42 protein-coding genes and 2 rRNA genes (2 of these 44 cut by a window edge) are annotated in these 57,671 nt (G+C 65.4%); 21 read left to right on the top strand and 23 right to left on the bottom strand.

What is annotated here, in order from left to right; translation table 11 throughout:
* Positions 1-373: the 3' end of an exodeoxyribonuclease III gene (locus DGI_RS05825; RefSeq protein ID WP_021759867.1), read on the top strand. It extends 404 nt beyond the left edge of the window; 373 of the gene's 777 nt are visible here — the last part of the coding sequence; its start codon lies off the left edge, out of view; it ends in the stop codon at positions 371-373.
* A gap of 112 nt (positions 374-485) precedes the next feature.
* On the opposite strand, the gene DGI_RS05820 is transcribed toward DGI_RS05825, so the two are convergent.
* Positions 486-1,196, bottom strand: coding sequence for a DUF599 domain-containing protein (locus tag DGI_RS05820; RefSeq protein WP_021759866.1), 711 nt, complete (start codon positions 1,194-1,196; stop codon positions 486-488).
* A 7-nt stretch (positions 1,197-1,203) separates the two neighbouring features.
* Positions 1,204-2,634: a sensor histidine kinase gene (locus DGI_RS05815; RefSeq protein WP_021759865.1), complete on the bottom strand. Its 1,431-nt coding sequence runs from the start codon at positions 2,632-2,634 to the stop codon at positions 1,204-1,206.
* Between the two features lie 134 nt (positions 2,635-2,768).
* Here DGI_RS05815 and DGI_RS05810 point away from each other — a divergent pair, with 134 nt between their 5' ends.
* Genes DGI_RS05810 through DGI_RS05795 form a run of 4 tightly spaced genes read left to right on the top strand, consistent with a single transcriptional unit; the run spans position 2,769 to position 6,537 of the window.
* A complete protein-coding gene (locus DGI_RS05810) occupies positions 2,769-3,719 on the top strand; it encodes a metal ABC transporter solute-binding protein, Zn/Mn family (RefSeq protein ID WP_202961836.1) in 951 nt (316 codons plus the stop codon).
* Between the two features lies 1 nt (position 3,720).
* A complete protein-coding gene (locus DGI_RS05805) occupies positions 3,721-4,191 on the top strand; it encodes a hypothetical protein (protein ID WP_027193215.1) in 471 nt (156 codons plus the stop codon).
* The gene (locus tag DGI_RS05800) at positions 4,181-4,951 is read left to right on the top strand and encodes a metal ABC transporter ATP-binding protein (RefSeq protein ID WP_027193216.1); all 771 of its coding nucleotides are present in this window, start codon (positions 4,181-4,183) and stop codon (positions 4,949-4,951) included. Before DGI_RS05805 ends, DGI_RS05800 begins: the two co-directional genes overlap by 11 nt.
* The gene (locus tag DGI_RS05795) at positions 4,948-6,537 is read left to right on the top strand and encodes a metal ABC transporter permease (protein WP_202961835.1); all 1,590 of its coding nucleotides are present in this window, start codon (positions 4,948-4,950) and stop codon (positions 6,535-6,537) included. The genes DGI_RS05800 and DGI_RS05795 overlap by 4 nt, the downstream gene beginning before the upstream one ends.
* A 25-nt stretch (positions 6,538-6,562) precedes the next feature.
* Here DGI_RS05795 and DGI_RS17015 read toward each other — a convergent pair whose 3' ends face one another.
* Both DGI_RS17015 and lgt read right to left on the bottom strand, forming a co-directional pair.
* Positions 6,563-9,589 carry an ABC transporter substrate-binding protein gene (locus tag DGI_RS17015; protein WP_021759861.1) on the bottom strand — a complete coding sequence of 1,009 codons (3,027 nt, stop codon included), beginning with the start codon at positions 9,587-9,589 and terminating at the stop codon, positions 6,563-6,565.
* A 37-nt stretch (positions 9,590-9,626) separates the two neighbouring features.
* Positions 9,627-10,442 carry a prolipoprotein diacylglyceryl transferase gene (gene lgt / locus DGI_RS05785; RefSeq protein WP_021759860.1) on the bottom strand — a complete coding sequence of 272 codons (816 nt, stop codon included), beginning with the start codon at positions 10,440-10,442 and terminating at the stop codon, positions 9,627-9,629.
* Between the two features lie 202 nt (positions 10,443-10,644).
* Here lgt and DGI_RS05780 point away from each other — a divergent pair, with 202 nt between their 5' ends.
* On the top strand, positions 10,645-10,941 hold the full coding sequence (locus tag DGI_RS05780; RefSeq protein WP_021759859.1) for a hypothetical protein: 297 nt from the start codon (positions 10,645-10,647) through the stop codon (positions 10,939-10,941).
* A 100-nt stretch (positions 10,942-11,041) separates the two neighbouring features.
* Here the strand turns inward: DGI_RS05780 and plsY are convergent, their stop codons facing one another.
* From plsY to DGI_RS05765, 3 genes are read right to left on the bottom strand one after another with little or no spacing between them, the layout of a single operon-like run.
* The gene (gene plsY, locus DGI_RS05775; protein ID WP_027193217.1) at positions 11,042-11,623 is read right to left on the bottom strand and encodes a glycerol-3-phosphate 1-O-acyltransferase PlsY; all 582 of its coding nucleotides are present in this window, start codon (positions 11,621-11,623) and stop codon (positions 11,042-11,044) included.
* 28 nt (positions 11,624-11,651) lie between these two features.
* The gene (locus DGI_RS05770; protein WP_021759857.1) at positions 11,652-13,760 is read right to left on the bottom strand and encodes an RNB domain-containing ribonuclease; all 2,109 of its coding nucleotides are present in this window, start codon (positions 13,758-13,760) and stop codon (positions 11,652-11,654) included.
* A 16-nt stretch (positions 13,761-13,776) separates the two neighbouring features.
* Positions 13,777-15,051 (bottom strand): phosphoribosylaminoimidazolecarboxamide formyltransferase, encoded by a 1,275-nt coding sequence (locus DGI_RS05765; RefSeq protein WP_021759856.1) that lies wholly within the window; start codon positions 15,049-15,051, stop codon positions 13,777-13,779.
* Between the two features lie 211 nt (positions 15,052-15,262).
* On the opposite strand from DGI_RS05765, the gene DGI_RS17010 reads away from it, so the two are divergent.
* From DGI_RS17010 to phrB, 4 genes are all read left to right on the top strand, one after another.
* Positions 15,263-15,673, top strand: a complete 411-nt coding sequence (locus tag DGI_RS17010) for a hypothetical protein (protein ID WP_051286611.1) — start codon at positions 15,263-15,265, stop codon at positions 15,671-15,673.
* 186 nt (positions 15,674-15,859) lie between these two features.
* Positions 15,860-17,140 (top strand): adenylosuccinate synthase, encoded by a 1,281-nt coding sequence (locus DGI_RS05755; protein ID WP_021759854.1) that lies wholly within the window; start codon positions 15,860-15,862, stop codon positions 17,138-17,140.
* A 46-nt stretch (positions 17,141-17,186) separates the two neighbouring features.
* A complete protein-coding gene (locus tag DGI_RS05750; protein WP_021759853.1) occupies positions 17,187-18,263 on the top strand; it encodes a DNA polymerase III subunit delta' in 1,077 nt (358 codons plus the stop codon).
* A 32-nt stretch (positions 18,264-18,295) separates the two neighbouring features.
* Positions 18,296-19,708 carry a deoxyribodipyrimidine photo-lyase gene (gene phrB / locus DGI_RS05745; protein WP_021759852.1) on the top strand — a complete coding sequence of 471 codons (1,413 nt, stop codon included), beginning with the start codon at positions 18,296-18,298 and terminating at the stop codon, positions 19,706-19,708.
* A 9-nt stretch (positions 19,709-19,717) separates the two neighbouring features.
* Here phrB and DGI_RS05740 read toward each other — a convergent pair whose 3' ends face one another.
* Positions 19,718-20,251 (bottom strand): response regulator, encoded by a 534-nt coding sequence (locus DGI_RS05740; protein WP_051286612.1) that lies wholly within the window; start codon positions 20,249-20,251, stop codon positions 19,718-19,720.
* Between the two features lie 140 nt (positions 20,252-20,391).
* Between DGI_RS05740 and panC the strand changes: the two genes are divergently transcribed.
* The 5 genes from panC to DGI_RS05715 all read left to right on the top strand — a co-directional run bounded on the left by panC (position 20,392) and on the right by DGI_RS05715 (position 26,860).
* Positions 20,392-21,246, top strand: coding sequence for a pantoate--beta-alanine ligase (gene panC / locus DGI_RS05735; protein WP_021759850.1), 855 nt, complete (start codon positions 20,392-20,394; stop codon positions 21,244-21,246).
* A 26-nt stretch (positions 21,247-21,272) separates the two neighbouring features.
* Positions 21,273-21,980 (top strand): DUF502 domain-containing protein, encoded by a 708-nt coding sequence (locus DGI_RS05730; RefSeq protein ID WP_021759849.1) that lies wholly within the window; start codon positions 21,273-21,275, stop codon positions 21,978-21,980.
* Positions 21,977-23,146, top strand: a complete 1,170-nt coding sequence (metK, locus tag DGI_RS05725) for a methionine adenosyltransferase (RefSeq protein ID WP_021759848.1) — start codon at positions 21,977-21,979, stop codon at positions 23,144-23,146. Before DGI_RS05730 ends, metK begins: the two co-directional genes overlap by 4 nt.
* A gap of 241 nt (positions 23,147-23,387) precedes the next feature.
* On the top strand, positions 23,388-24,935 hold the full coding sequence (gene nifA / locus DGI_RS05720; RefSeq protein ID WP_021759847.1) for a nif-specific transcriptional activator NifA: 1,548 nt from the start codon (positions 23,388-23,390) through the stop codon (positions 24,933-24,935).
* A gap of 524 nt (positions 24,936-25,459) precedes the next feature.
* Entirely contained in the window at positions 25,460-26,860 is a 1,401-nt protein-coding gene (locus DGI_RS05715) for an IS701 family transposase (RefSeq protein WP_021759846.1), read from the top strand.
* 85 nt (positions 26,861-26,945) lie between these two features.
* Here the strand turns inward: DGI_RS05715 and DGI_RS05710 are convergent, their stop codons facing one another.
* The 4 genes from DGI_RS05710 to DGI_RS05695 all read right to left on the bottom strand — a co-directional run bounded on the left by DGI_RS05710 (position 26,946) and on the right by DGI_RS05695 (position 32,919).
* Positions 26,946-28,373: a hypothetical protein gene (locus tag DGI_RS05710; RefSeq protein WP_021759845.1), complete on the bottom strand. Its 1,428-nt coding sequence runs from the start codon at positions 28,371-28,373 to the stop codon at positions 26,946-26,948.
* 2 nt (positions 28,374-28,375) lie between these two features.
* Positions 28,376-29,212, bottom strand: coding sequence for a hypothetical protein (locus tag DGI_RS05705; protein WP_021759844.1), 837 nt, complete (start codon positions 29,210-29,212; stop codon positions 28,376-28,378).
* Between the two features lie 66 nt (positions 29,213-29,278).
* Entirely contained in the window at positions 29,279-30,886 is a 1,608-nt protein-coding gene (locus DGI_RS05700; RefSeq protein ID WP_027193221.1) for a hydantoinase B/oxoprolinase family protein, read from the bottom strand.
* Positions 30,883-32,919, bottom strand: coding sequence for a hydantoinase/oxoprolinase family protein (locus DGI_RS05695; RefSeq protein ID WP_327023513.1), 2,037 nt, complete (start codon positions 32,917-32,919; stop codon positions 30,883-30,885). Before DGI_RS05695 ends, DGI_RS05700 begins: the two co-directional genes overlap by 4 nt.
* 279 nt (positions 32,920-33,198) lie before the next feature.
* Here DGI_RS05695 and DGI_RS05690 point away from each other — a divergent pair, with 279 nt between their 5' ends.
* The 4 genes from DGI_RS05690 to treS all read left to right on the top strand — a co-directional run bounded on the left by DGI_RS05690 (position 33,199) and on the right by treS (position 39,574).
* The gene (locus tag DGI_RS05690; protein ID WP_027193222.1) at positions 33,199-34,398 is read left to right on the top strand and encodes a hypothetical protein; all 1,200 of its coding nucleotides are present in this window, start codon (positions 33,199-33,201) and stop codon (positions 34,396-34,398) included.
* An 83-nt stretch (positions 34,399-34,481) separates the two neighbouring features.
* A complete protein-coding gene (locus tag DGI_RS05685; protein ID WP_021759840.1) occupies positions 34,482-35,459 on the top strand; it encodes a protein kinase family protein in 978 nt (325 codons plus the stop codon).
* 22 nt (positions 35,460-35,481) lie between these two features.
* On the top strand, positions 35,482-35,976 hold the full coding sequence (locus DGI_RS05680; protein ID WP_021759839.1) for a universal stress protein: 495 nt from the start codon (positions 35,482-35,484) through the stop codon (positions 35,974-35,976).
* 217 nt (positions 35,977-36,193) lie between these two features.
* Entirely contained in the window at positions 36,194-39,574 is a 3,381-nt protein-coding gene (gene treS / locus DGI_RS05675) for a maltose alpha-D-glucosyltransferase (protein ID WP_034607795.1), read from the top strand.
* A gap of 159 nt (positions 39,575-39,733) precedes the next feature.
* On the opposite strand, the gene DGI_RS05670 is transcribed toward treS, so the two are convergent.
* The 4 genes from DGI_RS05670 to DGI_RS05655 all read right to left on the bottom strand — a co-directional run bounded on the left by DGI_RS05670 (position 39,734) and on the right by DGI_RS05655 (position 45,560).
* On the bottom strand, positions 39,734-40,069 hold the full coding sequence (locus DGI_RS05670) for an STAS domain-containing protein (protein WP_021759834.1): 336 nt from the start codon (positions 40,067-40,069) through the stop codon (positions 39,734-39,736).
* A 135-nt stretch (positions 40,070-40,204) separates the two neighbouring features.
* Positions 40,205-40,756, bottom strand: a complete 552-nt coding sequence (locus DGI_RS17005) for a cyclic nucleotide-binding domain-containing protein (RefSeq protein WP_021759832.1) — start codon at positions 40,754-40,756, stop codon at positions 40,205-40,207.
* The gene (locus DGI_RS05660; RefSeq protein WP_021759830.1) at positions 40,725-43,256 is read right to left on the bottom strand and encodes an ABC transporter ATP-binding protein/permease; all 2,532 of its coding nucleotides are present in this window, start codon (positions 43,254-43,256) and stop codon (positions 40,725-40,727) included. Before DGI_RS05660 ends, DGI_RS17005 begins: the two co-directional genes overlap by 32 nt.
* Before the next feature lie 168 nt (positions 43,257-43,424).
* Positions 43,425-45,560 (bottom strand): molybdopterin-containing oxidoreductase family protein, encoded by a 2,136-nt coding sequence (locus DGI_RS05655; protein ID WP_235619961.1) that lies wholly within the window; start codon positions 45,558-45,560, stop codon positions 43,425-43,427.
* 134 nt (positions 45,561-45,694) lie between these two features.
* On the opposite strand from DGI_RS05655, the gene DGI_RS05650 reads away from it, so the two are divergent.
* Entirely contained in the window at positions 45,695-47,005 is a 1,311-nt protein-coding gene (locus DGI_RS05650) for a 4Fe-4S binding protein (protein WP_021759826.1), read from the top strand.
* Between the two features lie 244 nt (positions 47,006-47,249).
* Here DGI_RS05650 and DGI_RS05645 read toward each other — a convergent pair whose 3' ends face one another.
* A complete protein-coding gene (locus tag DGI_RS05645; RefSeq protein WP_021759824.1) occupies positions 47,250-48,608 on the bottom strand; it encodes an OmpA family protein in 1,359 nt (452 codons plus the stop codon).
* Positions 48,609-48,907: 299 nt separating this feature from the next.
* On the opposite strand from DGI_RS05645, the gene DGI_RS05640 reads away from it, so the two are divergent.
* Positions 48,908-49,786, top strand: a complete 879-nt coding sequence (locus DGI_RS05640; protein WP_021759822.1) for a DMT family transporter — start codon at positions 48,908-48,910, stop codon at positions 49,784-49,786.
* A 1-nt stretch (position 49,787) separates the two neighbouring features.
* On the opposite strand, the gene DGI_RS17000 is transcribed toward DGI_RS05640, so the two are convergent.
* From DGI_RS17000 to DGI_RS05610, 6 genes are all read right to left on the bottom strand, one after another.
* On the bottom strand, positions 49,788-51,635 hold the full coding sequence (locus DGI_RS17000) for a rhodanese-like domain-containing protein (RefSeq protein WP_021759820.1): 1,848 nt from the start codon (positions 51,633-51,635) through the stop codon (positions 49,788-49,790).
* 29 nt (positions 51,636-51,664) lie between these two features.
* Positions 51,665-52,384, bottom strand: coding sequence for a response regulator (locus tag DGI_RS05630; protein ID WP_021759818.1), 720 nt, complete (start codon positions 52,382-52,384; stop codon positions 51,665-51,667).
* Positions 52,385-52,411: 27 nt separating this feature from the next.
* The gene (locus tag DGI_RS05625; RefSeq protein WP_021759816.1) at positions 52,412-54,298 is read right to left on the bottom strand and encodes an ATP-binding protein; all 1,887 of its coding nucleotides are present in this window, start codon (positions 54,296-54,298) and stop codon (positions 52,412-52,414) included.
* A 2-nt stretch (positions 54,299-54,300) separates the two neighbouring features.
* Positions 54,301-55,656, bottom strand: coding sequence for an ABC transporter substrate-binding protein (locus DGI_RS05620; RefSeq protein WP_235619983.1), 1,356 nt, complete (start codon positions 55,654-55,656; stop codon positions 54,301-54,303).
* Positions 55,657-55,923: 267 nt separating this feature from the next.
* Positions 55,924-56,038: ribosomal RNA gene (gene rrf / locus DGI_RS05615) — 5S ribosomal RNA — on the bottom strand.
* A gap of 190 nt (positions 56,039-56,228) precedes the next feature.
* Positions 56,229-57,671, bottom strand: a 23S ribosomal RNA gene (locus tag DGI_RS05610) (it continues 1,474 nt past the right edge of the window).

Raw genomic sequence — 57,671 nt, 5'->3', positions numbered from 1 at the left:
GGCCCTGCGCCGCGGCAAGCCCGTGGTGGTCTGCGGCGACTTCAACACCGCCCACACCGAGCTCGACATCGCCCGGCCCAAGGAAAACGAGAAGACCTCAGGCTTTCTGCCCATGGAACGAATCTGGATGGACCGCTTCGAGGCCGCCGGCTATGTGGACACCTTCCGCCATCTGCACCCCGGCGAAAAGGACCACTACACCTGGTGGAGCTTCCGGGCCAATGCCCGTCCCCGCAACGTGGGCTGGCGCATCGATTATTGCTACGTCTCCGCCGAACTGACGGACGCCATCGCGGACGCCTGGATCGAGCCCCAGGTCATGGGCTCGGACCACTGCCCCATCGGCCTGGAACTGTCCCTGCCCCTGACCTAGCGCACGTTGTTTTTGAAAAGAACTGTCGGGGGACAACCTTTCTGGAGAAAGGTTCNGAGCGCGAGAGGGGAGAACCTGTTGCAACAGGTTTCCCCTCTCGCACAGATCTTTTTCAGGAGTGGTTCCTCTCCCCGTCCGCCTGCCGTGGCCGTGCCTCCCGGCGCACGCGGGGGGTTCTGTCCAGCCAGAACATCACCGCAATCATCCCGGCCGTGGCCAGCAGCAGCATGGCCGAGCCGTACAGCCAGAACAACAGCGGCATCATGAAGTAGTAGGCGCGCAAGCCCTTGTGGAAGTGCCGGGCCGCGCGGTTGAGCTCCAGGGCGACAAACTCCATGGACTGGCAGCGGCCGGCCTCGTCGCTTGGGGTGTTGATGAGAAATCCCAGATGGTTGTACAAGCGCACGGACATGGAGAAGCTGAAGAATGCGCCGAAGAGATTCACCACCAGCAGCAGCAGCTTGAACCCGAAGAGGCTCTGGGCCGTGGTGTCGATGCTGGTCAGCACGTGCCAGGTCTGGATCAGCCTGCCGGTCTGGCTGGCCATGGAGAGCACGCCCACAGCCAGAATGATGGCTGTGGAGGCCAGGAACGTGGCCGCCATGGTGGCGTTACGCAGGGTCTGGATGGCCAGCAGATCCTTCTGCCCAGTCATGACGCTCGCCACCCAGGCCTTGCGCGCCAATTCCGTATAGGCCTGCATGGTGTAGAAGGGATCCCGCCGGAGGCGGCACTGCAGGAACAGGTGATAGCAGCCGTACAGCCCTGCGGAGGCCAGCAGGCAAAGCAAATCCGTCAGATGCGCGGCAAGTATGGGATGCATGACCGGATCACGCCGCCAGCAGGTGCAGAGAGAGGGTCAGCCCGTGGCCTTCGCGGCTGCGCAGGTGCACCGAGCCGCCGAAGTCTTCCACGGTCTTCTTGACCATGGCCAGACCCAGCCCGGCCCCGCTCTCCTTGGTGGTGAAGAAGGGGCTGAAGGCCTTCTGGATGGCCTCGTCGCTCATGCCCTGGCCCTGGTCCACAATCTCCAGCACCACCACGCCCTTCTGCTCGCGGTCCATGCCCAGGCGCACCAGCACCTGCCCGCCGCCGGGCATGGCTTCCACCGAATTCTTGATGCAGTTCACCAGACACTGGGACAGCCGCGTGGCATCGCCCTTGACCGAGGGCGTTTCTTCCAGCTGTTCAAATCGTATCTCGTAGCCCTGGCTGGCATAGCCCAGATGCATGAAGGTGGTGGTATCGTAGGCAATCTTGGCCACGTCCACCACGCCGGTTTCCTCGCCCGAGGGCTTGGCGAAGTCCAGGATGCTTTTGAGCATGGATTCCAAACGCTTGGACTCCTGGACGATGATTTCCAGCTTTTCCTGTTGCTGCTGGGCGCGTTCGCGGCGGGTGCGCTCGGTGATGTCCCGCCGGATGAGCAGGATGTTCGCCAGATTGCCCTGCGGGCTGAGGATGGGATAGCTGTACAGCCGGTAATAGCGCAGTTCCCCGCGTTCGGACACGCGGGTCATCAGGGCTTCGGCCGCCTCGCCGGTGCGCAGGGTGGCATGGAAGGGGCAGCCCTCATTGTGGGATTCACAGAACAGCTGTCCCGGCTCCACATGCTCCACAAGCCAGCACGGCCGGCCGATCAGCGCTTCCCGCGGCAGGCCGGAATGGGCAGCGGCATGGCGGTTCAGGTCCACCACGCGGGCCTCGCGGTCCAGCAACATGATGTCCTCGCGCATTTCGTCCATGATGGTCTGCATCAAGGCCCGCTGCCGGTCCAGCCGCTGGCGGCAGTGCTGGGAAGTCTGCAGCATGTTGTGCAGGCCGCAGAAAAAGATGGCCGCAGGCTGATCCACCAGGGAGATCGTCGCCGGCAGCCGCTCGCGCAACATCTTGGTTTTGAGGGCGTTGCAGGTCAGTTCGATGATCAGGGTGATGTCCGGGTGCGCGGCGTACAGTTCTTCCCAGGTGTCATACAGGGGCGTGCCCAGCTGCTGCAGATAGCTGCGTTTGGCGCTGGAATCTCCCACTTCCGCCGCGCCGGCCAGGACCATCTCCGGCACGTAGTCGTGGTATTCCGTGTTGTGGATCAACTCCATGATGGACATGAATCCCGGTCCGGCCCCCACCAGCCCCACCACGATCCTGGACTCGTCGGACTCCAGCAGGCACTGTCCGTCGGTCGCGGACAGCGTGCCATTCGTCACGCACACGTCCAGCCCGGCGACGCCTTCTTGTGTCTGCTGCTTCTCCTGTCCCGTCATGCATCGCTCCTGGCCCATATGTCTGGATGTCTGCCGTCCACCTTAGCGGCCCCTGGAGCAGGGCGCAAGCTGCGGACGGCCGGACGGTTGATTTTCCCATGACGTGCGCTGCGGAAACTGGTATACGCCAGGGCATGACGCACTTCGCCGCCATGCTGCTCCTGTGGAGCCTCCTGACGACAGCCCTGGCCCCCGCCATCGCCTGGGCAGCGCCCGCTGGCGAACGTCCCAGCCAACGTCCCATGGTGCTCTGCTCCACCACCCAGATTGCCGACTTTGCCCGCGAGCTCGCCGGGGACGATCTGGACGTGCGCTGCGTGCTCGCACCGGGAGCCGACCCGCACACCTACTCCCCCACTCCGGCCGACGCCGCCCTGGCCGCCCGCGCCGCCCTGTGCCTGCAAAACGGCCTGCACCTGGAAGGCTCCAACTGGATGGCCTCCCTGGCCCGGGACGCCGGCAAGCCCGTGGTCACCTGCGCCAAGGCCGTGGTCCCCCTGCAGATGGACTACGACGGCCACGCCATGCCCGACCCCCACGCCTGGTTCTCCCCGGCCAATGCCGCGGCCTATGTGCGCACCATCCGCGACGCCTTCCTGCAGCTGGACCCGGCCAATGCCCCGGCCTACGCCGCCCGGGCCGACCTGTACCTGCAGCAACTCAGCGTGCTGGACGGCTGGATCCGCCAACAGGTGGGACACATCCCGCCGGCGCAGCGCATCCTGGTCACCAGTCACGACGCCTTCAACTACTTTTGCCGCGACTATCGATTCAATGCGCACAACAACTACCTGTCCCTGGCGCCCATCGGCTGGTCCACGGGCGGAGAGGTGGGCGGCGGCATGACGCCCTCGCGCCGCGCCCAGGTGGTGGCCTCCCTCAAACAGTCCGGCACGCGGGCCGTGTTCGTGGAAACCAGCGTCAATCCCAAGCTGTTGCGCGAAATTGCCGACGAAGCCGGCGTGGCCATCGGCGGCTCCCTGTATTCCGATTCCATGGGCGAAGCTGGCTCGGCCGGCGAACGCTACCTGGGCATGATGCGTGAAAATGTGCTGACCATCGTCCGCGCCCTCACGGGAGAATAGGATGCGCGTGCTGCTGGCCCTGGCCGTGTGCGTCCTCATCCTGGGCGGTGTCTGGCGCTACACGGCCACCCTCGGCGTGCCGGCCACCGTCGTCACGACGGCAGCGAATGCGGTGGACACCCTCCCCGGCCTGACGGTGGAGCTGCACGCCACCGCGCCCCTGGCCCCCAGCCCCTTCGGCCCCCAGCCCGAGGCTCCGGCCCTGGCCCTGCTGCTGCACGGCGCCACCCTGGCCACAGCCGCCAGCCTGCCGGCCTTCGAGTCACTGCACCTTGATCTGCCGCCCCTGCCCCGCGAGCGCATTGAGCTGCTGGCCCGGGCCACCTTCCCCGAGGGCGAAGGCCACCGCCGCCATGCCCTGCGGGTACGGGTGCTGTTCCACGGCGCGCCCCTGGCCGAGGCCACGGCCTGGAGCCAGGCCGGCCTGCCCCTTACCCTCGTGCTGCCCGTGGATCTGCGTCATGTCCAATAATTCCATGCCCTATGCCATCGAGGTGGAGCACCTTACCGTGAGCTATGGCCCTTCACCGGCCCTGCTGGACGTCACGGTGCGCATTGAGCCCGGGCTGCTGGTGGGGGTCATCGGCCCCAATGGCGGCGGCAAATCCACCTTCATCAAGGCCGTGCTGGGCTTCGTTAAGCCGGACCTGGGCCGCGTGCGCATCCTGGGCCAGCCCGTGGAAAAGACCAAGGGGCTGGTGGCCTACGTGCCCCAGCGCGGGGCCGTGGACTGGGATTTCCCCATCACCGTGGGCCAGGTGGCCATGATGGGCCGCTACGGCCGCATCCCCTGGTGGAAGGATCCCGGCCGCCAGGACCGCGAACGCGTGGAAGAAGCCCTGGCCATGGTGCGCATGGAAGGCTTCCGCCACCGGCAGATCGGCCAGCTTTCCGGCGGGCAGCAGCAGCGGGTGTTCATGGCCCGGGCCCTGGCCCAGGGCGCGGAGGTGCTGCTGCTGGACGAGCCCTTTGCCGGGGTGGACGCAGCCACTGAACGCGCCATCCTGGACGTGTTCTCCCGGGCCCGCGCCGCCGGCAAGACACTGGTGGTGGTGCATCACGATCTGGCCACCGCCGCCGAGTATTTCGACCGTCTCCTGCTCATCAAGCAGCGCAGCTACGGCTACGGCCCGCCCCAGGCCGTGTTGCAGGAAGAATTGCTGGCCGAGGTGTACGAAGGCAAGCTGCGGCTCTTCGGCCTTCCGACCAAGGAAACTGGAACCGCGAGATGATGGACGCCCTGACGCAACTGCTGCTGACGCCCTGGCAGGAAGGCTTCTTTGTCAAGGCCATGCTGGGGGGCTGCCTCATCGCCATGGTCAGCGGCGTGGTGGGCTGCCTGGTGGTGCTCCGGCGCATGGCCTTTCTGGGGGACGCCCTGTCCCACGCCATGATCGCCGGGGTGGCCGGCGGCTACCTGTTCATGAAGCTGCTCTTTGGCATCGAGGCCCACGCCCCGGCCATGCTGGTGGGGTCCCTCATCGCCGCAGTGCTCACGGTCATGTGTATCGGCTTTGTCTCGCGCGTGGCCAGGGTCAAGGAGGATACGGCCATCGGCGTCATGTACACCGGCGTCTTTGCCGGGGGCGTGGTGCTGGTGTCGGTGTTCAAGCATGCCATCCACATCGACCTCATGCACTTCATCATGGGCGACGTGCTGGCCATCGCCACGGCGGATCTGTGGGCCGCAGCCATTGCCGCCAGTCTGGTCACTGCCGTCATCATCCTGTTTTTCCGCGCCTTCCAGATCACCAGCTTCGATCCGATCATGGCGGCGGCCATCGGCTTTCCCGTGGTGCTCATCGATTACACCCTCACGGTGTGCGTCAGTCTGGTGGTGGTCAGCGCCGTGTCCATGGTGGGGGTGATTCTGGTGGTGGGCCTGCTCATCACGCCCGCAGCCACGGCCTATCTGCTCTCGGACCGTCTGGAGCGCATGATGGTGCTGGCGGCGCTGTTCGGCGTCTCCAGCGTGGTGCTGGGGCTGTATGTCTCGGTCTGGCTGGATACGGCCGGCGGCGGCGCGGTGATGCTCGTCTGCACCCTGCAGTTCCTGCTGGTGCTGGTGTTCGCCCCCCGGTACGGCATGCTGGCCCGGCGGCTGCGGCTGGCACGCATGGTGCCGCAGCAGCTGGCGGAAGACATCCTCATCGAGCTGCTCAAGGCCGAAGACGCCCCCTCCGCTCCCCCGCACCTGACCCAGGACCACTTGGCTGCAGCCATCGCCGCGCACCCGCGAGAGCAGCACGTCCGGGCCATGCCGGTGCGCACGGCCCTGCGTCGCATGGCCGGTCAGGGCCTGTTGTTGCTGGATGACGGCCCGATGCGCCTTACCGAAGCCGGCCGCGCCGAGGCCACACGCATCCGCCGCGCCCATCGGCTTTGGGAAAGCTGGCTGGATCACCTGGGCGAACCCGCCGAGGCCCTGCACCAGAAGGCCCAGGCCCTGGAGCACGTCCACGCTCCGGAAGCCCTGGACTACCTGGACGACATGCTCCTGCACCCGGACACCGATCCCCACGGCGAGCCGATCCCCAGGAATCCCGACCGCTTCACCGCCGACGCCCGCATCCCCCTCAGCCTGCTGCGGCCGGGCGACTGCGGCACGGTGCAATGCAGCGGCACGGCCTGTCAGGCGGCGAACCTGCTCCCGGGGGTCTGCGTGGAAGTGCTGCCCCGGCTGGATGGCGGCCGCACGTGGCAGGTGCGCCTGCCCGACGGCAGCGTGCGGACCTTCGATCACCCCCAGGCCGATGCGATACTGCTGGAACGGGTGACACTGGCCGAGGGGTGCGGCTGCCGCGGCGTTTCTGCCTGACGACACATCGCCATCCCGGTCCGGATCAGGGTGCGTACGCTTTGAGCAGCAGCTCCAGGGCCCGGAAGTCCAGGGGCTTGGAGAGATAGTCGTTCATCCCCGCTTCCAGAAACCGCTCCCGGTCGCCCTGCATGGCAAAGGCCGTGATGGCCACGATGGGCGTGGTCACGCCTTTGTCCCGCAGCTGGCGCGCCACGTCCAGGCCGCTGACCAGGGGGAGCTGGATGTCCAGCAGGATGAGATCAAAGGCGTCGGCCAGGCCCTTGGCCAGGGCGTCCTGGCCGTTTGCGGCGGTGGCCACATGATGCCCCCGCCGGCTCAAAAACGTTTCCATGGTGTAGCGGTTGGTGGGTTCGTCCTCGGCAACCAGGATGCGCAGCGGCATTGGCGATGCGGGGTGCGTGGGCGCGAGGGCGGCGCCAGAGGCCGCAGGGGCGGCATCGGGCTGCGGCGTGGGCAGGGACGCGCACGGCAGGGTGACGGTGAATTCCGACCCCTCGCCCGGCCGACTGACCACCTGAATGCTGCCGCCCATGAGCTTCACCAGCCGGGCCACCACGGTCAGCCCCAGTCCGGCCCCCTTGTGGCGCGGGAGAGGCACGCCGTCGCCATGCTGCGCAGGCGGGTTCTTTTTGACAAAGGCCCCAAACAATTGTGGGATATCCGCCTCGTTGATGCCCGGTCCGGTGTCGGCAACCTGGAACACCAGCACGCCGCCGCCCGGCTCTTCCGCAAAATCCGACCGCTGCGAGTCCTCGGAGGTGCGCAAGGACACCACCTCCAGCGTCACGCTGCCTGAGGCGGTGAACTTCACGGCATTGCCCAGCAGGTTGAAGAGCACCTGCCGCAGCCGGCCGGCATCGCCAAGGATGGTTTCCGGCGTGGCGGGATCCACCCAGACGTCGAAGCTCAGCCCCTTGGCCTGGGCCTCGCCCAGGAACAGGGAGGCCACCTCCTCCACCAGCACCCGCAGGTCCAGGGGTTTTTCCTCCAGGGTCAGCCGGCCGGCCTCCACGCGCGAGAGGTCCAGGATGTCTGAAAGAATGGTCACCAGCCCGCGCCCCGAGGCCAGGCCGGTGTCCACGTATTCCCGCTGTTCCGCCGTGAGGGACGTGAGGGAGAGCAACTGCAGCATGCCCAGCATGCCGTTCAGGGGCGTGCGGACCTCGTGGCTCATGTGGGCCAGGAACTCGCTTTTGGCCTGGGAGGCGGCCTGGGCGTCCCGGGTGGCGGCCTTGAGTTCCTCCTCCATCTGCAGCCGCTTGCTCAGATCGCGGCAGATGGCGGACAGGCGCTGCACCGTGCCGTCCGACTCCCGGTGGGCGATGAAGGCCTGGGAGACGGGCCGTTCCTGCCCGCGCGAGTTTCGCAGCACGGTTTCGCCAATCCAGACGCCCTCGCGCAGGGCCACCGGGATGGCCTCGGCCACGATGCGCCGCCCCACATCCGATGGGTGCAGCATGGGGATGCGCAACGGCGGGCCGTCCAGGACATCCTGGCCGTAAAATTCCCTGCCGGCGTTGTTGAGGTACAGCACTTCCCCGGACGCCTGGGCCATGAACACGATATCCGGCGACGACTCGATAAGCGTCACCAGCCGGGCCCGCACCTGTTCTGCCTGCATGACGGCAGTGGAATCCAGGGAAAACCCGGTGAGCCGGCCGCCCTGATCCTGGAACGCGTAGGTCTCCAGCTGCCAGGGACTGTCCGGCGCCTCGCCCCGGACCACGAAGGACGTCGAGCCTTCGACCTGCGCCCGGGCCAGGCGTTCGGCAAGATGGGGAAACACGAGATCCAGCCGGCGGCCCACCAGGGCATCGTCCTCCAGCCCCAGCCGACGCAGGCCCTGCCCGCGGCAGAAGAGCACCTCCTGTTCGGCATTCACCTGCAGCATGAAAACGGGCAGTTGGTGGAGCATGGCTTCCAGCAGGCCGCCCTTTTCCTGGGCCTCGGCCTCGGCAGCGCGCCTGCGCTGGACCTCGCGGGTCAACCGCCTGTTGACCACCAACAGCGCCAGCACGCCAGCCAGGGCCACGGCAGCCACAACCAGCACCAACAGCAGGGATCGTCGCATGCCCTCCAGGCGCTGGGCCTCGGTGGTGTGCACCAGGCCGTCCACGAGGGCCGGATCCCCGGCGTAGCCCAGGGAACGCAGTTCCTGGGCCATGCCCCGCCAGCGAAGCGCTTCCATGCTCCCCACCGGCACCCAGTCCGGGGCGATGAGCCGTCGCACCGCCTCGGCCTCCTGGAGCAGCACCGCCCTGTCCGCCTCGGGGGCGTAGCGACGCAGGATGAGGTCCACGGTCTCGTCCGGGTTGTCCAGGGCATGCTGCCAGCCCCGCAGGGTGGCGCTGACAAAGGCGTCGATGTCCCCGGCGCGGCGCCGCAGGACCGCCTCGGAAGTGAACAGGGTATCGCCATAAAATTCAATGTCGTAGGCAGCAGGCCGCAGGACCACGGGGTCCAGCCCGCGGGCCTGCAGCTGGAGGGCCTGGGTGGAAAGATAGCCGGAGATGGCATCCACCTTGCCGGTCAGCAGGTCGTCCAGGCGCGCGGTCACGTTGTCTGCCAGGATGACATCCTGCATGCGCACACCGGCCCTGCGCAGCATGGCCCAGAGCTCCAGGTCGCTGTGCCTGGTGATGGCCACCCGCTTGCCGGCCACGTCCTGCGGGGTGGCGATGCCCGAACTCTTGAGGGCCAGAATGGCTAGGGGGGACCGCTGAAAGATGGCGGCCAGAGCCACCACGGGCTTGCCGGCCATGCGGGCTTCCAGGATATTCGCCGCGCCGATGCCCACATCCACCATACCGGTCAGCACGTCTTCCACAGGGTCCCGCCCGCTGTTCCATTCCTTCAGGACGACGTGCAACCCGGCATCTGCGTAATATCCCTGCTCAAGCGCGACATAGCATCCGGCAAACTGGTATTGATGCCGCCACTTTAACTGTACCGTCAGCGGCTGGGCCGCCGCCCATGACGCCGTGGCGCTGGCTAGGCATGCGCCGGCCATCAGCAGCACCTTGAAAAACAGCAGCGGAGATACGTCCATGTGCGGGCCGTAGCATAAGATCGCCGATTTGACAAAGTCAGGGTTTGGGCATGGCCCGCCGTGACGTGGCATAGGCCCAGGCCAATGCGGCCAGACCAGCCAGGATCATGGGCAAGGACAGCACCTGTCCCATGGTCAGCCAATCAAACGCCAGGTAGCCCAGCTGGGGATCCGGCTCGCGCACGAACTCCACCAGCCCGCGGAAGAGGCCGTACAGCAGCAGAAACACGCCGGTGACGGCTCCCGTCGGTCGCGGCTTGCGGGAAAACAACCACAGCACCGCAAACAGCACCAGGCCTTCCAGGGCCGCTTCATACAGCTGCGAGGGGTGCCGCGGCAGCCCTCCCGCGGCAGGATCCGGGAAAACCATGCCCCAGGGCAAATCCGTGGGCCGTCCCCAGAGTTCGCCGTTGATGAAGTTGCCCATGCGCCCGGCGAACAGCCCCGGAGGCGCCAGCGGGCAGACGAAGTCCCCGATTTCAAGAAACGTCTTGCCCTTGCGCCGGGCAAAGAACAGCCCCGCCAGCGCGATGCCCAGCAACCCGCCGTGGAAGCTCATGCCGCCGTGCCAGACCTTGAACACGTCCAGGGGATGGCTGAAGAAATGATTGAAATCGTAGAAGATCGTATAGCCGAGCCGCGCGCCGAGGATGAGCCCGGCCACGCACCAGGTGATGAGATCGTCCACCATCAACGGCGACCACCCCGCCTGCGACCACGGCGGCCGCGATGCCCGCCAGCGGCCCAGCAGCCAGGCCGCGCCGAAGCCGAGCATGTACATGAGGCCATACCAGCGGACGGCGAACGGGCCAAGGTGGATGGCCACGGGATCAAAGGCCGGGTGCAGCAGCATAACATCTTCCTTGGGCAGAGAATTCTTCCGGAACGCCACGGGAGGCCTGCAGGCGCTTGAGGCGCGGGGCGAGTGTAACGCCCAGGCAAATCAACTGCAACTGACGATACGCAACATTTACAAAATTCCTGTTGCGTTCATTCGCGACTGTGGTATTGCTGCAGTCATCAGCTTGCATCTGCTTGTAATAGAGGAGTTCGTCATGAATAAACTGTTGTTCGCCATTGTTGCCGTTCTGGGTCTTGTGATGACCTTCAGCGCCATGGCTCAGGCATTCAGCCTGCATGTGGGAGACAACGGCGTATCCCTCAGCACCGGTCCGGTGGTGGTGGCTCCTGCGCCTGTGGTCGTCGCACCTGCGCCGGTAGTGGTCGCCCCGCCAGTGGTGGTCCGGCCGGCTCCGGTGGTGGTTGCCCCGCCAGTGGTGGTCCGGCCGGCTCCGGTGGTGCGTCATGCCCCAGTGGGTCGGCCTGCGCCTCGCGTGGTGGTGGTGCCGTAGCGCCCGCCACGTTGCAGCAGTCCGCCACCGCAACAACAGTCTTGGGGAACATTTCCATGTACGCCCTGCAGTCGCCATCTTGCGGCTGCAGGGCGTTGCGTTATCGTTTGCGCCAGCTCGTTTCCTCGCCGCGGCGCAGACGACCGATATTCTCCCGATGCCGCCAGAACACCAGCGCTGCCACGGCCAGCGCCAGGGGCACCAGTTCCGCGCGGCCGAACACGGCCAGCAGCACGGGCAGGGCAGTCACCAACCCCAGCGACCCCAGGGAGACATACCCCGACACCGCAATGGCGGCCACGCACACCGCCGCGGCCCCCAGACAGTGCCAGGGGGCCAGGGCCGCAAAAATGCCCAGGGTGGTGGCCACGGCCTTGCCGCCTTTGAACTTCAGGAAGATCGAATACACATGCCCCAGCAGGGCGGCAAAGGCCACCAGACTCACCAGCGCCGTCTCCGCCCCCAGTTGCCAGACCACCAGGACGGGCAGAAAGCCCTTGGCCATGTCCAGAATCATGGCCGCCACACCCCAATGTGTGCCGCACAGCCGGGCCACGTTGGTGGCGCCAATGTTCCCGCTGCCCTGGGTGCGCGGGTCCACCCCGCAGAACGACTTGGCGATGAGCAGTCCGAACGGTATGGAGCCGAGCACATAGGCCCCGGCAATCATGATGATCCACATGACGTAGTCCCTCCGACGCGTATATGTTTCACATCTCCAGCACATCCTCGACGCCGTAGTCCACGGCCGTCTCGACAATGTGCATCTCGTTGTGCAGAGGGTCAATGCGCCCCAGGGTCAGCTGCACGCGCTGGCCCACGTGGCAATCGTCCCCGAACAGCCGTCTTGGGCCACGGATGTACAGCTGCGCTTCGGGCAGGGCGCAGGCGACCATCGCCGCGTGCTGCTCCACCACCACCGCCGGAAACGACCCGTGCGCGGCGGCCTGGCGCAAGGCCTCCATCTTCCAGTACCGGGTACGAAACCGTTGCACACGGCCGGTGGCCTCGGCATTGGACTGAATGCCCGGCAGCATCGCCTCCAGCTGCTCCCGGCCCAGGGGCGCACGCCCCTGCTGCAGCATGCCCGCCAGCTGGGCCTGATTCACCAGATCCACATACCGGCGCAGGGGTGAACTCACCGGCGCATACATGGATTCGCCCAGGGTGGCGTGACGCCGCGGCGTCAACTCCAGGCCCGTGGCGCCGATGCCCCGCATGGCCCGGTAAATATCCTGCGGGCGGGACCAGATGCCCTGCGCCTCGGCGCTGATGGGCACATCCTGCGTACGGTGCAGCAGCGGTACGTCCTGAGCGGCCGCCCAGCGTGCCGCGGCGGCGTTCACCAGAATCATCAGTTCGCTCACCAGTAGCTGGGCCCTGGGCGTTTCCGGCTTGTGCTCCAGGCGCACCTGCGCGTCCCGGCCCAGGCCCTGCCCTTCCAGCACCAGTTCGGGTTCGCTGCGTTCCACCTGCAGCGCGCCACGATCCAGCCGGCGTTGCCGCCTGAGCAGCGCCAGGGCATAGCCGGTGCGCAGGCCGCAGGGATCGTCCTGGCTGCTGTCCATGTGGATTTCGGCCTGCTGATAGGTGTGATTGGCAGAGACGCTCACCTGCGCCAGGCTGGGCGTGGTCTCCACCAGCATACCCTGGGCGTCCAGCCGCATATCCAGCACCAGGGCCGGCCGTGCGACGCCGGCAAAGAGGGAAAACCGGTCCAGCCCCACGGCTTCGGGCAGCATGTGCAACACGGCTTCGGGCAGATACAGGGAGGACGCACGACGGCGCACGGCCTCGTCCAGGGGACCACCAAGCGGATAGCCCAGCACCGGACAGGCCAGGGCCACGACGCAGCGGAAGCCGCCGTCCTCCAGGGCCTGGATGCGGAAGGCGTCGTCAATGTCGCGGGTGGTCTCGCCGTCGATGCTGGCCAGGGGCAGATCCAGCGTGGCGGCGGTGGCGCTCCAGGCCCCGGCGTCGGCAATCCAGGCATCCAGCTCGTCCTGGAAGACTGCGGCCCAGGCGGCATCGTCCTCATACCCCGCCTGATCCAGGGGGATGTTGTAATGGTGCGGCACCAGCCCCCAGGCCCTGGCCAGGAGGAAAGGCAACTGCGCCTCCTCCGGCGGCAGGCCCTTTTTGAGCTGCTGCCAGAGGGGGGCGGTGTCCTGGTCCTCGGGATTGGTGATGCGCACACGCAGCAGTTCGGCCAGCTGCTGTTCCTCGGGCGTGGAGGGCAACGGCGGCGGCGCAGTTCTGCCCAGATGCACGTTCCAGAGCAGCGGAAACAGCCGCTCCCCGGCGGTCTGCAGGGCCTCGCGGGCGGCGCGCTGCTCCTGCTCGACGAGGCGTGCGTCCACCAGAGCCTGCGGATGGATCTCAAAATACGGCGGCTGAAAGCGAAAATGCGTCTTGCACGCCAGCAGCACCCGACCCACAGCAGCGCGGCGGTCGGCGTCCCGGGCCTCTTCCCTGGGCCAGAGCAGCTCGGCGAACCAGGTCAGATCCGCCTGGGCCAACTCGCCCTGGGCCAGTTCCCAGATGGCCATGGGATCAATGCCCGCCTCCAGGGCGGCGCGCACCTGATGACGCTCCTCCAGAATGTGTTCCAGCTCGTTGCGGGAAAGCGCAGCGCCATACTGCGGCCCGGCCCAGGGCAACACCCGGGCCGCGGGCAGCAGCGTTTCTCGCTTGTTCTGGGTGAACAGCCGCAGCCGCCCCCCGCTTTCCCCCACCACGATGGCGAGCTGGGGCTTGTTGCTGTGGAGAAATTCCACCACACACCCCGGCCCGGGATACTGCACGGCAGGTAAAATCAATGCGCGTCCTTGGCCCTTAGTGTTTGAACGACCGCTGGCCGGTGAAAACCATGGCCGCCTGGGGCTTGGCTTCGTTGACCGCCTGGATGACCTCGAAATCCCGCATGGAGCCGCCGGGCTGGGCAATGGCGGCCACCCCGTGCTCCAGGGCGGCATCCACGCCGTCGCGGAAGGGGAAGAAACCGTCGGACACCATGGCCGAACCGGTCAACCCGCCCTTGGCGGCCTGGGCGCGGGCCTGGATATCGTCCAGAATTTCCTGAAAGGAGGCTTCCGCCCGGGCCTTGGCCTTGAGCTCATAGAAGGAACATCCCTGTTCCCGGAAGGCCAGCACATCCGCATACTTGGTATACGCCTTGAACACGGCCAACTGCACGCAGCCCACGCGGTCCTGCTCGCCCGCGCCAATGGCCACGGTGGCGCCGTCCTTGGCGAAAAGTACGGAGTTGGACGAGACGCCGGCCTCCACCGCCCAGGCGAAGAGCAGGTCATCAGCTTCCTGCCGGGAGGGCTTGCGGGCCAGGATGGTCACGCCGTCCTTCTCGGCCGTGGCGGGGAGAAAATCATCCACGCTGCGGATGCGGTTGAGGAAGCTGGTCTGCACGATGATGCCGCCATCGGAAAGGCACTTGATGTCCAGCACGGGCTGGCCGGCCAGGCGGTCCAGCTCGGCCAGGCCGGGCAGTTCCAGAATACGCAGATTCTTGCGGGACTTGAGCACTTCCACCGCGCCGGGCTCAAAGGCCGGGGCGGCCACCACCTCAAAATACTGGGCGGCAAGGAACTCGGCGGCGGCCTTGTCCAACGGCCGGTTGACCACCACGGCCCCGCCAAAGGCGGCGATGCGGTCCCCCCAGAAGGCCTTGGCCACGGCGTCGGCCAGGCCGGCATCGCTCCAGGCAGCGCCGCAAGGGTTGTTGTGCTTGAGGATCACCGCGGCGGGCTTGGCCGTGAGGTACTGCAAAATATTGACGCCGTTGTCCACGTCGGTCAGGTTGGTCTTGCCGGGATGTTTGCCGGCCTGGAGCATCTGGGCCTCGGTCAGGGAGGAGACGAGCCCCGCCGCCTGACAGCGCAGGTCCACCCCGCCGGGCTGCAGCGCGCCGGCAATGCAGGCGTACAACGCGGCGGACTGGCCGGGATTCTCGCCGTAGCGCAGGCCTTTTTCCTGGTTGTCGATAACCCAGGTGCGCTTGGCGTAGACCAGTTCCTGGTCGCCAAGGCGCAGGGTCAGCTTTTGCGGGAAAATGTCCTTTTCCAGGTTTTTGTACATGCGCTTGAGGTCTTGCATGGGTTGCGCTCGCTTCTTCCGCTCGGGATGGGACGTGATGGGATGGGGGCCGACTCGAATCTGGCAGCGTACCACAGCCCGCCGACATGGGCAAATTCCCGGGCAGTCCGGAAAACGGGCTGCCTGCCCCCTTGGTTTTGCACGCAAGATGGCGTATAGTGCAAAAATACTGCCGTCGCGCCGCGATGGCGTTCAGGAGTCGATGCATCTTATGGAAAAAGTGTTGCTCAGGCTGGCCCGGCAGCTCAACGCCTTTGACGAAGCCTCTCTCATGGCCCTGTGGGACACCTACGCCCAAAAAGTGCAGGAATTCGAACCCACCAAACGCTGGGAAGAAGCCGCGCTGGTGTTCAGCCTGCTGCAGGCGGTGCGCTGGAAGAATCAGCTGTTCAACTACAACTGGGCTGCCGGCGTGAAACCGGGCGGCCGGCACCTGGACCAGCTCTCCAGTCTGACGCCGGACGATCCGCTGGGCTCGTTCCTTGCGCCCCAGGGACCGCGCCTGACCGCCGTGGAGGCCCAGGGCCAGAAGCATAAGGCCAAGGTATTGCAATTCAAACCCAAACCTGCACATGAACAGGACGAGGCCGGCAGCTCCATCATCCTTGACGACGACGATTGAGCCCACCGGACAGGCAAGACGCTGCGGTACGGCCCATGATTTTGTTTGACTTTGCCGCCCCCGCCTTTTATGCACCAATTCCTTTGGCTGTTGAAACGCCAAGGGGATGCGGACTTTTTTTGACGCGCCAACCGCGCCCGGGGCTCCACGTGCGCCCCGCGCAGGCGCACTGCAAGGAGTGAAGCCATGGCGAATATCGTGGTCCTGGGATTTCAGTGGGGCGATGAAGGCAAGGGCAAGATCGTCGATCTGCTGACCCGCGAGGTCCAGACCATCGTCCGGTTCCAGGGCGGCAACAATGCCGGCCATACCCTGGTCGTCTCCGGCCGCACCTTCATCCTGCATCTCATCCCCTCGGGCATCCTCCACGAGCAGACCCGCTGCTGCATCGGCAACGGCGTGGTGCTGGATCCCCATGTCTTCCTCAAGGAAGTGGATTCGCTGATCCAGCAGGGCGTGGACGTGAGCCCGGCCCGGCTTTCCATCAGCCCCAAGACGCACTGCATCCTGCCGTACCACAAGGCCATGGACGCCGCACGCGAAGGCGCGGAAACCGGCACCAAGATCGGCACCACCAAGCGCGGCATCGGCCCGTGCTACGAAGACAAGGTGGCCCGTGTCGGCGTGCGCGCCGGCGATTTTGCCAACCTGGCCCTGCTGCGCGATAAAATCTTCCACGCCATGCGGGAAAAGAACGCCATCCTGGTGCATTGCTACAACGCCGAGGCCATGGATCCCGAACTGGTGTATCAGGAAGCCGCCGCCATCGCCCCGCGCATCGTGTCCCATCTGGCGGACGTCTCCTCCATCATCCAGGAAACCCTGGCCGAGGAAGGCTCCGTGCTGTTCGAGGGCGCGCAAGGCACGCACCTGGATATCGACCACGGCACCTATCCCTTTGTCACCTCCTCCACCACCGTGGCCGGCAACGCCGCCTCGGGCAGTGGCTGCGCCCCTGGCATCCTGGATCGCGTGGTGGGCGTGGTGAAGGCGTACACCACCCGCGTGGGCGAAGGTCCCTTCCCCACCGAGCTTAACGACGCCATCGGCGACCGCCTGCAGCAGACCGGCGCGGAATTCGGAGCCACCACGGGCCGCAAACGCCGCTGCGGCTGGCTGGACATGTGCGTGCTCAAGGAATCCGCCCGGCTCAACGGCCCCACGGAACTGGCCATCACCAAGCTGGATGTGCTCACCGGCATCAAGGAGCTCAAGGTCTGCGTGGCCTACGAGCACAACGGCCGGCGCGTGGCCTATCCGCCGCAGGAAGAAAACGGCCTGGGCCATGTGACGCCCGTGTACGAAAGCCTCCCCGGCTGGGAAGAAGACATCTCCCACGCCACGTCCTGGGTGTCCCTGCCCAAGGAAGCCAAGGAGTACATCAAGTACATCGAGCAGGCCATGAAGGCCCCGGCGTCCATCATTTCCGTGGGCCCGGACCGCGACCAGACCATTATTCGCAAATAACCTGTCCGGCTTCACCCGCCCGACAGGACTGGCAGGACCGCCGCCCATGGCCGCACCGCGCGCTTCGTCCCGTTCCGCCGCTTCCGCCAAGGGACAGGACGCCCCGTTCGACGAGCTCCGGTTGCCCGCGCCGGAGCTGCTCATGGCCCGCGCCCGGGATCCGCGGCAGGCCCGCCTGCGCACGTACCTGGAGCGTCTGGCGACCGATCCGCCGCAGGTGCTGCTGCTGGAAGGCGGCGACGCCGTCTCCCGGCTGGCCATGGGCCTGTGGTGGACTGCGCTGCATCACTGCACCGGGCCGGACACCGCCCGGGCTGCGGTCCACACGCCGCCGCAGCCGGCCAGCCTGCTGCCCGGCCTGCTGCCGCCTGCCCCCACGGGGCCGACGGTTCCAGCGGGCTCAGGAGCTGCAGAACGCCCCTGCCTGGACTGCTCCGACTGCCGCCAGATATTCACCGGCGTGCACCACGCCCTGCACGTGCTGGACGGCGCCGGCGACCTGATCCGCATCGATCAGGTGCGCGAGATCATCCAGAAACTGCCGGAAAAGCCCCGTCACGGCCGGCTGCGGTGCATTCTGCTTCACGAGGCCCACAACTGCAAGGCGGAAACCGCCAATACCCTGCTGAAATCCCTGGAAGACCCCAGGCCCGGCAACTCCTTTCTGCTCCTTGCCCCCCAGCGGGAACGGCTCTTGCCCACCCTGGTGTCGCGCAGTCTGGTGCTGAGTCTGGCCTGGCCCGATCCGCATCAGCAACCCCAACATTTCAAGGAAGACACGACGTTGCAACAGGCTGTGGAGACGTGGACCACCCGTCTTGATTCCCTCGTCGCCGATGGCCGCGGCTGGTTCGGCGCGTCCCTGGCCAAGGACGCCCTGGACAAGCCCACCGCCCAGGCGCTGGTATTGGAACTGCAACGCCGTCTGGTCCAGGCCCTGCTCGGCGAGCCTCAGGGCTGCCTGGGCAGACTGGATCCCGAATCCCTGCAGCGGCTGCATCTCGTCCTGGACGAGGCCCACGCCTCCCTGGAATACAACGTCACGCCGGCCCTGGTCCTGGACTGGGTGGCCACGCGCATCTATCTGGCCGCCAAACGGCCCCAGGCCATGGCCACCAGCTGATCCTGTCCCGGCATCCTCGCCAAGGAGGGAGCATGGCCGCACTGCCCGAGTTGCCTGTGTTGCCGGATGTCGATCCGCGCCGCGTCGTCGCGTGCACCACCAGCGCGCCGGCTCCTGCCGCCGGGCGGCCGGCGGTGTACTGGATGCACCGCGACCAGCGTGTGCACGAAAACTTCGGCCTGCTCCACGCCCAGGCTCTGGCCCTGCGCGCCGGCGCGCCGCTGGTGGTCGTCTTCTGCCTCGCCCCACAGTTCCTGCATGCCGCGTGGCGACAGTACGCCTTCATGCTGGAAGGCCTGCAGGACGTGGCCCGGCAGCTGCACGCCCTCGGCATCCCCTTTGTCCTGCTCCAGGGGGACCCCGGCCAGGAAGTGGCCGCCTGGTGCGTGGCGCACCGCGCCGGCGTGGTGACGACCGACTTTGATCCCCTGCGCCTCAAGCGGCAATGGCTGGCCCGGACCGCGGAGGCCCTGGCCGTCCACGGCGTGGCGCTGCTGGAGGTGGACTCCCGCAACATCGTGCCCTGCCGCGCCGCCTCGGCCAAACGCGAATACGCCGCCCGCACCCTGCGGCCGCGCATCCATCGCCTGCTGCCGGAGTTCCTGCACACACCGCCAGCAGTGCAGCCGCACCCACACGCCTTTGCCGGGGACGTGCCGACGGTGGATCTGCCGGGGCTGGCGTCGGCCCTGCCCGTGAATCGCAGCGTCCCCCCCGTTCCTGGCCTGCGCTCCGGCCCCACGGCAGCCCTGGCGGCGCTGCAGGAATTTGTCGCCCATCGATTGCGAGACTACGACGAACGCCGCAACGATCCCAACGCCGAGGCGCAGTCCCGCCTGTCGCCCTACCTGCACTTCGGACAGGTGAGCGCCCTGCGCGTGGCCCTGGCCGTGCAGGCTGCCGCGGCCCCGCGCGAGACCAAGGAAGTCTTTTTGGAGGAACTGGTGGTGCGGCGCGAACTGGCCGACAACTTCTGCCTGCACACCCCGGACTACGACGCCCTGACCGGCTGCCCGGCCTGGGCGCAGCACACCCTGGACGAGCACCGCCAGGATGTGCGCAGTCATGTGTATTCGCTGGAAGAATTCGAGCAGGCCCGCACCGGTGACGCCCTGTGGAACGCAGCCCAGCAGCAATTGCGTAAAACCGGCGCCATGCACGGCTACCTGCGCATGTACTGGGCCAAAAAGATTCTGGAATGGACGGAAACTCCCGAGCAGGCCATGGCCTTTGCCATCCAGCTCAACGACACCTGGCAGCTCGACGGCCGGGACGCCAACGGCTACACCGGCGTTGCCTGGTCCATCGGCGGCGTGCACGACCGGCCCTGGAAAGGGCGGCCGGTGTTCGGCACCATCCGGTTCATGAACGAGGCCGGCTGCCGGCGCAAGTTCGACGTGCCCGGCTACATCGCCCGCATGGCGGCATTGCCCGAGATCTGCTGACCGGCGTCGTCAACTGCCCTGCAGGCAGACGCGAGCAATCACCCGCTCCAGGGCGGCCACTTCCACGGGCTTGGCAAGGTGATCGTCCATGCCGGCGGCCAGGGCCTGATCCCGGTTCACTTCCAGGGCAAAGGCCGTCACGGCCACGATGGGGATGTCCGGATCCTGCTTGGCCGGCGGATTGGCGCGAATAAGGCGGGTGGCGTCCAGCCCGTTCATGTCCGGCAGCTGGATGTCCATGAGGATGAGATCGAAGCGTTCTTCGTCCAGGCACTGCATGGCCTCGCTCACCTCGCCGGCCAGACGGGGGGAGTGGCCCATCTTCTCCAGCAACCGTCGCAAAAACAGCTGATTGACTGGCTCGTCCTCCACCACCAGAATGCGCAGACAGCGCAGGGCCTTGCCGTTGCCCTTTTCCTGGCGGAACGCAGGTACAGGCTTGTCCGGCGCGGGCGCGCCCCCACCCGCAAGGGGAGGTGGCAGCCGGGCGACTCGGTGCGCAGCCCGAACGAGCTTCTGGACCTGATGGCAAATACGGTGCATATCAGGGTTATACCATGATGTACCCGCGGGGCGCAAGCCATACCGCTATGCTCCCGTTCCCATGCCTGGACATCTCTCGCAACTTTCGGGTATGTTGGGCAGTGCAGCCCAAGGGCCAGCTTTTTTCCGGAGATTGCCACGTGGATGTTTTGACTCTGCCGGCGGAAATTCGCCAGGTTGCGGCCCAGGCGCGGCGGCAAGGCCGCACGGTGGCCCTGGTGCCGACCATGGGATTTTTCCATGCCGGGCACGTATCCCTCATGCAATGGGCCCGGGCGCATGCCGACGTGGTGCTCTGCAGCCTGTTCGTCAACCCCACCCAGTTCGGCCCTGCGGAGGACTTGTCCAGCTATCCGAGAGACTTGGAACGTGACGCCCGCCTTGCCGCAGAAGCCGGGGTGGATGCGCTGTTTTGCCCGGAACCGGGGACCATGTATGCCCCGGACCATGGCACCTGGATTGAGGTGCCGGAACTGGCTGCGCCGTTGTGCGGGGCCACACGGCCCATCCATTTCCGCGGCGTGTGCACCGTGGTGGCCAAACTGTTCCACCTGACCACGCCGCATCTGGCCGTATTTGGGGAAAAGGACTGGCAGCAGCTGGCCATCATCCGGCGCATGGTGCGGGATCTGGACTTCGAGGTGCAGATCGTGGGTCGGCCCATCGTGCGCGAGGCGGACGGTCTGGCCATGAGTTCCCGCAACAAGTACCTGACTGCCGAAGAGCGCCGGGCCGCCCCGCACCTGCATGCCGGGCTGCAACGTCTGCAGCAGCTGGTGGATGCCGGCGAACGGGACGCCGCCGTCCTTGCCAGCGAGTTGCGTTCGTGGTATGGGCAACACCTTGCGGTGGGGGCGGAAGATTACATCTCCCTGGTGCATCCGGAAACGCTCGTCCCAGCCTCTCGGCTGGAAGGTCCCACGCTGGCCGCCGTGGCGTGGCGACTGGGCAAGGCACGCCTCATCGACAACCTGCTGCTACAGCCTCACCCTTAAATCCCGCGGCGCAACGCCCCATACCTGTGCTCAATTTCATCCGTCGTCAGATTCTCGAAAGCAAGAACGTCTTTCGGGCCAATATTCTTGCCGGGATGCTTTTTTTGCTACCCATCCTGGCCACAGTGTTTCTCATCAACTTACTTATCACCTGGGTGGACATGTCGCTGCTGCTGCTGCCCCCCCAGTACCGTCCGGAGAATTACCTGCCCGTGCGCATCCCCGGCCTGGGGCTGCTGCTGGTGATCATCATCCTGTTCGTCACCGGGATGTTCGTGCGCAACTTCCTTGGCCGCAAGCTGGTGGAAATTGGCGAACGGCTCATGCGCTACATCCCCTTTGTGAGCAAGGTCTACAGCTGGATCAAACAGATGGTGGACACCCTGCTCCTCACCAGCGGCAAGGAATTCAAGCGGGTGGTGATGGTTGAATACCCCCGCCGCGGCATCTGGGCCATGGCCTTCGTGACCGGCGTGGCGGAAGGGGAAGTGCAGGACAAGACCAACCACCGGGTCATCAACGTCTTTCTGCCCACCACCCCCAATCCCACCTCCGGCTTCTACCTGCTGGTGCCGGAAACCGACGTCATTCCCCTGGACATGTCCGTGGAAGATTCCATGAAGCTCATCATGTCCGGCGGGATTCTCGTTCCCGACAATTACAAAAAGCAATCCAACAATGGTGCGGGATGCCAGCCGGCAGCGCCGGCGGCCCCCAGGGAGGAACAGGCATGATCCCCGTCAAAGGCAAATACTTCTTCACGTCCGAATCAGTGACCGAAGGCCACCCCGACAAGGTCGCCGACCAGATTTCCGATGCCATCCTGGACACGCTGCTGGCCCAGGACAAGCACTCCCGCGTGGCCTGCGAAACCCTGGTGACCACCGGCCTGGCCTTCATCGCCGGCGAAATCACCACCTCGGGCTACTGCGACTTCGCCCAGACCGTGCGCCAGACCATCAAGGAAATCGGCTACAATTCCTCGGACATGGGCTTTGACTGGGAAACCTGCGGCGTCATCTCCTCCGTGGGCAAGCAGTCCGCAGACATCGCCCAGGGCGTGGACCGCTCCGACCCCGAAAACCAGGGCGCCGGCGACCAGGGCATGATGTTCGGGTTTGCCTGCGATGAGACCCCCACCCTCATGCCCGCCCCCATCTTCTGGGCCCACAAACTGGCCCGCCGCCTGACCTTCGTGCGCAAGGAAGGCATCCTCGACTTCCTGCGTCCCGACGGCAAGACCGAAGTGTGCTTCGAATACGTGGACGGCAAGCCCGCCCGTATCGACACCGTGGTCATCGCCACGCAGCACAGCCCCAATGTGGGCTACCAGGACCTCTGCGACGCCGTGAAGGCCGAGGTCATCATGAAGACGCTGCCTGCCGAATACATGGACAAGGACACCCGCATCTTCATCAACACCACCGGCCGGTTCGTCATCGGCGGTCCCATGGGCGACTGCGGGCTCACCGGTCGCAAGATCATCCAGGACACCTACGGCGGCATGGGCAACCACGGCGGCGGCGCCTTCTCCGGCAAAGACCCCTCCAAGGTGGACCGCTCCGGCGCATACATGGCCCGTTACATCGCCAAAAACGTGGTGGCGGCCGGCTTGGCCCCGCGCTGCGAAGTGCAGATCGCCTACGTCATCGGCGTGGCTGAGCCCATCTCCGTGCTGGTCACCTCCATGGGCTCCGGCGACCTGCCCGACGACGTGCTGACCAAGGCCGTGCGCGAAGTGTTCGACATGCGCCCCTACCACATCACCAAGCGCCTGGACCTGCTGCGCCCCGTGTACAAGGACAGCGCCTGCTACGGCCACTTCGGCCGTGAAGACGTGGCCTTCACCTGGGAAAAGACCGACGCCGTGGCGGACCTGAAAACCGCCGCCAAGATCTAACGCGAATCACCTTTGAAACGCGCTGTCGGGGGAACACCTTTCTGAAGAAAGGTTCTNGTTCTTCCCCCGAACCCCCTTTCCAAAGACTTTTTCCTTGGGAAAAGGGCGCAGGCGCAGCAAGACGGTTTCACGACAACGCCGGCCGGGGAGCGATCCTCGGCCGGCGTTTTTGCTGTGATGTCCCCTTCCCCTCCCCTTCTCCCCCTTTTACATTTTTGCAGTCCGGGATTATATCCCCCCCATGCCACTTGTCGCCGACCTCGAACTCAAAGTCCTGTACGACATCAGCCGCAGCATCGGGCAAACCCTGGACCTGGATCAGACCCTCAAGGCGATCCTGACCGTCCTGGGCGAGACCCTGGCCATGCACCGCGCCACAGTCACCCTGCAGGACGACGACACCGGCGCCCTGGTGATTGCCGCCGCCTACGGCTTGTCCGAAGAGGAAGTCTCCCGCGGCGTGTACCGGCTGGACGAAGGCGTCACCGGCCGCATCTTCCGCACGGCCCAGCCCTTCGTGGTGCCAGACGTGCACAACGAGCCGTTATTTCTGGATAAAACTCGTTCTCGCCGCCTGGCAAAGGACGCCCTCAGCTTCATCGGCGTGCCCATTGTGTTGCAGAACCAGTGCGTGGGCGTGCTCTCGGTGGACCGGCTCTTCGAAACAGACGTCTCGTTTGAAGAAGACGTGCGCTTCCTGACCATCGTGGCCACCCTCATCGCCCAGCTGGTGAGCATCCACCGCCAGGTTCGCGCCAGGGAAGAGGATCTGCGGCGGGAAAATCTCACCCTCCGGGCCAAGCTCTCCAAAAACTACCACCGGTTTTTCATTGTTGGCAAAAGCGCGCCCATGGGCCGCGTGCAGACCCTCATCGAAAAAGTGGCCCCCACCAAGGCCACGGTGTTGCTGCTGGGCGAATCCGGCACCGGCAAGAGCCTCACGGCGCGGATGATCCACGAACTTTCGGACCGCGCCCGCTTCACCTTCACCAAGGTCAACTGCGCCTCGTTGCCGGAAACGCTGCTGGAATCCGAGCTCTTCGGCCACGAGAAAGGCGCCTTCACCGGGGCCACGGAAACCAAGATCGGCCGTTTTGAAGAGGCGGACAAGGGCACGGTGTTTCTGGACGAAATCGGCGAAATCTCACCCAACATCCAGCTGAAACTGCTGCGTTTTCTGCAGGAGCGGGAGTTCGAGCGCGTGGGCTCCACCCGCACCCGCAAGGTGGATGTGCGCATCGTGGCCGCCACCAACAAGGACCTGGAACAGGCCGTGCAAAAAGGGCACTTCCGGGAGGACCTGTACTACCGGCTGAACGTCTTCCCCATCACCGTGCCGCCGCTTCGGGACCGCAAGGAAGACATTCCCGCCCTCATCAACCATTTCCTGGACAAGCTGGCCAAGGAATACCACCGCCGGCTGTATCTCTCCCCCGACGCCCTGGACGCCATGGTGGGCTACGACTGGCCCGGCAACGTGCGGGAAATGGAAAACCTCATGGAACGCCTGGCCATCATGGTGGAAGGCGGGACCATCCACTGCAAGGACATCCCCCTGCCCGCCCCGGCCCGCCCCGCGGCGCCGTCTCCGGGTCTGGGTCTGGAACCGCCCCTGAGCCCCGGCGTCTACGGTTCCCAGCTCCGATCCCTGGAAAGCATGGAGCGCGACCAGCTCCTGGCGGCCCTGGAACGCACCCGCTGGAACCAGACCAGAGCCGCCCAGGAGCTGGGCATCACCCCACGCCAGATGGGCTACCGGATGAGGAAATACGGCATCGGCCGGGATTGAGCCCCACCGCCGCCCGCCCTGTCTGCCTGTCCGTCCTGTCCGTCCTGTCCCCCACCGCGGGTCGGCATGCCCATTGCATTTTCGGCGCGACCCACCTGCCCCGGCGTCAGCTCTCTGACCGCCGGCACTGTCCGGGCACCCCACCCCCCGCCTGTAGCCTTGTGGCAACAGGGGGCGAGCGAATACCGGCTCATAGATTGGCACCGCGACATTGTCATGATATTGTCATGAACAACAGCTGCAGCAAGACATACTCCAGACGTTGCGGCCCGGATAACAGTACAATCTCTGGCCTTTTACAGTGCGTCTCCCCTGAATTGCCTGTCTGTCCAGGGTGAAATAGAGTTTCGCCGCCGGAATGACCGCCCGCCCAGCCTGCGTCGCAAGTGTGCAGAATACCGCACTTCTTGTTGCAATTTATTGAATTATCGTCTCTTTATTTCGCGCGTGCAGCACTATTATTACTGCTCCGCAGGCTAGACATTTTTTAGAGTGTTTGCTACTCCTGCTGCAAAGGGGGCTGTATGAAAGCGCTCAACGACTTTGAACGGTATCTTGAACTGCTCTGCAAAGGCCTCGGCCATTCGAACCGCCATCGGAATCTGGTGGACTACTGCTATGGCCTGATGTTGCCGATCGAGCAAAAAAATATCGAATCCCTGGCTGCCTATGCGGATCCCGCAAACACCAGCGCAAAGCGCCAGGCCTTGCATCATTTTGTCTCCAAGTCGGACTGGTCTGACGAAGCAGTGCGCGACCGCGTGCTGCAGTGGGCTGCCCCTGCGCTCAGGGCGGAGCATGATGCCGTCTGGATCATCGATGACACCTGCTTCGCCAACAAGGGCCGTCACTCGGCGGGCGCAGCCCGGCAGCACTGCGGCCAGATGGGCCGGCAGGACAATTGCCAGGTGGCGGTCAGTCTGTCTCTTGCCAATGAGAAGGCAAGCCTGCCGGTGGAATACCGGCTGTACCTGCCCCGGGAATGGGCCGAGGACGACCAGCGCCGCGCCAAGGTCGGCGTGCCGGAAGACATCGCCTTCGCCACCAAGCCGGAGCTCGCCCTGGAAATGCTCCACCGCGCTAAAAAAACACGCATCCCCTGCGGCACAGTGCTGGCAGATGTGGGCTATGGCAAGGACACCGCATTCCGCGATGGCCTCACCAGCCTGGGCCTGCCGTATGTGGTGGGTGTGACGTCACAACTCAGCGTCTGGCCTGCCGGCAGGGCCCCCCTGCCGCCCTTGCCGCACGCCCGGCGGGGCCGGCCTTCCAAGCTGCTGCGCCGCGGTCCCGGCCATGAGCCCATCGCCATCAAGTCCCTTGCCCGGGAACTGCCCGCCACTGCCTGGCGCACGGTGACTTGGCGCGAGGGCGGCACGGCAACGCTGACATCGCGCTTTGCCGCCGTCCGCGTTCGCCCCAGCCACAGGGACTTCCGTCGCAGCGAAGTCCGCCAGGAAGAATGGCTGCTGATGGAATGGCTGGACAGCATGGATGCGCCCACCCGATTCTGGTTGAGCACGCTTCCGGAAGATGTCTCCCTGGAACGGCTGGTCAAGACGGCAAAGATGCATTGGCGCATTGGACGCGACCAGCAGGAACTGAAGCAGGAATACGGCCTGGGGCACTTTGAGGGACACAGCTGGCGCGGGTTCCATCACCATGCCACCCTGTGCGTTGCGGCGTACGCCTTCTTCCTGGCTGCCCGCCTCAGGCGGAGCGAGGCGCCGCGGCAACCTGTTGCGGAACAGCCGGCGCTGCAGCTGGTCAGGGAAAGTCTGCCCCGCTGCACCCACACGGCGGCGACAGCGCGCACCGGGCTCGACCTCACCTTCGTGCCGGCGCATCATCGCCTCGCGTCGTGCTCCGCCTTCGCCGAAATGCCCCTGCTCCGGCGGCCGAGCGAAGTTCGCGGCATGCTGTAACACCCCAAGAAGACAGTAATAAAAAGGCAGCCCTGGATTGCATCCACGGCTGCCTTTTTCACGTGCGCCCCTTTTCCCCCCGCGACTATGGCGCGAACACCGGCGACGTCGGTCCCGTCATGCGGGCCTCGATGCGCTCCAGGCGACGGGCGTACAGATCCAGCGAGACCCCCTGCGGCCCTTCCAGCTGCATGCGCAGCCACATGGCCTGTAGCCGGCGCTGCTCCAGGCCTTCGGGCGTGTCGGCATACCGCCGCTGCCGCAGGGCCTGCACGGCCGGCCAGGTCCTCTGCCTGCGGGCCGTGGCGTCCAGCAGAGTCTCGGCCCGAGGCTGCACATGGGGCTGCAGCTGGGCCAGGGTGCGCACCAGTTGCACGCGGGCGTTTATGTCGGCCTCGAACGCAGCCAACGCCGCCGGCGAATGCACCAACAGCAGCCTGTCCCAGACTGCCGGGGCCAGCAAAGTTTCCAGAATTTCCAGGGATTCCGCGGCGTGATCCGTGTGCAGCAACAGCAAGGCCAAGCGCAGGCGATCTTCTTCCCGCCCCAGATGCCGCGCCAGACCGGCAGCATCCCAGAGGGCAAGCCGCATCCGCTGCAGGGCGATGGCCTCTTCCCGACGCCCGGCGCGATGCAACGCCTCGACCACGGGCCAGACATCGGCCCGCATGACCAGCCGCGGCCAGGCCGGCCCCCAGGCGTCCGGCGCGTGCCGCAGGATCTCCCGCGCCAGCACCGCAGCAGCGTCCAGCGCGCCGAGGTGGGCCAGGGCATCGGCCTTCAGCAACTGGAAGCCTAACACGTCCGGATGCTGCGGCCCCAGCGTGGCCTGCCCCAGCTGAACGGCCTGGCCCAGCATCTCCTTGGCGGCTCCTGCTGTCCCGCCTTTGAGCATCGCTTCGCCCAGCAGTCCCATGGCCTTGATGCAGGCGGGATGCTCCGGCCACAAATGCCTGGCCGCCAGCGCCAGGGAGCGGGTGGCATTGCCCTGGGCCGCCTGCGGATCGTGCCGTAGCAGGGCCAGCGAGGACAGGACATCCAGAAACGCCTGTGCATTGAGGTGCTCCGGACCCAGCCCCTGCGTCACCACCGCCTCGGCTGTCTCGAACCAGCGGGAGGCACCGTCCAGATCCCCAATATGGATATGATGCACCGCCAGGGCGGAGAGGTACGGGATGAGGGCCGGATCCCCCGCGCCATGCAGGGCCGTGGCGTTGTCCAGGGCCTCTCGATGATACTGCGCCGCACGGTCGAATTCAGCCACCGCGTCATGCATGCGGCCAAGCAGGGAGAGCAGCGCCGGGGCATCGGCAGTTCCGGGTTGCTCCAGGATGGCCGCGGCTTGCGCCATGGCCAGGGACGGCTGCCCCTCCAGACACAGGGACTCCAGCGCGCGAATCTCCGCCGCCGAGACCGTCTCGGCAGCATCCGCGTGCCCGGCGCACACGAAACAAGCGTACACCAGACCGGCCGCCATCAGCAGCCACGCCGCAACCATCCGCAATGCGTTCATGATCATTCGTCCTGGTATCGCCTGGGCCTGAGGCAGATGGCCGCCACGGCGCACAGGCTGGCCAGCACCAGGCACAGGCGCAGCATGAGGCCCCTTGGCGAATGGAAAAAGAGAGGCGCTTCCGGACCAAAGCCATCGTCAGGCAGGATCATGCCCACCAGGGACTTGAGCCAGCCCGGCGCATCCGGCAGCGAAAATCGTGTGATGTTATGGAACAGGTATTGATAGTGGGGAAAGGCCTCGTACACCTGGGAAAACACCTCTGCCGAGGCGGCTATTTCCGCCGCCGTGGCCACACGCCCCTCGTGCGTGCGCCAGACAAAGGCGTTGTCTGACGGGGCAATCACCTTCCACATGCCTTCGTCCCAGAACTCCACCATCTGGTGTCCGCCACCCAGGCCGCGCTCGTCGGCTTCCAGATACAAGGCCCGGGCCTGGATCTTGAGCCGGCGCAAGGCCAGGATGAGCGTGCGCGACATGGTGGTGCACGGTCCGAAGCGGGCGTGCCCCTTGAGGCCAAAGCCGCCATGCCTGAGGGCCGTGGCAGCGCTGACATTGAGGGGCGACAAGCCTTCCAGACGTTCGTACCAGTCCAGTGCATCCGGAAGCAGCGGCGCGTTGATGCGGTCGTAGATGGCGCGCGCCAGGGCGATGGCCGTGGCCTCGCCATGCGTGGAAGGCGGCGGCCCCTGCATGAGGACGTCCACCGCAGGCGTGGTGCTGGCGATCAACGCATCCAGCAGGATCACGCGCTCACGGATCCGTCCCGTAAAAAACACACTACCATACAGCAGCACGAAAAACCCGATGCCTGCCGCATAAAACCCCAGCGTCCGCATGATGCTGACCTCGACGTCCTTTCCCACCCTGCCAAAAATGCACCTTTCCCCATGTCGCCCCAAAAATCAATCCACCCCGTCACGCGGGGATTGGACATGGCCGTACCCCCCACCCCCTGGCGTCTCCAGCCGCAGCACGTCCCCCGGCTCCAGATGCAGCCGGATCTTGCCCGGCAGGGGTGCCGCCGGCTGCCCGGGCCTGAGCAGCTGCGCCTGCCCCGGCACGCCAGCGCCGCCCCCCGCCACCCCCCAGGGGCCGCGGGTGCGGCGTTCGCCCAGCAGGGTGGCTTCCATGGCCTCCAGCGCCTCCAGCTCCCGCACCAGCCCGTCGCCCCCGCGATAGCGGCCCTGCCCGCCGGATTCCCGCCGCAGGGCCAGACGCCGCACGCGCACCGGGCAGGCATATTCCAGGGCCTCCACGGGCGTGTTCAGGGTATTGGTCATGTGCGAATGCACGCCCGAGGCCCCGGGGCCGGCCGCAGACGCGCCATGGCCGCCGGCCAGGGTTTCGTAATAGGCAAAGGGCTGTTGCCGACGCGAATCCAGGCCCCCCAGGGTCAGGTTGTTCATGGTCCCCTGAGATGCCGCCGGAAACCGCCCCGGCGCAGCCTGGGCCAGGGCTCCCAGGAGCACATCCACAATGCGCTGGCTGGTTTCCACGTTGCCCCCGGCCACGGCCGCGGGAAAGAGGGCGTCCACCACCGAGCCGGGCCGGGTGCGCAACGTCACCGGCCGCAGGCAGCCGGCATTGGTGGGCGCCCCGTCTGGCAGCAGGCAGCGCAGCACGTACAGCACGCACGACAGCGTGATGGCCCGCACGGCGTTCACCGAGCCCGCCGTCTGGTCTGCGCTGTCGCAAAAATCGATCTCCATGGCATCCCCCTGGATGCGCAGGCGGACGCGGATGGGGATGTCCGTGGCAGCCACGCCGTCGCCGTCCAGCACATCCTCAAAGCCGTATTCGCCGTCGGGCAGGGCGGCGATGGCGCTGCGGCACAGGGCCTCGGCATAGTCCTGCAGGGCGGCGGCCATGGCAGTCATGACGTCCGGCCCGTGCTCCGACATCAACGCCTGCAACCGGGCCACGCCGGCCAGGTTGGCCATGACCTGGGCCGCGAAGTCCCCCTCGCGCTCGGCCGGCGTGCGCACGTTGGCCAAAATGAGGGACAGCAGGGACCGATCCAGCTCCCCGGCCCGCACCAGCCGCAGGGGCGGGATGATGATCCCCTCCTGAAACAGCGAGGTGGACAGAGGCATGGACCCCGCAGACATGCCGCCCACGTCCGCATGATGCGCCCGGTTTGCCACGTAGAACCGCGGCGTGGTCTCTCCCGGCGCATGCACCGGAGCCACCAGGGTGATATCTGGCAGATGCGTGCCGCCGCGGAAGGGATCGTTGCACACGGCCATGTCCCCCGGGTCCAGGGGCACAGTCTGCATCACCGCCAGTACCGAAAGGGGCATGGACCCCAGATGCACGGGAATGTGCGCGGCCTGGGCGGCCAGACCGCCGGCGGCGTCGCACACGGCGCAGGAAAAATCCCGACGTTCCTTGATGTTGGGCGAAAAAGCCGCCCGCATGAGCGTGCCGCCCATCTCCTCGGCCGCGGCGGCGAAGCGGTGGGCAAACACCTGCAAGGCAATGGGCGAGCAGCGGGGAGCGGCCATGGTCATGCGTCCTCCGCAGACAGGGTCAGGAGCAGATTGCCCAGCCCGTCCACACAGGCCTGCCACTGCGGCGGCACCACGGTGGTGGCGGAGTATTCCACCACGATGGCCGGCCCGGGCAGGCGGTTGCCCGGTTGCAGGGCCTCGCGCTGCCAGACGGCCGTGGCATATTCCCGACCGTCAAACACCGCCGGCCGGGTGGCCAGCAGCGCGGCGGCAGGGGGCGTCTCCCCGACGAGGGGCGCCGGTGGCATGGCCGGCTGAGGCAGCAGACCGCGGGCGCGCAGGCGCAGGGTGACAATCTCCACGGGCCGGTCGGCAAAGGCCGCGCCATAGGCGGCCGCATGGCGGGCATGGAAGGCGGCGGCCAAGGTGTCGGCATCCGAAGTCTCGCCCGGCTCCGCATCCGGCGTCGCATCCGGCCAGACCACATCCAGCTCGAAGCTCTGGCCCACGTAGCGCATGTCCAGGGTCCGTTCCAGCAGCATGGCGGACTCCTCCACCCCCTCCGCCTGCAGCTCCTCCCGGGCCCGGCCTTCCAGCGGGGCGAAGGCCTCGGCCAGGCCGGCCGCGGTGTCTGCGGTCAGGGGCTGCATCACCGTGCGGGAGTAGTCCTTGAGCACGTCGGCCAGGAGCATGCCCAGGGCGGAGAACAGGCCGGGATGCTGCGGCACCAGCACCCGCGGCACCCCCAGCGTCTGCGCCAGAAAAGCCGCATGCAGCCCGCCGGCTCCGCCGAAGCAAAACAGGGTGCATTCCTGCGGGTCATGCCCGCGCTCCACGGAAATCACCCGCAGGGCCCGTTCCATGGCTGCATTGGCCACGGTGAGCACGCCTTCGGCCAGTTCCAGGGGCGAGATGCCGGCCTGCGCCGCCAGGGCCTCGCATACGGGGCGAATGCGGTCGCGGTCCAGCCGCATGCGTCCCCCCAGAAAATAATCCGGCAACAGCCGGCCCAGCAGGCAGTTTGCATCGGTGACGGTCATGGCCTCGCCCTTGCCGTAACAGACCGGGCCAGGGTCCGCGCCGGCGCTTTCCGGCCCCACCCGCAGCGCGCCGCCGGCATCCAGCCTGGCGATGGAGCCGCCGCCCGCGCCCACGGTGTGGATATCCAGCATGGGAATGCGCACCGGCAGGCCGGCGATGTGCGTCTGGGTGGTCATGGACAGACCACCGTGCAGCAGGGAGACGTCGGTGGAGGTGCCGCCCATGTCGAAGGTCAGCAGGCGGTCGAAGCCGGCGGCCCTGCCCACTTTCCAGGCTGCCACCACGCCCCCGGCCGGGCCGGACAGGATGGTGCGCACCGGCTCCTGCCGGGCCGTGGCCGCCGTGATGGCGCCGCCGTTGGACTGCATCACCCGCAGGGAATCCCCGGACGCGAGGCCGGCTTCGATGTTGGTCAGATACCGGCGCATCTTCGGAGCCACATAGGCGTTCACCGCCGTGGCGCTGGCGCGCTCGTACTCCCGGAACTCGCCCAGGATGCGATGCGACAGGCTCACGGGCAGCCCCAGGGGCACGAGGACCTCGGCCACGCGCAGCTCATGGGCCGGATTGACGAAGGAATACAGCAGGCACACGGCCACGGCCTGCACGCCGGCCGCCTGCACCGCCGCCGCCACCCGGGTCAGGGCGGCTTCGTCCAGGGGCTGAAGCTCCCGGCCCTGCGTGTCCAGCCTGCCGGGCAGTCCGAAGCAGTGGGCAGGGGCGATGCACGGCGGCTCGTGCCGATAAAACAGGTCATACAGTCGCTGCCGGGCCTGACGGCCGATGGCCAGCAAATCCTCGAAACCGGCATTGACGATGAGCGCCGCCGGCCCGCCCCGGCGCTCCAACAGGGCGTTAGTGGCCACGGTGGAGCCGTGGCGGATGTGTCGCACCCCATCGGACGCCAGAACATGCACGCCCTCGATAACGGCGTGGGACGGGTCCTGCGGTGTGGACAGCAGCTTGTGGGCGCGGAAGCCGAGGCCGTCATGACACAAGCAATCCGTAAACGTGCCACCCGTATCCACCCCGATCACATGCATGGCATTCATGGGACAAGGCATGGCAGAAAGGATGTTTGAACGCAAGCCGACGGTGCGAGCGGCCGAGCATCGCATGCTTCAATTCAAGTTGTATCAATTTTTACAAATTTGAAATAATTGCCACGCACCCTTTGACAGTTCCGTCAATCTTCGCCCTGTGCTGTCGTCATTTGCTGAACAATTCCACTACTTCCGCATTGGCACTGTTTTTTCATTCCCCGTGTGCATCGGCGGGCGTCTGTACGGGACGTCCGCATCGTTCAACATGTGGAGGCCTCCTCACGGACCATGGAAGGACATGCCATCTTTGCCACGGTGGAGGCGTTGTGCAGCTTTGGCGCCCGCTGGATGGGCGCCCAGGCGGTGGATCGCGTCAAGGGCTTCGTCAGTCAGGAGATGGCCGCCATCGGCCTGTCCCTGGGGCGGCAAAAGTTCCGCTTCCGCAACTACCTGCTGGAGGAAGCCCGGCTGCGCGTGCTGGACGCCGCCGGCGCTGCCCGGGAACTGGTGTGCGAGCCCGTGGCCTGCTCCAGGCCCGTTCGCACGCCCCTGGAAGCCGTCCTGGAGGCGCCGCCTGCCGCGGCCACGCCCGGCGCAGTCCCCCCTGCCCCCCGGCACGGCACGGTGCATTGCCTGCGCGGCCGCGATCTGCAGGCCTGCTACGCCCGCGCCTGCGCCCAGGGCGCGGCGGCCGCCATTCTGGCCACGGATCTGCCCGGCCATGCCATCCGCTGCGTGGCCTGTTCGCCGGATGGCGGCCAGGGCCTCATCCCGGCCGTGAGCATCTCCGGACACGACGCCCTCGCCCTGTTCCAGCAGCTCGGACACAGCCAGCCCCTGCGGGCGGTGCTGGACGTGCGCGGCGGCATGCGCGAGGCCGCGGCCGAGAATCTTCTGTTCGCCCTGCCCGGGGCCATCCAGCCCCCGGCATTGATCCTCGCCCGGTACGACAGTTTCTGGAACGGCGTGCATGCCATGGACGGTGCCGCCGGCCTGGCCCTGCTGCTGCATCTGGCCCGGGAACTGAGCTGGGAGGCGGCCTGGGAAGGCTGGCGGGAAACGCTGTTCTGCGCCGCCGGGGCCCAGACCCTGGGCCGATTTGGCGAGATGGCCTGCCGCGATGCCCTGTTTCGCGCCGGCCGCGCCCCGGGATTCGTGCTGGAGCTGGGCGCGCTGGGCGGCCGCGAGGGGGCGCTGGAGGTGGCCGTCTCCCCTGCCATGGCGTCCCTGTGCTCCCGGCTCCAGGAGACGGCGGCCGCCTCCGGTGTCGCCGTGGAGGCCTGGCGCATCCTGCCACCGGACGATCCGGCCGTGCTGCTCTGGAAGAATATCCCCTACCTGCGCCTGGCAGACAGCCATGGCGACCCCCTGCGCCATACGCCCCTGGACGTGCCCTCCCGGCTTAGCCAGGACGGTCTGGCCCGCGCCGCCCGGCTGGGCAGGGAGTTCACCCGCCTGCTGTGCGACACGGAGACAACGCCTTTTTGACCATCGGATCATGACAAGCCGCGTCGAATGCGCTATGCTTGATGGCATCTCCCTGCAGGGAATCCTTCAATCGGAGCGCGCCGATGCCCACATCTCACGACGATCGCACCCGGGTTCGCGAGCTGCTGCAGACGTATTGCCCCGAATTCACCACCTCCCGCTGCGGCCGGCTCGTCACCGACACCACCGAGTTCACCCGGATCGGCTATGGCGACATCATCTTCCTGGAAGACAACCATTTTTTTGTCTACCGGGACGAGGCCGAGCGCCGCTTCGGCCTGGAGGACCCCAAGTACTGGGTCAAGCGTTGCCGCCATCTGGAAAGCGGGGAGAGCAAAATCCTCAAGCTGGTGTTCCACGAGCGGTTTCCCCTGCGCATCGGCCAGCTTGAAATCCAATGCCACCGCAGCCCGGAAAAGGAGGCCCGCATCCTGGATCTGGTGCGCGGCGATGCGCGATTCATGCAGGGCCACTGCTTCCATGACGTCGTGGGCAACAATGTGCGCGTGCTGGACATCATCCGCGGCAAGCCCATCGACGAGGTGGTAGCGGCCCTGGAAGTGGATCATCCCACCTATTTTCGACAATATCTTCCCGACTATCTGGCCCGGTTCATCGCCGCATGCGAAGCCATGGAGTTCCTGCACGCGCACCAGGAAAAACACGGCGACGTGCGGCGGGACCACCTGTTTGTGGAACACGGCACCGGCCGCTGCCGGTGGATCGACTTCGACTACGCCTTTCAGTCCAACGAAAACCCCTTCGGCCTGGACATCTGGGGCCTGGGCAACATCCTGCTGCACCTGGTGGGCAAGGATCTGTACACCACCCACGACCTGCACACCCGCGGCTTTGACCCTGCCGCCGTGCAGTCCATCACCAGCGATGACATGTCCCTCATGTTCACCCACCGGGTGATGAATCTTCGCAAGATTATTCCCTACATCCCGGAAGACCTGAACCGCATCCTGCTGCATTTTGCTGCGGGATCGCCTGTCTTTTATGAATCTGTGACGGAATTGCTGGATGATCTGCGGCCAGTGCTGCAGGCCCTGCAGTGACGCACCATCAGAGGAGGATGCCGTGAACGCCAAGAACATCTTGCTGGCAGTGGATGGCTCCGACAACTCCATGCGCGCCGTGCGCTACACCGGCGCCATGGTGGGGACGAATCCCACGTTTCGCGTCCGTCTGCTGCACGTGGAGCGGCTGCCGGAACGGGACACCTTTGCCGACGATGCCTCCTGGCGGCACGCCTGCCTGGAAAATCGCGAGATCATGCAGGCGTTTCTGGCGCAGGCCCGACAGGCCCTGCTGGAAGGCGGGCTGCCTGCGGAATCCGTCACTGAGCAATACGTGGCCGCCTGCAACAGCCCGCATGCCGAGCCGGGCGCCCCGTTCTGCAGCCGCGGGTCCTCCGTCTCCCTGGAGATCCTGCGACACATGGAGCAGGATGACTTCGGCACCGTGGTCATCGGCCGGCGGGGGCTGTCCAAGGCCGAGGAATTCATCTTCGGCAGCGTGTCCAACAAGATCATGCATCTGGCCAAGGGCTGCACGGTGTGGGTGGTGGCCTGAGGCATCGGCTACCGTCCGGGGCGGCAAGATCGCAGCGTCCATTGCGAGACGGCACGTGACAGACAGCAAACCCGGCGTGGTACCCATGCCGATTGATGCTCTGACGTGTTGCGCTTCATTGCCTCCGCCGCCGCCCCTCGCTGTGCACACCATGGCATGACAGCTGCGTCGGAATCAGGTACGGTATGGGTCGATTCTCTGCCCCAAAGGAGCCGCCATGTCCCCGGACCGTATCGCCACTTGGTACAAAGACGCCCTCATTTATGAAGTCCACATCCGCAGCTTCAACGACGCCAACGGCGATGGCATCGGCGACTTCATCGGCCTGACCAAGAAGCTGGATTACATTGCCGACCTCGGCGTCACCGCCATCTGGCTGCTGCCATTCTATCCGTCTCCCGGTCGCGACGACGGGTATGACATCGCCGACTACCTGAGCATCAATCCCGAGTACGGGACCATGCAGGACTTCAAACGCTTCCTCAGGCAGGCCCACCTGCGGGGGCTCAAGGTCATCACCGAACTCGTCCTCAACCACACCAGCGACCAGCACGCCTGGTTCCAGCGCGCCCGCCGCGCCCCCAAGGGCTCCAGCCACCGCGACTACTACGTCTGGAGCGACACCCCGGACAAGTACACCCAGGCCCGCATCATCTTTCAGGACACCGAGACCTCCAACTGGAGCTGGGACCCTGTGGCCAAGGCCTACTACTGGCACCGGTTCTTCTCCCACCAGCCGGACCTGAATTTCGAACACCCCGCCGTGAAAAAGGAAATGTTCAAGGTGGTGGATTTCTGGCTGGGCCTGGGTGTGGACGGCCTGCGGCTGGACGCCGTGCCCTACCTGTACGAAGCCGAGGGCACCAACTGCGAGAACCTGCCGAAAACCTTTGCGTTCCTCCAGGCATTGCGCGCCCATGTGGACCGCCGGTTCCCCAACCGCATGCTCCTGGCCGAGGCCAACCAGTGGCCCGAGGACGCCGCCCGCTACTTCCGCCCCGATGAGGCAGGCGAGGCCTGCCACATGGCCTTCCACTTTCCCGTCATGCCGCGGTTGTACATGGCCCTGCGCATGGAGGACCGCTTTCCGGTGATGGACATCCTGGAGCAGACGCCAGCCATCCCCGAATCCAGCCAATGGGCCATGTTTCTGCGCAATCATGACGAACTGACGCTGGAGATGGTCACCGACGAAGAGCGCGACAGCATGTACCGCAGCTTTGCGCCCAACCCGCGCGCGCGCATCAACCTGGGCATCCGCCGTCGCCTGGCGCCGCTGGTGGGCAACGAGCGACGCGTCATCGAGCTGCTGCACATCCTGCTGTTCACCCTGCCCGGCACGCCAGTGCTGTACTATGGCGACGAGATCCGCATGGGCGACAACATCTACCTGGGCGACCGCAACGGCGTGCGCACCCCCATGCAATGGAGCGCGGACCGCAACGCCGGCTTTTCCAAGGCCAATCCGCAGCAACTCTATCTGCCGGTCATCATCGATCCTGAATACCATTATGAAGCCGTCAATGTGGAGAATCAGGAATCCAACCCGGCATCGTTCCTCTGGTGGGTGCGCCGGGCCATCGCCATCCGAAAGCGACACGACAGCTTCAGCCGCGGCACCTTGCGCTTTGTGCCGCATGCCAACCCTCATGTGCTGGCCTACATCAGAAGCTATGGAGACGAATCCATCCTGGTGGTGGTCAATCTTTCCCGTTTCGCCCAGGCCGTGCGGCTGGATCTGCGGGAATACAAACGCTGCACCCCGTTGGAGCTGTTCAGCGGCAACCCGTTCCCCTCCATCGGCCAGTCTGGCGAGGAGCTGTACACCCTGACCCTCACGCCCCATGGCGCGCTGCTGCTGCAACTGGAGCACAGCACCGCCGAGCGCATGCGTGCCCAGGTGGAGCCGCCATTGGCCTCCCTTGCCATCAGGCCCGGCGGATTCCTGGACCGTGCGGCCAAGGACGTGCTGGAGGAGCGCGTGCTGCCGGACTACCTCAAGCGGCGCGGCATCATCACCTCCCGCCATCGCGACCTGCGACGGCTGGAGCTGCTGGAAGCCCTGCCCATGGGCGAACGCGATCAGCCCGTGTGGCTGCTGATTCTGCGGTGGGATCCCCCCACCGGTCCCAGCGTGTTCCTGCATCTGCTGGTGAGCGCGCACTTTGGCCAGGATGCCCAGCGCCAGCTGGAGGAGCACGCGCCGCTGACCCTGTGCCGGTTCCTCTCGGAGCCGGGCCAGGAGATGGGCATGTTGCGGGAGGGGTGGCCGGACCACACCCCGGCCCAGACATTTTTGCGCCACTTTGCCCAGTCGCGCAGCATCCAGGCCTCCCGCGGCACGGTGGAAATCCAGCGGCTGCACCAAGGCCCGCACAAGGAAGGCGCGCTGCAGGCGCTGGGCGGCCGCGCCGTGGCCACCTACGAATCCCTGCCGCAGCACATGGCCCGCGTGGAAATGGGGGACCTGCACCTCAAGATCTACGGCCGTACCGAAGCCGGTCCCCGGCCCGGCGCAGAGATGCTCCAGGCCCTGCAAGGTCGCGGTCCACTGGTGCCGGAGCTGCACGGGCTGCTGACCTACCGGGCAATCCCGGGGCGGCCCGTGCTCATGGCCGCGCTGTATCGCCAGCCCCATGCCGAGGCCTGCCTGACAGACATGTGCCGTAATCAGCTCCAGGCCGTACTGGAAGCCCTGCTCTCGGATCGCGCCTCCCTGGCCCAGCCGCCGGCTCCGCGCCGCTATGCGGCCATCTTTACCAATCCCGAACCCACCCCGCCGCCGGCCTGGGTTCCCGGTTTCGTCCATGATCTGTTCCTGCGGCTGGGCGAATACATGGCCTGCCTGCACACCACCCTGGCCGAACCCGTCCTGGGCAGGGGGTTTGTGCCGGAACCGTTCTCGGTCCTCTATCAGCGTTCCGTTTTTCAGAGCATCCAAAGCAGCGTGAAAAACGCCTGCGCCTCGCTGGACTGGCATGGCCCGCAGCAGGCGGAGGAGGTTGCCGCCCTGGCTGCCACCCTGGCCGGCCGGCGCAACGAGGCCATCCGCCACCTGAAACAGCTGACGAATCTGCAGCTGGATTGTCTGAAAATCCGCATCCATGGCGATTGCCGGCTGGAGATGCTGCGCTTCACCGGCAAGGAGCTGTTCCTGGCAGATCTGGACGGCGACGAGGCCAGGAGCCTTTCCGAACGCGCCATCAAACGCAACTGCCTGCGAGACATGGCGGACCTGGAGCGCTCCCTGTGGCGCATCTCCCACGAGTTGCTGACAAGCCTGCGCACCATCCGGCCCGAGGACGCCACGCTGCTGACTCCCTGGGTGGACGCCTGGACCCGGCAGCTCTTCGGCACCTGCCTGCAGGCCTATCTGCAGACCCTGGACCAGCCGGCCCGGCGCCACCATGGCGGCGCGGATCTGCTGCCCAGCCGGGCCGCGGAGGCAGCGTTCCTGTTCCAGACATTCCTGATGGACCGGCGTTTCCGGGAGATCGCCATCGCCATGGAAGGCGGCCCCGGAACCTCATGCGTGGCGGCGCTGCTGGCTTCCAGCCTGGCCATGCTGGATGAGGCGGCGCAACACACGCCAACATAGAGCGCATTGTTTTTGAAAAGAACTCTCGGGGGAAGAACCCCCTTTCCAAAGACTGTTATTGTGATNTATGAAAGTTTTGGAAGGGGAGAGCGCGAGAGGGGAGAACCTTTTGTAAAAAGGTTTCCCCTCTCGCGCGGATCTTGTTCAAGAGTACGCTCCCTACGCCAACGTGTTGCGGCCTTCTTCCAGGGATGCGGTGACGGGAATGATGGTAGAGAAGCCGGACATGTCGAAAATTTCCTTCACATAATCCTTGAGCGAACAGCAAACCATGCTGCCGCCCTTGGCCTTGAGAGCCTTGGCCGCGCGCAGGAATTCCCGCAACCCGGCGCTGGAAACGTATTCCAGGGTGGTCAAATCCAGGGCGAGCTTGAGCACGCCGTCGTCGATCAGCTGCATCATCCCGGTGCCGAAGGTCCCGGAGGTGGCCGCATCCAACCGGCCGCTCACAGAGACAATGCAGATGCCTTCTTCCATGCGATGGGCAAAATCCATACCTTTCCCCTTGCAATCTCAGAGCGTCTACGGTGGTTGGCAGAGCATTTTCAGTTCGAAAAAGGACATTGCGAGAGGGAAAACCTTTCTTTAGAAAGATTTTCCCCCGAAAGTTCTTTTCAAAAACAACGTGCTCTACAACAAGGACACGCCCAGGCGTTTTTCCTGCCTGGCCAGGGCATCCAGGGCGCTGCGGTCCCACTGGCTCACCCGGGTGGCCAGGGCCTCGCACAGCTTCAGGCCGATTTCCGGGTACTGCTGCATGGCCCGTTGCAACTTTTCCCGCGTCAGTGTGAGATAGGAAAGCGGCTCGGCAGCCACCACGGTGTAGTTGTGCGCCTCCTTGCCCAGCAGGGCCAGACCGCCCACGCAATCCCCGGGGCCAAAGGCAACGTCCGGCTCGCGCGCACCGGCTGCCGGAGCCTCGGCTGCGGCATAGGCGTGCAGGGAACCGGAAAGCACCACGGCCAGAGCCGCGGGCAGCTCCCCACGATGAAACAGCGGCTCGCCGGGCTTCAGCGTCTCCCGCGTGGAGAGATAAGCCAGGAGCTTGAGGGGCTCCAGGGCCAGACCGGAAAAGAGCCAGGTTTGGCGGTACTGATCCAGATTGCGCTGGAATTCGCTTTGGCCCTCGGCCGCGCTGTTGGACGCGGCTTCAGTGCTGCTGGGCGCCGTGAACGAGCTCATAAAGGCTCCCCTTCTTGGCCATGAGGTCGGCATAGGATCCCTGTTCCACGATCTTGCCGGCCTTCATCACGGCCACCTGGTCGAAATTCTTAATGATGTCCAGCCGGTGCACCACGGCAACAAGCGTGGAGCGGCCCTTCCATTTGGTTTCGATGAGGTTCTGGATGCGGGACTGGGACCGGTTGTCCAGGGCGGAGGTGGCTTCGTCCATGATCAGGATGGGCGGCTCCTTCATGAACGCGCGGGCAATGGCCAGCTTCTGCTTCTGCCCGCCGGAGAGGCGGTCGCCCTTGGTGCCCACGCGGAACTGCATGCCGATGGCGACCACGGCCTCCAGCATGTCCTGCTCGATGAGCAGCATGACAATGGCCTGCTGGATGCGCTCCATCACGTGGGGCTGGTCGGTCTTGGCCTTGCCGAAGAGGATGTTGTCCAGGATGGGCTGGGAGTCGATGTAGCCGTCGGCCCGGTAGAAGCTCACCGCGCCCGGGTCGTGGGCTTCCAGGGCAGCGCGGAAGCGGGAACGGCCTTCCAGCACCAGGGCTTCCAGCAGGCGGGAGAAGGGAGCCATCTTGTGCCGGCCAGGGGTGAAGCGCAAGGCCACTTCCAGCAACTGATCCTGCTCCTCCCTGGGCAGCTGGGCCAGGGTCACGCGGCCGCGGGCCACGTATTCCTTCCAGCGTTCCAGCTCCTCGGGCAGGATGGGGCTTTGCTCGAAGAAGAGTGCGTCTTCCGGCAGCTCGCCCAAGATGTCCACGGTTTGGCGGGCCAGCTCGTCGCCCAGGGTCAGCAGGGGCAGGCGCAACTGGGCATCGCCGAGGAATTTTGTGAAGAAGCTGCTTTTCGCCAGGTTTTCCACGGCGTATTCGGGCTTCACCGGGTGTCCGAAGATGAGGTTCGCCGCCACGCTGGAGTGTTCCAGATAGCGCCCCTCCTCGAAAAATTCCAGGTGATCCGCCAGTTCCGGCCCATGATCGTTGCGGAAGTCCTGACGGATGGCGATGATCTTGTTGCGCAGCTCGGCCTGGGCGCCCTGCTCCGGGGCCAGGATGGTGTTCAGGCCGAAGCGCAGCACGTCCTGGAAGATGCCGGTCTGCTGCACCACTTCGATCATGCGGTCCAGGCTGGGCAGCAGGGCGGGATCGGTGATGCGGCCCTGGGCGTCTCGCGGGGCCTCCAGGGGCAGGTCAGCCTCCACGCCATAGAGCAGGTTTTCCTGGATGGTGCCATCAAAAATGAACGGCGCCTGGGCCACATAGCCCATGTTGTGGGCCACGTCGCTCTTGGGCAGGTCGGCCACCTCGCGGCCGTCGATCTGCACACTGCCGCCGGTGTATTTGTAGAGCTGGCCCATGCACTGGGCCAGGGTGGACTTGCCGCTGCCGGAAAAGCCCACCAGGGCCAGATGTTCGCCATTGGCCAGGCTCATGTCGATGCCGTTGAGCAGGCGGATGCCGCCTTCCACCTCGAAGACGAGATTCTTGATCTCGATGGCTCCGGCCAGGTCCTGCTTGGCCCGCGCATCGGCCGGCTGCAGGATGAACTCGGGTTCCACGTCGAAGGCTTCCATGGTCTTGGCGTAGCGGATCTTGGCGTCCTGATACACCTGATAGAAGTCCATCAACTCCTTCCAGGGGTCATAGATTTTTTCATACGCCGAGAGGAAGGCCACCAGGGCCCCAAGGTCGAAGCGGCCGTTGATGGCCAGCCAGCCGCCCACCAGGAAGAGCAGGAAGGGGCCGGTGCTCTGGAACAGGTTGTTCAGCACCTTCACCCCCTGGCGGTACAGCGTCCAGGTGATGCGGATGCGATAAAGATCCTGCAGATAGCGGAAATACTTGCGGCTCTCGATGTGGAAGGAACCGTTGCCGTGGATTTCGTGAATGCCGCCAATGGATTCGCTGATCTTGTTGGAGAGCACCCGAGTGGATTCCACACGGGCCTTGTTCCAGTTGTTGGTGCGGCGCTGCAAGGGCGGCAGCAGGAAGATGAGCACCGGGTACAGAGCCAGGGAGATGGCCGCCATGGTGGGCGACAGGTAGAACATGTACGCGGCGAAACTCACCAGCGTCAGGATATTGGTGACCGGGATGGCGATGGCCGCGCCCACGAACTCGCCGGCCGCCGTAAGCTCCTGCACCAGGGACGCGATGACCGTGCCGGCCGAGGTCTTGCGGAAAAAGCTCAGGGGAAGCGTCAGAATGTGCTCGAACAGCTGCTGGCGCATCTTCTGCAACGCCCGCTCGCCGATGGACGTCTGCAGCAGGGTGATGACGTACTTGAGCCCGCTGGCCAGCAACACCGAGGCCAGGTACAGCCCGCTGTACAGCACCAGCAGTTCCACCTGCTTGAGGCTGATGGCCTCATTGATGATCTTCTTCTGCATCTCCAGGGGGAACACCCGCGCCGCAACCGTGACGCCGATGACCGCCAGCAACAGAAGCTGCAGCTTGACGTTGCTTTCCTTGACCCAGGCGAACAAAGGCTTTTTGGTGACCATGGGCGTTGGGGGTCCCTGGCTGAAGGTGCTGTGCTGCAAGGCGGCCCCTCGCCCATATGGCGACAAGAGCCTGTCATTTCCCGTTCAATACTGCCCTGCTTGGGCATGCAACGCAAGTCTTCCGACCAGTTTTCCTGCGGGTTTTTCGCGCGGTACAGCCGGTCCGTCCTACGCCTCCCGCCGCACGGCGCACAGCAGCCCCCGCAGCTGGTAGGATCCGAAGGCCGGATCATAGGGCGGGGCATCACTGGTCAGGCAGTTGGCGTTGCTCTCGAACACGCCCCCCCTGCCCTCTCCGGGCTCCTGGCGCTCGGGGAACCACCAGCCGTGGTCCACGCTGATCACATCCGGCCGGATGTCCGCCGTCACCCGGGCCTTGAAGCGCGCCTCGCCCCGCGGCGAGCGCACGACAATCCAGTCGCCGTCGGCAATGCCCTCCCGCGCTGCGGCCTCGGGATGCAGTTCGGCCAGGGGATCCGGCCGGCGACGCCGCAGGCTGGGCGCCTGGCGATGCTCGCTGCAGAAGAACTCCCGCCGCCGCGCCCCGGTGATGAGCAGATACGGAAATTCGGCGACCAGATCCGGTCGGGAGACCGGACTTTCCGGCGGTTCGGCCGCGGCAGGCAGCGGATCGTACCCCAGCCGATCCAGCACGCCCGAGACGAACTCCACCTTGCGGGATCGGGTGCGGAATCCTTTTTCCTGATATTTATGATAGACAAACGGCGGATGGTGCACGAATTGCCCGGCCAGGGCCTCGAAATCCAGGCCCGTGGGGGCCAGCTGCTGGTCGAAGAGGGCTTCCAGCGCTTCTTCCGCGCCCGGCAGATCCAGGCGGCGGGCCAGGTCGATCAGGATACGCTCCACCTGCCGGCATCCGGCCACTTCCATGCATTTCTTCTGGGCAAACAAAGCGTTGCCAGCCACAAAGGGCAGCTCCACCACTTGATCTATCTCCGGCCACATGGCCCCGGGCAACACGTAGTCGGCCAGGGCGGCGGACGGGGTCATGAACAGTTCGATGGCCACGATGCAATCCAGCCCCAGCATGGCCTGCCGCAGCCGGCGCGGGTTGGCGATGGTGGTCAGCGGGTTGGTGCCCACCATAAACATGCCGCGCACGGGGTACGGATCCCCCTGCTCCATGGCCTTGACCACCGCCGGAATGTGCGCCGAGGGCATGAAGGCGTGGAACCCGCCCAGCAGCTTGAACTCCCTGGCCCCGAGGCGCTTTTCCAGCATGCCATCCGGCAGATCCTGCTTGCGCACGGGATACGGTCGCGCCAGCCGCATGCCCAGGATGTCCCCGCCGGGCACGTCCAGATTGCCCGTCAGTCCGCGCAGGCAGGCGATGGCCCGCACCGTCTGCAGGCTGTGGGGAGTCTGTTCCATGGCCACGCCCCAGTCCAGGATGCCCGGTGTGGCCGTGGCGTAGCGATGGGCAGCGGCGCGGATGTCTGCCGCCGGCACGCCGCAGACCTGCTCGGCCCAGGCCAGGGTGCAGGGGGCCACGCGCTGCCGCAGGGCCTCAAAGCCATGGGTCCAGCGGTCCACAAACGCGACATCGTACAGATTGGATTCGATAATCTCCCGGCACATGGCCAGGGCCAGGGCGGCATCCGTCCCCGGGCGGAGGGGCAGCCACAGGGCGCAACGGCGGGCCGTTTCCGAACGACGGGGATCAATGGCGATGCCGAAGGCCCCGCGGTCCAGGGCCTGCGCCACCGGGAAGGACAATTCCCCGTCCGGCCCGGACACCAGCGGGTTGTGCCCCCAGAACAGAATGGTCTGCGGCGGGGTGTCGCCGTAATAGTCCCCGGTCACAAAACCGCCATAGGTGAGGTTTGCGGCCGTGATGCGCGGGATGAAACAATTGGCCAGGCCGGGCTCGAACCAGTTGGGCGTGCCAAAGGTATTGGCGAAACGCAGCACATGCAGGTAATAATAGCGGCCCGTGCCCTGGGCGATGGCCAGGGCTTCCGGCCCGTGCACCTCCCGCAGCCGACGGAGCCGGCCGGCCACGGCGTCCAGGGCCTCATCCCAGGAGACCGGCTCGAACTGCCCGGACCCGCGAGGGCCCACGCGCTTGAGCGGCGAGCGCAACCGGTCGGGATGATGCACGAGTTCCGGCGTGGCCACGCCCTTGACGCACATGCGGCCGCAGTTGAAGGGCGACCCCTTGCGCGGGACGACACGCCGCAGGCGGCCGTCCTCCAGGTGCAGATGCACGGCGCAACCGCCGTGGCAATTGCGGCAGATGGCGGAACGAACGATCTCGGCGGGCATGTCGGGTATATCGGGCATGTCGGGCTCCTTCACGCGGGGCTGGAACCGCCATCCTGCCACGGGACCGGTCAGGACGGAAGAGAGTTTCGGAACGCCTGGTTTGTTGACACACATCAAGGACGCGCACCCGGCCGCCAGGATACCATCAGTCCATGCACAGGATCACTCCCCTCCTCGTCACACTGGCGTTGCTGCTGTTTGCCGCGCACACCCTGCGCCTGGGGGATCTGGGTCTGGTGGCCGCCCTGCTGGGCTGCATTGCCCTGGCCTGGACCCGATGGGCCTGGGCCCGCTGGACGCTCACGGCGGTCCTGGGCTGGGGGGCGGTGGTCTGGGTGCAGACCGGATCCCGACTGGTGGCCATGCGGCTGGCCATGGACGCGCCCTGGGAGCGGCTGGCGTTGATCATGGCCGCTGTGACGCTGGTCACCGTGGCGGCCATGGGCTGCCTGCACCTGCCGGCGGCGCGGCGACGCCATGCCACCGGGGCAGAGACCGCCGCCGTGCGCGCCGGGGCAGTGCTCCTTACGGCCCTGCTCCTGGGCGTGGCCCGGGCCAAGGCCGGGTTTCCCATCCTGCTGCTGGACCGCTTCGCCCCGGGCTGGGGCTGGCTGCAGATCGCGGGCATGGCCTGGTATGCCGGCTGGCTGGCCCAGGCCGTGCTGGATCCCCGCCGTCACCGACGCTGGCGGCCCTGGCTCTGGGCGGGCTTCTCAGCGCTGTTCTTCGGCCAGCTGTTGTTGGGGCTGGCGGGCTGGACCGTGTTCCTGATGACCGGGACGCTGCACCTGCCCGTGCCGGCACTCATCCTCGGCGGGCCATTGTTCCGCGGCGAGGGTCTCTTCATGCTGATCTTGTTCCTGTCCACGGTGGTGCTGGTGGGACCGGCCTGGTGCAGCCATTTGTGCTACATCGGGGCCTGGGACGATCAGGCCTCGCGCCGGGCAGGCCGCATCAAGGGCAGCGCCGGACGATGGATCTGGCTGGGGCGGGGCGCGACGCTGGCGTTGACGGTGATCGTAGCCCTGGGCCTGCGCGCGGCGGGTGTGCCGGGGACCACGGCAGTATGGATTGCCGCGGGATTCGGCCTGCTGGGCGTGGGCGCGATGCTGGCCCTTTCCACCCGCATGGGGAGCATGATCCACTGCACGACGCTGTGCCCCATGGGACTGGTGGGCAACTTGCTGGGCCGCTGCACCCCCTGGCGCATGGCCATGGGGCAAGGCTGCACCAGATGCGGCGCCTGCAGCCGGGTGTGTCGGTACGGAGCACTGGAGACGGCAGACATCGAACGCGGCCGCGCCGGCCTGTCCTGCACCTTGTGCGGGGATTGCGTGGCCGTGTGCAGGCATGCGGCCATGGAATACCGCTGCACCGGCCTCTCCGCCGGCACGGCCCGCCGGGTGTTCATCGTCCTGGTGATCAGCCTGCACGCAGCCTTCGCCGCCGTGGCCCGGCTGTAGCGCCTGTTGTTTTTGAACGGCGTTGTCGGGGGAAAACCTTTCTGAAGAAAGGTTCTTCCCCCGACCCCCCTTCCCAAAGANTTTTTCAAAATTAAAATGCTCTAGGGTGTTCGCGTCGGAAGCCGCACACCGCACGCGCACCATCTTCTTGCCCGACACTGTCGCCCCTGGCAAGATGGCGACGGCTCCCCCTCGAAGCCGTCGCCATCTTGCCGGCAGATCATCCGCGCGGACGCACCACGCCTCACTGGATCTGAATCACCCGGAATTCCACCCGCCGGTTTTGCCGGCGGCCTTCCTCGGTGTCGTTGCTGGCCACGGGCATATCCTTGCCCCGGCCCTGCACTTCCAACTGTTCGGTGTTGATGTCGTATTTTGTCAGCAGGTACTGCCGTACGCTTTCCGCACGCTCGCGGGAGATGCGCAGGTTTGTTTCGTCGCTGCCCACATTGTCCGTATACCCCACCAGAATGCACCGCAGGTGCGGCGAGACCGAGAGCATGCGGCCCAGGGCTTCCACAGCGCCGGCGGCCTCGGTCTGGATGTCGGTCTGCCGGGAATCGAAGCACACGGCCCCGAATTCCTGCACGGCCGGCACGCCCGGAGCCGTGGCGCTGCCCAGGCCATACCGCGCGGCCAGGGGGCTGGCGGGTCCCGGCGCCGGGGACGCAGGCGCAGCCTGGGCCGTGCGGGGGGCGTCCAGAAACTCCACGGCGAGCTGATCTGCCGCCACGCCGTAATATCTGGACAGGTAGGCCTGGATGCTTTCCGCCCGCGCCAGGGAGAGCTGCTGATCCGCCCCGGCGCCGCCGTGCTTGGCCGTGACGCGGGCCTGCACGTCCGGATGCTTGCGCAGGTAGCGACCGATGGCCTCCAGAGACTTGCGGGATTGCGGCGTCAGCACATTGGAATTGGCCGCAAAGTTGAGGGCCATCATCTCGGCGGGCAAATCGTCGCCGGTGTAGGCCTTCCAGGTGCCGGAGAGCACGAGCTCGGCGCGACGGTTGCGGGCTTGGCCACGCTCCGAGGCATTGGAGACCAGGGGCCGGGCGGCCCCGTGGCCGCGGGCGACGATGCGGTCGGCTGGCACGCCATGGCGCGCTTCCAGGGCCTTTTTGATGGCCCGGGCACGCTCCTCGGACAAGGCCTGGTTGGCATCGTCCGTGCCGCGGTTGTCGGTGTGGGCATCCACGATCAGGCGCATGTCGGGATTCTCGCGCAGCAACGTCGCCAGGGCCGCCAGCCGTTCTTCGCTGTACGGAGGCAGGCCGTTCTCGTTGTCCGGATACTGCAGGGCAAGTTTCATGAACACCGGCACCATGCAGCCCTCGCTGTCCACCGCCTTGCCAGAAGGCGTGTCGGGACAACGATCCAGTCGATCTTCAATGCCGTCGCCGTCGGCATCCGCAATGCGCGTCATGGACGCCGAGGCCATGGCCGCCGTGGGCGTTTGACGCGCAACGGACGCCGCGACCGGCGTGTTCCGCTGGTTGCACCCGTACAACAATACGGATGACGCCACCAGCAACGCACACCACAGCAATGATGACAGGCGGTTCCAGCAACAAGCCCGTCCCTTTTTGATGACTGACAAGCGTACCATGATTCTTCCCTCCCGTGCGCATCCCCCGATGCCGACTGCGCACTGTCCGGCAACACCGCGAACAATGAATGGACATATATATCGCGATATTCATCACGGCTGTGGATTTTTCGCAAGCATCTTTTCTGGACGGCATGTGGTGCATGCGGATCTCGTCACAATTTCATCAATGATATTTTCATGATATATCCTAAAAAGCACCGCGTCGGCCCTGCTATGACGTCAAATTACCACAAACCGCCTCGCCTGTGCCGTTTTCCCTTGCAAGATGCCGCAATCCAAGGCATCACCGCTCCACCATGCCAGCACTTTGCATCATCACCGCCGCCCTGCTCTGGGGCTGCATCGGCCCCCTGGCCAAGATCGCCATGGCGGCGGGCATGCAGCCGGCCGAAATCGCCTTGTACCGCATCCTCTTCGGCTGGATGCTGTTTGGCGGGGAAGCCGTGCTGCGCGGCCGGGTACACGTGGCCCGGCGGGATCTGCTGCTTGTGCTGGGATTCGGGGTCTGCGGGGTGGCCGGACTGTTCGGCATGTACATGAAGGCGGTGGAAGCCGGCGGGGCGGCCCTGGCCTCGGTGTTGCTGTACACCGCGCCGGCCTGGGTGGCGCTGCTTTCCCGGCTGCTCCTGGGCGAACGGCTGACCCGGCGGACCCTGATCGCCGTGGCCCTGACCATTCTTGGCGTGGCCGGGGTGAGCTTCGGGGCGGACGCCACCAGCGCGACCATCGGCCTGCCCGCCCTGTTCTTCGGGTTGGGCTCCGGCCTTTCCTATGCCTTGTATTTCATCTTCGGCAAACTCTTTGAGGGACGGTATCAGACCTCCACCCTCTTCCTGTACGCCATGCCGGCCGGGCTGGCCACCATGGCCTGCTTCTCGCCCTTTGCCGGCGTGCCCAGCCTGGAAGGCCTTGCCGCCTGCGCTGCCCTGGCTGTGCTGTCCACCTATGGGGCGTACCGCATTTATTACATCGGCCTGGCGCACATGCCGGCCACCCGGGCCGCAGTGCTGGCCACTCTGGAACCGGTGTTCGCTGCAGCGCTGGCCTATGCCATGTTTGGTGAGCAGTTCGGATGGCTGGGCTATGCCGGCGGGGGGCTGATTCTGGCCGCCGTGGCCGTGACCATCCAGCGTGCGCCGCGACGTCCGGCCGCCTCCACCTCGACGACGGCTTGAGCTACTGCCCCACGCCGAACAGCTCGCCCTGCACCACAAACACCCGCGTATGTCCGCGCGCCATCAGGCGCTGGGCAATCTCCACGTCATAATGCCGGCTCACGGTGCGGCCTGTCACCAGCACGGGGGCGTCCAGATCGCGCCGCCCCAGGTGCATGGCGTACAGAAAATCGAACAGGGTGGGCGGCAGATTCACGGCGCCGGCCGGCGGATTCTCCTTGTGCAGCTCGGGCAGGCGGGCATCGATGAGCAGCGCGCCCTCCGCCGTTGCCAGTCGTCCGGCCTCCGTGGCGTCCACCAGCACCGGATGCGGCGGATGGAACGATGCTGGCACAAGTTCCACGCCGTACGGGTTGGCCATGTTGAACAGCAGGCCCAGGAGCGCCCCAACCAGGAGAATGGCAGCCACGTCCACGCCCGTGGCCCGGGCCAGACGTCGGGCATGCCCCACAAGCCGGCTGCGGACCTCGGCAAAGGCCTGCTCCAGGGCCGCCACCCGGGACCGGCTGCTGGTGAGCTCTTCCAGGGTGCGGGCCAGGGCTTCGTTGCGGGTGGCCAGATCCTGGTTCAGGGCGGTGATGGTTTCCATGGACATGACATTCCGGAAGTACACCAGAAAGAGCCGCCCGAGATCGGTAAACAGATTGGCCTCGCCGGATACGCCGTCCCGGGCGTCCTCATCCCGAGATTCCGGAACGCCCTGCCCCCCCTGGGCGTCCTCCTGGCGGGAGACTTCCGCCAAAGACGCCGCCGTGAGGGCCAGCCCCAGATAGCGATCATCCAGCCGGAACACGGCCGCCAGATGCGGCGGAAACGGCCAGGCTGCCTCCAGCTCTTGCGGCAGGAACGAGAGGGGCAGAAAGGCGCCGTGCTGAAAGCCTTCGAAGCCGCAGGCCGTCAGGGCGGTGTACACCAGACGCTCGGCCTCGCGCAGGTCCAGCCTGCGGTCGCCGCACTGGATGGCGACATCCAGGCCGGTGCAGGTCCAGTCGGCCGTGGCGGCGGTTCTGTCCAGCAACAGCACGCCGGCCGCCGTGGCTCCCAGGCCGCCCATGGCCAGCAGGGCAAATGCCTTGCGCAGTTCGCCGGAGGTGCTGCAGGCGGCAAAATCCAGGGCGGCATCGTGCAGGGCGTGCAGGTGCAGCAGGCGACGGTCCAGGGCCTTGCGGGCCTCGGCTGCCTGGCGCAAGGCGGCGGAAAGGGATTTGTTGGCAGCGGCCATGCCGGCGTTGAGGGCCTGCACGCGTGCCATGGCCTGGCGGGTTTCCATGGCCTGGAGGAACACATCCAGGAGGTGGGACAAAAAGCATTCTTCTTCTGCGGAATAGGTGCCGCCCCGCACGGGCTCGCCCAGGCCCAGCAGCCCGCCGCTCAAGTGGGCGGCGTCCTCGCCCGGCCGGGGAGGGAGCTGAAACCCCAGCACCAGCCGCGTGCTGGCCGGCACGCGCAGGTCGTTTCCCGGTGGACCACGCATGATCAGATGCACCCGCGCCGGGCCGCCCTGGGGAGCGGCAAGCACGGTGCCAGGAGGCGGCGTGAAGCACGCGGCCATGGCCTCCAGGCCCGGCGCAGCCATGCCGCGCACTGCCGTCATGACACCATCGCCGGCCGCCTCGGCGTCCCGCGCCTTGACGCTGAGAAACCCGGCCGCTGCGCCCACGGCACCCATGGCAGAAAGCAGAAACACATCCAGAAACTGCGGCCAGCCCGGTGCGGCAGTCAGCTCCCGCTGCACCTCGGCCAGGATGTCCAATCGGAAGCCGCACGAGGGAGCTGCCGCCTCGCCAACGGACACTGCTGCACTGCGCTGCAGCGAGGAAATCTGGTGCGGCGAATCTGACAAGGCCATTCCCCCAGTCGCCAGCCCGACATCTGGCATCAGAGCCGAGACAACGCCTCCACCGCCTCTTCCTCACCCTCATAGAGCGTGGCGAACCGCGTGACGCCCACCACCTCGAACACCCGCCGGAAATTGTCCGAAATGCCGGTAATGCCGGCCTTCATCCCCTTGCGGGCCCCTTCCATAAGCAGTTGCGTCAACAGGGCGATGCCTGCGCCGTTAATGGTGGCCGTCTCCTGCAGCTTGAGCACCACGCGCTGCTTTTCCGAGGCGATCAGCGAGTTGTAGGCGTCCTGCAACACGGTTTCCGAACGCGACGTGATGTTGCCCTGGATTTCCAGCACGGTCACCGGGCCACGATCTTCCATGCTGACGCGATTTTCCGCGCCAAGATGGCGGGAAATGCGCTCCTGGGCGCGACGCAAGGCCGCCTCCAGGGCGTCTTTCTGCACGGGCTTGTTGATGAAATCCGCGGCGTTCAGGTTCAGGGCCTGGATGGCCAGATCCATGTCCCCATGACCGGTGACCACCACCACCTCCGTGACTGGATCCAGGGCCTTGATTCGCGTCAGCACCTCGATGCCGTCCATCCCGGGCATTTTGATGTCCGTGATGACCACCTCCGGCCGCTCTCGCTGATACATGGCCACGCCCTCTTCGCCGTTCTCGGCCGTGAGGATCTCATAGCCGTACGCCTCCAGGAACAGCTGCATCATGTCCAGGGTGGGTCGTTCATCATCGATGAGCAGGATTCGCATGCGCGCCTCGTTGCAGGTGGTGTACCGTCAGGGGACGGCGGGGAACGTCATGGTGAATGTGGCGCCTTCGCCCGGCACACTCTCCACGGTGATGTCGCCTTGATAGTCCTTGACGATGCCATAGGAGATCGCCAGGCCCAGGCCCATGCCCTTGCCCGTCTCTTTGGTGGTATAGAACGGCTCGAAAATTTTATCCAGAACGGATTGTGGAATGCCGGTGCCCGTGTCCGACACTTGCAGGCCCACGCGCCCGTTGCGGGCAAAGGAAGTGATGCGCAGGACGCGCTCCAGCTGTTCGACGTCCTTGCCTTCCTTGATCCAGGCGGTTTCCTTGGCGAGGATAGCGTCCCGGGCGTTGGTGACCAGATTGAACAGCACCTGCTCCAGCCTGTTGTTGTGGGCCAGGATGCGGGGCAACTCCGGAGCGAGGTGGAAGACCACCTCGATATTGGAGAGGGCCAGCTGCTGCCCCAGGATGTTGAAGACCCCCTTGATGGGCTTGGTGATCTCCATCTTTTCCTTGGTCAGATCCGCCTTGCGGCCGAATTCGCGCAGGGTGGTGATGATTTCCGAGGCCCGGTCTACCTGCCGGCTGATTTCGGCGGTCACCTTCTTCAGGGAATCGCGGGGAATATCACCCTCCCGGGCAGCGATGAGATGCAGGTACTCACTGCCAAGCTTGATGGCGTTCAGGGGCTGGTTGATCTCGTGGGCCATGCCGGCGCTCATTTCGCCCAGACTCTTCATCTTGCTGGCCTGGATGAGCTGGGCATCCTTCTCGATCATGTCCTGGATGTCATTGGTGGACACGATGATGGCCGGCTTTTCTTCGTAGGTGGTGGCGCAGGCGTGGATGTTCACATAAAAAGCCTCGCCGCCGCGCTTGTAATTGATGACCTTGGGCAGAAACATGCAGCCGGCCTGGGAGTCTTTGTCCTCCATGGAAAAGGTGGGGTGGCAGGCGTCCACAAATTCCGGGGACAAATCCTGGAAGGAGACGCCCAACAGCTCGATCTTGTTGTAGCCGTAAGTCTCCAGGGCAATGGGGTTGGCGTCCAGCACGGAGAGGGTTTCGCAGTCCAGCACGAAGATGGGGTCCGGCCCGGAATGGAACAGGGAGCGGTATTTCTGCTGGGAGCGTCGCAGCTCGGTGCGGTACTCCTTGATGTGCTTGACCATGTCCTCAAAGGCGTTGGCCAGCTGGATCACCTCGTCCCCCACGCGGCCACCGAACTCCATGCGCACATCCAGGTTGTCGCGGCTGATTTCCTGACTGAGGCGGATGAGTTGATGAATGGGCCGGGTGATGTGCCGGGACAGACGCTCCGAAATGAAGGTCATGATCAGGAAAATTCCTGCGATGAACCCCAGAAAGGCCATGCGCAGCTTGCCCACAATCTGATCGATGTGCTCCTTGGACAGGCCCACGTGCACGCTGCCCACACTGTAAATACCCTCCTTGACCGGCACGGCCACGTCGTAAGTGGGTTCATCAAAGGTGTTCAGCAGCTTGATGGAGTGGCTTTGCCCCGGCGGAATGATGTTTGCCGTGCGCAGCTCGTCATCGAACGGCTTGATGAACGTGCTGGCCAACACGTGCAGTTCCGTATCCAGAATGTAGATGTGGGCCACCAGATCCTTGCGTTCGCCCACGGTGGTGGCCTCGAAGGCCAGGCTCACCAACTGGGCCTGATCCTGGGTGAGGATGAGCCCGGCGGCGCGGTCCGCAATGGAGTGGGCAATGCCCAGCCCGCGGTATTCCAGCTCCCGCGTGAGGCTGGAGATGAGAATGTAGCGCGCCACCAGGGCAATGCCCACGCTTACCAGCATGACCACCGCCAGGGACGAGAACAGAATCTTGTTCTTAAGATTGAAGCGGACTTCGCCCACCAGCGGCAAGTGAACTCCAGGCATGATCACTGCCCTCCGCTGGCGTTGGCGGCATCTGTCTCGCCGGGCCGACCGCCGGTTGTATTGCCATCCGATACATCCACCGCCGCGGCAGCGGGGAAGGACACGACGTCCTCCTGCGGTTTGAACACCTGGCGCACCTCTTTCCAGTCCGTGATGAGGTTGAGCCTGCCGTTGCGAATCCAGGTGAAGTACACGGCGTCCAGGCCTTGATGGTCATCCTTGCCAAAACTGATGGCCGTATTCTTGCCCAGCCGGCGTTCACGGATGCTTTCCACAGCATCGATGAAGCCTTCGCGGGTGAGATTCGGCCCGGCCCGCTGCAGCCCGTCCACCAGCACCAGGGCATTGAGATAGCCTTCCAGACTCACCGAGCTGGTGGGCGATTCGGGAAAGTGCTTGCTGGAGAGATCCATGTACGTCTGCACCTCGTGCATCAGCTCGCGGGATTCCGGCAGCTCCGGCGGCGGCACCACCTGGCTGACGATGACGCCCTCCCCTGCCTCGCCCAGCAGCCGGGCCAGTTCCTCCGCGCCCACGAAGGACACGTTGTAAAACAGCAGATTCTTGCCCGCGGCCTTGGCCAGTTTGATGAACTTGGCGCAGGGCTCGTACGTGCCGATCATGATCACGGCTTCGGCGTCGGACTCCAAAATACGCTCCAGCCCGTGCTCCACCTGCAGCGTGCCGCGGATGTACGAACTCTTCGCCACGGGTGCGGCGTCGTACTGCAGCAACGCCAGCTCTGCGCCGCGCAGGCCGTCCAGGCCATAGGCGTCGTACTGATAGAAGATGGCAATCTTGCGCATGCCCAGCTGCTCCACGATGTGCTCCACCGCGGCGCCGGTCTCCTGGTAATAGGAAGCGCGGACGTTGATGATGTACCGGTTGAATGGCTCGCGCAAATCCTTTGCGCCGGTGAACATGCCGATGAGGGGAATGCGCGCCCGCTGCACCAGGGGGATAATCTTCACCGTGGTGGGGGTGCCCACGTAGCAGAACAGGGCAAAGATGTTCTGCTCCACCAGAAAGTGCTGGGTGTTCATGAGACAGCGCGGCGGATCGTAGCCGTCATCCTGGGCCACCAGCTCAATCTGCCGGCCATGCACGCCGCCCTGCTCGTTGACCTCCAGCAGCAGCGTATTGGCTCCCTGCAGCGTCTGCAGGCCCAGAAAGCTGGCATGGCCGGTGAGGGCCAGGGAAGACCCGATGCGCACCGCATGCGTGGTGACACCCGGCGCAAGGGGTGGATCAAACTCATCGGCAGATTCGGGGGAACAACCAGCCCCGACGGCGAACAGGGCCATGCACGCAAGCAGGGCCGCGCAGCTGCGCCGGCGCCACATCAAGCGCCACGCCACACGCCAGCCTGCCCGAACATGGGGCAGAGGAACCGAACGACGCTGCATCATGGGCGTCCTCTCCAACGATATTTCCCTTCGTGTGCGCTGAAAGGCTGATTCGGTCAAGTATTTTGCGCATGGGCACGCTGGGCGACAGGGGCGGCATGGCCCGACGAGCGGAGGTCGAGTGGAGTGGAGTCAGGCGGTGGCGAGGTGGTGGTGGTGGGTGTGCGCCACAAAAAAAAGCTCCCCGTGCGATTCACGGGGAGCTTTTTGAAGGGAATGCCCTGGCAGCGACCTACTTTCCCACACACAACCATGCAGTATCATCGGCGATGGAGGGCTTAACTACCGTGTTCGGAATGGGAACGGGTGTGACCCCTCCTCAATGGCCACCAGGACAAATGGCAAGCCTTTTAGTGCCGCGGTATTGGGGATCGATGCAGGGATGGGGCTGCATCTGGCGTCGGAGGGAGCGGGGAGGAGCTGCGTATTGCAGCATTACTCGCGGTATCCGTCGCGTATTTCCCAGGTGATCCGCGGCGAGGCGGATATATAGGGAAAGAGGTGAGATGGAGTAATTGTTGGGGAGTAAGAAGACGAACGGACTATTAGTACCGGTTTGCTGCATGCATTGCTGCACTTCCACATCCGGCCTATCGACCAGGTAGTCTACCTGGGTCCTTCAGGGAGACCTTATCTTGAGGCAAGTTTCCCGCTTAGATGCTTTCAGCGGTTATCTTTTCCGATCATAGCTACCCTGCTATGCCGCTGGCGCGACAACAGGTCCACTAGCGGATCGTCCACCCCGGTCCTCTCGTACTAGGGGCAGCCCCTCTCAAGTCTCCTACGCCCGTAGAAGATAGGGACCAAACTGTCTCACGACGTTTTAAACCCAGCTCGCGTACCACTTTAATCGGCGAACAGCCGAACCCTTGGGACCTGCTTCAGCCCCAGGATGTGATGAGCCGACATCGAGGTGCCAAACCGCGTCGTCGATGTGAACTCTTGGACGCGATCAGCCTGTTATCCCCGGCGTACCTTTTATTCAATGAGCGATGGCCCTTCCATGCGGGACCACCGGATCACTAAGACCGACTTTCGTCCCTGTTCGAGATGTCTCTCTCACAGTCAAGCTCCCTTATGCCTTTGCACTCAACGGCTGGTTTCCAATCAGCCTGAGGGAACCTTTGCATGCCTCCGTTACGTTTTGGGAGGCGACCGCCCCAGTCAAACTACCCACCAGACACTGTCTCCCAGCCGGGTAACGGCGTAGGATTAGGGTCTTAAACATGCAAGGGCGGTATTTCAAGGGTGGCTCCGCAAGCGCTAGCGCGCCTGGTTCACAGCCTCCCGCCTATCCTACACATGCATGTCCAAAACACAATGTCAAGCTATAGTAAAGGTGCACAGGGTCTTTCCGTCACTCTACGGGTACACGGCATTTTCACCGCGAATTCAATTTCACTGAGTCGCTGGCCGAGACAGCGCGGAGATCGTTACGCCATTCGTGCAGGTCGGAACTTACCCGACAAGGAATTTCGCTACCTTAGGACCGTTATAGTTACGGCCGCCGTTTACCGGGGCTTCGGTTTAGAGCTTCGCTTGCGCTAACCCCACCCCTTAACCTTCCGGCACCGGGCAGGCGTCAGACCCTATACGTCGTCTTACGACTTCGCAGAGTCCTGTGTTTTTAGTAAACAGTCGCCACCGCCATTTCTCTGCGGCTTCCCTAGGCTTCCATAGCAAGTATGTGCACCTTAGAAAGCCCCCCTTTTCCCGAAGTTACGGGGGTATTTTGCCGAGTTCCTTGGCCAGCGTTCTCTCAAGCGCCTTGGTATATTCTACCCGCCCACCTGTGTTGGTTTGCGGTACGGTCTGTTCACACTATACTTAGCGGCTTTTCTTGGCAGCATGGGCTTAACCACTTCAGACGGTGAAGTCACGGCATCGCGTCTCGGCTTTAGACTCCTGGATTTGCCTGGGAGTCCGGCCTACCTGCTTGCACCGGCTATTCCAACAGCCGGATGGTC

Source organism: Megalodesulfovibrio gigas DSM 1382 = ATCC 19364, assembly GCF_000468495.1.
GTDB lineage: Bacteria > Desulfobacterota > Desulfovibrionia > Desulfovibrionales > Desulfovibrionaceae > Megalodesulfovibrio > Megalodesulfovibrio gigas.
Note: the sequence above shows the minus strand (reverse complement) of the source record. Positions and strands in the feature narration are given on the sequence as shown.

What these genes read in the sequence shown, in the direction of transcription:
- DGI_RS05820 (WP_021759866.1), bottom strand. Translation starts at nt 1,196, where the DNA reads ATGCATCCCATACTTGCCGCGCATCTGACGGATTTGCTTTGCCTGCTG.
- DGI_RS05815 (WP_021759865.1), bottom strand. Translation starts at nt 2,634, where the DNA reads ATGACGGGACAGGAGAAGCAGCAGACACAAGAAGGCGTCGCCGGGCTG.
- DGI_RS05810 (WP_202961836.1), top strand. Translation starts at nt 2,769, where the DNA reads ATGACGCACTTCGCCGCCATGCTGCTCCTGTGGAGCCTCCTGACGACA.
- DGI_RS05805 (WP_027193215.1), top strand. Translation starts at nt 3,721, where the DNA reads ATGCGCGTGCTGCTGGCCCTGGCCGTGTGCGTCCTCATCCTGGGCGGT.
- DGI_RS05800 (WP_027193216.1), top strand. Translation starts at nt 4,181, where the DNA reads ATGTCCAATAATTCCATGCCCTATGCCATCGAGGTGGAGCACCTTACC.
- DGI_RS05795 (WP_202961835.1), top strand. Translation starts at nt 4,948, where the DNA reads ATGATGGACGCCCTGACGCAACTGCTGCTGACGCCCTGGCAGGAAGGC.
- DGI_RS17015 (WP_021759861.1), bottom strand. Translation starts at nt 9,589, where the DNA reads ATGGACGTATCTCCGCTGCTGTTTTTCAAGGTGCTGCTGATGGCCGGC.
- lgt (WP_021759860.1), bottom strand. Translation starts at nt 10,442, where the DNA reads ATGCTGCTGCACCCGGCCTTTGATCCCGTGGCCATCCACCTTGGCCCG.
- DGI_RS05780 (WP_021759859.1), top strand. Translation starts at nt 10,645, where the DNA reads ATGAATAAACTGTTGTTCGCCATTGTTGCCGTTCTGGGTCTTGTGATG.
- plsY (WP_027193217.1), bottom strand. Translation starts at nt 11,623, where the DNA reads ATGTGGATCATCATGATTGCCGGGGCCTATGTGCTCGGCTCCATACCG.
- DGI_RS05765 (WP_021759856.1), bottom strand. Translation starts at nt 15,051, where the DNA reads ATGCAAGACCTCAAGCGCATGTACAAAAACCTGGAAAAGGACATTTTC.
- DGI_RS17010 (WP_051286611.1), top strand. Translation starts at nt 15,263, where the DNA reads ATGGAAAAAGTGTTGCTCAGGCTGGCCCGGCAGCTCAACGCCTTTGAC.
- DGI_RS05755 (WP_021759854.1), top strand. Translation starts at nt 15,860, where the DNA reads ATGGCGAATATCGTGGTCCTGGGATTTCAGTGGGGCGATGAAGGCAAG.
- DGI_RS05750 (WP_021759853.1), top strand. Translation starts at nt 17,187, where the DNA reads ATGGCCGCACCGCGCGCTTCGTCCCGTTCCGCCGCTTCCGCCAAGGGA.
- phrB (WP_021759852.1), top strand. Translation starts at nt 18,296, where the DNA reads ATGGCCGCACTGCCCGAGTTGCCTGTGTTGCCGGATGTCGATCCGCGC.
- DGI_RS05740 (WP_051286612.1), bottom strand. Translation starts at nt 20,251, where the DNA reads ATGCACCGTATTTGCCATCAGGTCCAGAAGCTCGTTCGGGCTGCGCAC.
- metK (WP_021759848.1), top strand. Translation starts at nt 21,977, where the DNA reads ATGATCCCCGTCAAAGGCAAATACTTCTTCACGTCCGAATCAGTGACC.
- nifA (WP_021759847.1), top strand. Translation starts at nt 23,388, where the DNA reads ATGCCACTTGTCGCCGACCTCGAACTCAAAGTCCTGTACGACATCAGC.
- DGI_RS05715 (WP_021759846.1), top strand. Translation starts at nt 25,460, where the DNA reads ATGAAAGCGCTCAACGACTTTGAACGGTATCTTGAACTGCTCTGCAAA.
- DGI_RS05710 (WP_021759845.1), bottom strand. Translation starts at nt 28,373, where the DNA reads ATGAACGCATTGCGGATGGTTGCGGCGTGGCTGCTGATGGCGGCCGGT.
- DGI_RS05705 (WP_021759844.1), bottom strand. Translation starts at nt 29,212, where the DNA reads ATGCGGACGCTGGGGTTTTATGCGGCAGGCATCGGGTTTTTCGTGCTG.
- DGI_RS05700 (WP_027193221.1), bottom strand. Translation starts at nt 30,886, where the DNA reads ATGACCATGGCCGCTCCCCGCTGCTCGCCCATTGCCTTGCAGGTGTTT.
- DGI_RS05695 (WP_327023513.1), bottom strand. Translation starts at nt 32,919, where the DNA reads ATGAATGCCATGCATGTGATCGGGGTGGATACGGGTGGCACGTTTACG.
- DGI_RS05690 (WP_027193222.1), top strand. Translation starts at nt 33,199, where the DNA reads ATGGAAGGACATGCCATCTTTGCCACGGTGGAGGCGTTGTGCAGCTTT.
- DGI_RS05685 (WP_021759840.1), top strand. Translation starts at nt 34,482, where the DNA reads ATGCCCACATCTCACGACGATCGCACCCGGGTTCGCGAGCTGCTGCAG.
- treS (WP_034607795.1), top strand. Translation starts at nt 36,194, where the DNA reads ATGTCCCCGGACCGTATCGCCACTTGGTACAAAGACGCCCTCATTTAT.
- DGI_RS05670 (WP_021759834.1), bottom strand. Translation starts at nt 40,069, where the DNA reads ATGGATTTTGCCCATCGCATGGAAGAAGGCATCTGCATTGTCTCTGTG.
- DGI_RS17005 (WP_021759832.1), bottom strand. Translation starts at nt 40,756, where the DNA reads ATGAGCTCGTTCACGGCGCCCAGCAGCACTGAAGCCGCGTCCAACAGC.
- DGI_RS05660 (WP_021759830.1), bottom strand. Translation starts at nt 43,256, where the DNA reads ATGGTCACCAAAAAGCCTTTGTTCGCCTGGGTCAAGGAAAGCAACGTC.
- DGI_RS05655 (WP_235619961.1), bottom strand. Translation starts at nt 45,560, where the DNA reads ATGCCCGATATACCCGACATGCCCGCCGAGATCGTTCGTTCCGCCATC.
- DGI_RS05650 (WP_021759826.1), top strand. Translation starts at nt 45,695, where the DNA reads ATGCACAGGATCACTCCCCTCCTCGTCACACTGGCGTTGCTGCTGTTT.
- DGI_RS05645 (WP_021759824.1), bottom strand. Translation starts at nt 48,608, where the DNA reads ATGGTACGCTTGTCAGTCATCAAAAAGGGACGGGCTTGTTGCTGGAAC.
- DGI_RS05640 (WP_021759822.1), top strand. Translation starts at nt 48,908, where the DNA reads ATGCCAGCACTTTGCATCATCACCGCCGCCCTGCTCTGGGGCTGCATC.
- DGI_RS17000 (WP_021759820.1), bottom strand. Translation starts at nt 51,635, where the DNA reads ATGGCCTTGTCAGATTCGCCGCACCAGATTTCCTCGCTGCAGCGCAGT.
- DGI_RS05630 (WP_021759818.1), bottom strand. Translation starts at nt 52,384, where the DNA reads ATGCGAATCCTGCTCATCGATGATGAACGACCCACCCTGGACATGATG.
- DGI_RS05625 (WP_021759816.1), bottom strand. Translation starts at nt 54,298, where the DNA reads ATGCCTGGAGTTCACTTGCCGCTGGTGGGCGAAGTCCGCTTCAATCTT.